Annotated in this window: 47 protein-coding genes and 1 pseudogene (1 of these 48 only partly in view); 18 read left to right on the top strand and 30 right to left on the bottom strand. The window is 60.7% G+C overall.

The annotated features are described in order from the left end of the window. Positions 1–3,358: the 3' portion of a translocation/assembly module TamB domain-containing protein gene (locus BFQ03_RS18785; protein ID WP_083204867.1), read on the top strand. 314 nt of this gene lie to the left of the window's left edge; only the last 3,358 of its 3,672 coding nucleotides appear in the window; the start codon falls outside the window, past its left edge; it ends in the stop codon at positions 3,356–3,358. 179 nt (positions 3,359–3,537) lie between these two features. On the opposite strand, the gene BFQ03_RS18780 is transcribed toward BFQ03_RS18785, so the two are convergent. The 8 genes from BFQ03_RS18780 to BFQ03_RS18745 form a co-directional block, all read right to left on the bottom strand. Next, positions 3,538–6,060 carry a fimbria/pilus outer membrane usher protein gene (locus BFQ03_RS18780; protein WP_065943728.1) on the bottom strand — a complete coding sequence of 841 codons (2,523 nt, stop codon included), beginning with the start codon at positions 6,058–6,060 and terminating at the stop codon, positions 3,538–3,540. Between the two features lie 97 nt (positions 6,061–6,157). Beyond that, positions 6,158–6,907, bottom strand: a complete 750-nt coding sequence (locus BFQ03_RS18775) for a fimbrial biogenesis chaperone (protein WP_032860242.1) — start codon at positions 6,905–6,907, stop codon at positions 6,158–6,160. A 73-nt stretch (positions 6,908–6,980) separates the two neighbouring features. Then, positions 6,981–7,577 carry a fimbrial protein gene (locus BFQ03_RS18770; protein WP_065943672.1) on the bottom strand — a complete coding sequence of 199 codons (597 nt, stop codon included), beginning with the start codon at positions 7,575–7,577 and terminating at the stop codon, positions 6,981–6,983. 136 nt (positions 7,578–7,713) lie between these two features. After that, on the bottom strand, positions 7,714–8,358 hold the full coding sequence (locus BFQ03_RS18765) for a response regulator (protein ID WP_032860240.1): 645 nt from the start codon (positions 8,356–8,358) through the stop codon (positions 7,714–7,716). A gap of 35 nt (positions 8,359–8,393) precedes the next feature. Beyond that, positions 8,394–11,570: a hybrid sensor histidine kinase/response regulator gene (locus BFQ03_RS18760; RefSeq protein WP_065943673.1), complete on the bottom strand. Its 3,177-nt coding sequence runs from the start codon at positions 11,568–11,570 to the stop codon at positions 8,394–8,396. A 62-nt stretch (positions 11,571–11,632) separates the two neighbouring features. Next, complete coding sequence (locus tag BFQ03_RS18755; RefSeq protein ID WP_032860238.1) at positions 11,633–12,820, bottom strand: response regulator cyclic di-GMP phosphodiesterase PvrR; 1,188 nt, start codon at positions 12,818–12,820, stop codon at positions 11,633–11,635. After that, positions 12,807–15,629: a response regulator gene (locus BFQ03_RS18750; RefSeq protein WP_065943674.1), complete on the bottom strand. Its 2,823-nt coding sequence runs from the start codon at positions 15,627–15,629 to the stop codon at positions 12,807–12,809. Before BFQ03_RS18750 ends, BFQ03_RS18755 begins: the two co-directional genes overlap by 14 nt. 54 nt (positions 15,630–15,683) lie before the next feature. Further along, positions 15,684–16,655, bottom strand: a complete 972-nt coding sequence (locus BFQ03_RS18745) for a fimbrial protein (RefSeq protein ID WP_050593347.1) — start codon at positions 16,653–16,655, stop codon at positions 15,684–15,686. Between the two features lie 196 nt (positions 16,656–16,851). Between BFQ03_RS18745 and BFQ03_RS18740 the strand changes: the two genes are divergently transcribed. Genes BFQ03_RS18740 through BFQ03_RS18730 form a run of 3 tightly spaced genes read left to right on the top strand, consistent with a single transcriptional unit; the run spans position 16,852 to position 20,075 of the window. Next, positions 16,852–17,328 carry a MarR family winged helix-turn-helix transcriptional regulator gene (locus BFQ03_RS18740; protein ID WP_032860236.1) on the top strand — a complete coding sequence of 159 codons (477 nt, stop codon included), beginning with the start codon at positions 16,852–16,854 and terminating at the stop codon, positions 17,326–17,328. A gap of 15 nt (positions 17,329–17,343) precedes the next feature. After that, entirely contained in the window at positions 17,344–18,546 is a 1,203-nt protein-coding gene (locus tag BFQ03_RS18735) for an HlyD/EmrA/EmrK family protein (protein ID WP_032860235.1), read from the top strand. Next, a complete protein-coding gene (locus tag BFQ03_RS18730; RefSeq protein WP_032860234.1) occupies positions 18,546–20,075 on the top strand; it encodes a DHA2 family efflux MFS transporter permease subunit in 1,530 nt (509 codons plus the stop codon). Before BFQ03_RS18735 ends, BFQ03_RS18730 begins: the two co-directional genes overlap by 1 nt. 54 nt (positions 20,076–20,129) lie before the next feature. Here the strand turns inward: BFQ03_RS18730 and BFQ03_RS18725 are convergent, their stop codons facing one another. Both BFQ03_RS18725 and BFQ03_RS18720 read right to left on the bottom strand, forming a co-directional pair. Next, the gene (locus tag BFQ03_RS18725; protein WP_065943675.1) at positions 20,130–21,185 is read right to left on the bottom strand and encodes a permease; all 1,056 of its coding nucleotides are present in this window, start codon (positions 21,183–21,185) and stop codon (positions 20,130–20,132) included. Between the two features lie 114 nt (positions 21,186–21,299). After that, on the bottom strand, positions 21,300–22,004 hold the full coding sequence (locus tag BFQ03_RS18720) for a hypothetical protein (protein WP_032860232.1): 705 nt from the start codon (positions 22,002–22,004) through the stop codon (positions 21,300–21,302). Positions 22,005–22,255: 251 nt separating this feature from the next. Here BFQ03_RS18720 and BFQ03_RS18715 point away from each other — a divergent pair, with 251 nt between their 5' ends. The 4 genes from BFQ03_RS18715 (at position 22,256) to BFQ03_RS18700 (ending at position 26,159) form a co-directional block, all read left to right on the top strand. Beyond that, positions 22,256–22,954 carry a glutathione S-transferase N-terminal domain-containing protein gene (locus tag BFQ03_RS18715; protein WP_065943676.1) on the top strand — a complete coding sequence of 233 codons (699 nt, stop codon included), beginning with the start codon at positions 22,256–22,258 and terminating at the stop codon, positions 22,952–22,954. 3 nt (positions 22,955–22,957) lie between these two features. Then, on the top strand, positions 22,958–23,800 hold the full coding sequence (locus tag BFQ03_RS18710; protein WP_065943677.1) for a PhzF family phenazine biosynthesis protein: 843 nt from the start codon (positions 22,958–22,960) through the stop codon (positions 23,798–23,800). 121 nt (positions 23,801–23,921) lie between these two features. Next, positions 23,922–24,896, top strand: a complete 975-nt coding sequence (gene hemB, locus BFQ03_RS18705) for a porphobilinogen synthase (protein ID WP_032860226.1) — start codon at positions 23,922–23,924, stop codon at positions 24,894–24,896. Positions 24,897–25,073: 177 nt separating this feature from the next. Then, complete coding sequence (locus BFQ03_RS18700; protein ID WP_032860224.1) at positions 25,074–26,159, top strand: DUF1615 domain-containing protein; 1,086 nt, start codon at positions 25,074–25,076, stop codon at positions 26,157–26,159. A gap of 2 nt (positions 26,160–26,161) precedes the next feature. Here BFQ03_RS18700 and BFQ03_RS18695 read toward each other — a convergent pair whose 3' ends face one another. Then, positions 26,162–26,941, bottom strand: coding sequence for a DUF4349 domain-containing protein (locus BFQ03_RS18695; RefSeq protein ID WP_032860222.1), 780 nt, complete (start codon positions 26,939–26,941; stop codon positions 26,162–26,164). Between the two features lie 170 nt (positions 26,942–27,111). Between BFQ03_RS18695 and BFQ03_RS18690 the strand changes: the two genes are divergently transcribed. Beyond that, complete coding sequence (locus BFQ03_RS18690) at positions 27,112–27,522, top strand: PaaI family thioesterase (RefSeq protein WP_032860221.1); 411 nt, start codon at positions 27,112–27,114, stop codon at positions 27,520–27,522. 123 nt (positions 27,523–27,645) lie between these two features. On the opposite strand, the gene BFQ03_RS18685 is transcribed toward BFQ03_RS18690, so the two are convergent. From BFQ03_RS18685 to BFQ03_RS18675, 3 genes are read right to left on the bottom strand one after another with little or no spacing between them, the layout of a single operon-like run. Further along, on the bottom strand, positions 27,646–28,827 hold the full coding sequence (locus tag BFQ03_RS18685) for an acetyl-CoA C-acetyltransferase (protein WP_065943678.1): 1,182 nt from the start codon (positions 28,825–28,827) through the stop codon (positions 27,646–27,648). A gap of 11 nt (positions 28,828–28,838) precedes the next feature. Beyond that, on the bottom strand, positions 28,839–29,498 hold the full coding sequence (locus BFQ03_RS18680) for a CoA transferase subunit B (RefSeq protein WP_032860219.1): 660 nt from the start codon (positions 29,496–29,498) through the stop codon (positions 28,839–28,841). Positions 29,499–29,529: 31 nt separating this feature from the next. Beyond that, positions 29,530–30,228, bottom strand: a complete 699-nt coding sequence (locus BFQ03_RS18675) for a CoA transferase subunit A (RefSeq protein ID WP_010211319.1) — start codon at positions 30,226–30,228, stop codon at positions 29,530–29,532. Between the two features lie 132 nt (positions 30,229–30,360). Between BFQ03_RS18675 and BFQ03_RS18670 the strand changes: the two genes are divergently transcribed. Next, entirely contained in the window at positions 30,361–31,263 is a 903-nt protein-coding gene (locus BFQ03_RS18670; protein WP_032860218.1) for a LysR family transcriptional regulator, read from the top strand. 60 nt (positions 31,264–31,323) lie between these two features. Here the strand turns inward: BFQ03_RS18670 and BFQ03_RS18665 are convergent, their stop codons facing one another. The 6 genes from BFQ03_RS18665 to BFQ03_RS18645 form a co-directional block, all read right to left on the bottom strand. After that, on the bottom strand, positions 31,324–31,653 hold the full coding sequence (locus BFQ03_RS18665; RefSeq protein ID WP_029296579.1) for a hypothetical protein: 330 nt from the start codon (positions 31,651–31,653) through the stop codon (positions 31,324–31,326). Between the two features lie 226 nt (positions 31,654–31,879). Next, on the bottom strand, positions 31,880–32,185 hold the full coding sequence (locus BFQ03_RS30290) for a hypothetical protein (protein ID WP_156356797.1): 306 nt from the start codon (positions 32,183–32,185) through the stop codon (positions 31,880–31,882). A gap of 88 nt (positions 32,186–32,273) precedes the next feature. Then, a complete protein-coding gene (locus BFQ03_RS18660; RefSeq protein WP_032860217.1) occupies positions 32,274–32,714 on the bottom strand; it encodes a CBS domain-containing protein in 441 nt (146 codons plus the stop codon). 125 nt (positions 32,715–32,839) lie between these two features. Next, entirely contained in the window at positions 32,840–34,789 is a 1,950-nt protein-coding gene (locus BFQ03_RS18655) for a DNA topoisomerase III (protein WP_032860216.1), read from the bottom strand. A gap of 229 nt (positions 34,790–35,018) precedes the next feature. Beyond that, positions 35,019–36,644 (bottom strand): MFS transporter, encoded by a 1,626-nt coding sequence (locus tag BFQ03_RS18650; RefSeq protein ID WP_032860215.1) that lies wholly within the window; start codon positions 36,642–36,644, stop codon positions 35,019–35,021. 172 nt (positions 36,645–36,816) lie between these two features. Continuing rightward, positions 36,817–38,463, bottom strand: a complete 1,647-nt coding sequence (locus tag BFQ03_RS18645; protein ID WP_065943679.1) for a GMC family oxidoreductase — start codon at positions 38,461–38,463, stop codon at positions 36,817–36,819. Positions 38,464–38,592: 129 nt separating this feature from the next. Here BFQ03_RS18645 and BFQ03_RS18640 point away from each other — a divergent pair, with 129 nt between their 5' ends. After that, the gene (locus BFQ03_RS18640) at positions 38,593–39,483 is read left to right on the top strand and encodes a LysR family transcriptional regulator (protein ID WP_032860213.1); all 891 of its coding nucleotides are present in this window, start codon (positions 38,593–38,595) and stop codon (positions 39,481–39,483) included. Positions 39,484–39,555: 72 nt separating this feature from the next. On the opposite strand, the gene BFQ03_RS18635 is transcribed toward BFQ03_RS18640, so the two are convergent. The 5 genes from BFQ03_RS18635 to BFQ03_RS18615 all read right to left on the bottom strand — a co-directional run bounded on the left by BFQ03_RS18635 (position 39,556) and on the right by BFQ03_RS18615 (position 46,981). Beyond that, positions 39,556–41,415, bottom strand: coding sequence for a DUF3857 domain-containing transglutaminase family protein (locus tag BFQ03_RS18635; protein WP_065943680.1), 1,860 nt, complete (start codon positions 41,413–41,415; stop codon positions 39,556–39,558). 151 nt (positions 41,416–41,566) lie between these two features. Then, positions 41,567–42,664 carry a DNA alkylation repair protein gene (locus BFQ03_RS18630; protein ID WP_065943729.1) on the bottom strand — a complete coding sequence of 366 codons (1,098 nt, stop codon included), beginning with the start codon at positions 42,662–42,664 and terminating at the stop codon, positions 41,567–41,569. Positions 42,665–42,777: 113 nt separating this feature from the next. Next, positions 42,778–44,124, bottom strand: a complete 1,347-nt coding sequence (locus BFQ03_RS18625) for a glutamine synthetase family protein (RefSeq protein WP_032860211.1) — start codon at positions 44,122–44,124, stop codon at positions 42,778–42,780. Positions 44,125–44,146: 22 nt separating this feature from the next. Further along, a complete protein-coding gene (locus BFQ03_RS18620) occupies positions 44,147–44,704 on the bottom strand; it encodes a helix-turn-helix domain-containing protein (protein ID WP_065943681.1) in 558 nt (185 codons plus the stop codon). A 111-nt stretch (positions 44,705–44,815) separates the two neighbouring features. Beyond that, positions 44,816–46,981: a WG repeat-containing protein gene (locus BFQ03_RS18615; RefSeq protein WP_065943682.1), complete on the bottom strand. Its 2,166-nt coding sequence runs from the start codon at positions 46,979–46,981 to the stop codon at positions 44,816–44,818. A 176-nt stretch (positions 46,982–47,157) separates the two neighbouring features. Between BFQ03_RS18615 and BFQ03_RS18610 the strand changes: the two genes are divergently transcribed. Then, entirely contained in the window at positions 47,158–48,363 is a 1,206-nt protein-coding gene (locus BFQ03_RS18610; RefSeq protein ID WP_032860208.1) for an MFS transporter, read from the top strand. A gap of 106 nt (positions 48,364–48,469) precedes the next feature. On the opposite strand, the gene BFQ03_RS18605 is transcribed toward BFQ03_RS18610, so the two are convergent. The 3 genes from BFQ03_RS18605 to BFQ03_RS18595 all read right to left on the bottom strand — a co-directional run bounded on the left by BFQ03_RS18605 (position 48,470) and on the right by BFQ03_RS18595 (position 50,610). After that, positions 48,470–48,718: a DUF1652 domain-containing protein gene (locus BFQ03_RS18605; RefSeq protein WP_032860207.1), complete on the bottom strand. Its 249-nt coding sequence runs from the start codon at positions 48,716–48,718 to the stop codon at positions 48,470–48,472. 11 nt (positions 48,719–48,729) lie between these two features. Next, on the bottom strand, positions 48,730–48,981 hold the full coding sequence (locus BFQ03_RS18600; RefSeq protein ID WP_032860206.1) for a CsbD family protein: 252 nt from the start codon (positions 48,979–48,981) through the stop codon (positions 48,730–48,732). 132 nt (positions 48,982–49,113) lie between these two features. Next, positions 49,114–50,610, bottom strand: coding sequence for a PAS domain S-box protein (locus BFQ03_RS18595; RefSeq protein WP_032860205.1), 1,497 nt, complete (start codon positions 50,608–50,610; stop codon positions 49,114–49,116). Positions 50,611–50,642: 32 nt separating this feature from the next. Between BFQ03_RS18595 and BFQ03_RS30745 the strand changes: the two are divergent. The 3 genes and pseudogenes from BFQ03_RS30745 to BFQ03_RS18585 form a co-directional block, all read left to right on the top strand. After that, positions 50,643–50,750: pseudogene (locus BFQ03_RS30745) on the top strand (outer membrane lipoprotein carrier protein LolA); the annotation flags it as partial. A 172-nt stretch (positions 50,751–50,922) separates the two neighbouring features. Next, a complete protein-coding gene (locus tag BFQ03_RS18590; RefSeq protein ID WP_065943683.1) occupies positions 50,923–51,891 on the top strand; it encodes a hypothetical protein in 969 nt (322 codons plus the stop codon). A gap of 87 nt (positions 51,892–51,978) precedes the next feature. Further along, positions 51,979–52,599, top strand: a complete 621-nt coding sequence (locus BFQ03_RS18585; protein WP_223232698.1) for a transglycosylase SLT domain-containing protein — start codon at positions 51,979–51,981, stop codon at positions 52,597–52,599. 38 nt (positions 52,600–52,637) lie between these two features. On the opposite strand, the gene BFQ03_RS18580 is transcribed toward BFQ03_RS18585, so the two are convergent. Together BFQ03_RS18580 and BFQ03_RS18575 are read right to left on the bottom strand one after the other, a co-directional pair. Next, positions 52,638–53,807, bottom strand: coding sequence for a hypothetical protein (locus tag BFQ03_RS18580; protein ID WP_139115706.1), 1,170 nt, complete (start codon positions 53,805–53,807; stop codon positions 52,638–52,640). A 14-nt stretch (positions 53,808–53,821) separates the two neighbouring features. Further along, positions 53,822–54,709: a nitrilase family protein gene (locus BFQ03_RS18575; RefSeq protein ID WP_065943685.1), complete on the bottom strand. Its 888-nt coding sequence runs from the start codon at positions 54,707–54,709 to the stop codon at positions 53,822–53,824. Positions 54,710–54,890: 181 nt separating this feature from the next. Here BFQ03_RS18575 and BFQ03_RS18570 point away from each other — a divergent pair, with 181 nt between their 5' ends. The 3 genes from BFQ03_RS18570 (at position 54,891) to BFQ03_RS18560 (ending at position 57,398) form a co-directional block, all read left to right on the top strand. Next, the gene (locus BFQ03_RS18570; protein ID WP_065943686.1) at positions 54,891–55,235 is read left to right on the top strand and encodes an FKBP-type peptidyl-prolyl cis-trans isomerase; all 345 of its coding nucleotides are present in this window, start codon (positions 54,891–54,893) and stop codon (positions 55,233–55,235) included. Between the two features lie 112 nt (positions 55,236–55,347). Further along, the gene (locus BFQ03_RS18565) at positions 55,348–56,568 is read left to right on the top strand and encodes a putative DNA modification/repair radical SAM protein (RefSeq protein ID WP_032860186.1); all 1,221 of its coding nucleotides are present in this window, start codon (positions 55,348–55,350) and stop codon (positions 56,566–56,568) included. Further along, complete coding sequence (locus BFQ03_RS18560; protein ID WP_032860185.1) at positions 56,565–57,398, top strand: TIGR03915 family putative DNA repair protein; 834 nt, start codon at positions 56,565–56,567, stop codon at positions 57,396–57,398. Before BFQ03_RS18565 ends, BFQ03_RS18560 begins: the two co-directional genes overlap by 4 nt. Positions 57,399–57,432 lie beyond the last annotated feature (34 nt).

Here is a 57,432-nt window from a genome sequence, read left to right as displayed (position 1 = left end):
CACCGAAGAAAGCAGTGGCCCGATTACCCTGCCGGACTTGAACCTGCCCGTAGCCATCGAGCTGGGCGACGTGCGCGTCGGTAGTCTGCTGTTCAATGGCAGCGAAGAGCTCAAAGGCCTGCAACTGGCGGCACACTGGACCGCCGAAGGGATAAAGATCGACACGGTACACCTGCAGCGCGACGGCCTGGTGTTGGACCTCAGTGGCTTGCTTAATCCAAGTGGCGATTGGCCGTTGACGGCGACCGGCAACTTGAGCCTGCCCTACGCCCCTGGCGGTGCGCCGTGGACGGTGGCACTGAACGTCGAGGGCAACTTGCTCAAGACCCTCAAGCTCGACGCCGACAGCAGCGGCTACCTGCCGGCCAAGCTCAGCGGCGAGCTGCAACCCCTGGTCGAGAACCTGCCGGCGCAGGTGCGCATTACCGCCGATGGTTTCAAGGCCAGCGCCGACCTGCCGGATACCTTGCAGCTCAATCAGCTGGACCTCACCGCCAAGGGCGACCTGGGCAAAGGCTATCAACTGCTGGGCAAAGCCGTGCTGCCCGCCGAGAAAGGCCCGGTCGACCTGCTGCTGCAAGGCCGGGTCGATGCCAAGGGCGCGCAGATCGCCGGCCTGGACCTGACGGCCGGTGACAAGCAAAGCCTCAAGCTCAGTGCTCAGTTGGATTGGCAGCAGGGTTTCAGTGCTGACGCAAAAATCGACTGGCTGGACTTTCCCTGGCATCGCCTCTACCCAGTGATTGATGAGCCGCAAGTAGCGCTGCGTACCTTCAATGGAGAAGTCTCTTATAAAGACGGCAACTACCTGGGCAATCTCAAGGCCGACCTCGATGGCCCGGCCGGCAAGTTCAGCCTGGTCACGCCCTTCAGTGGCGACCTGACCCAAGTGTTCCTGCCGGAGCTGAAGCTGGTTGCCGGCCAGGGCAAGGCCGAAGGCCACCTGAACCTGAAATTTGCCGATGGCATCGCCTGGGATACCGCGCTGGACCTGTCGGCGATCAACCCGGCGTACTGGGTCGCGGAACTGCCGGGCACGCTCGCCGGGCCGCTGCGCAGCCAGGGCGAAATGAAAAACGAGCAACTCAAGCTCAATGCCGACCTCGACCTCAAGGGCCGTCTGCGCGGCCAAACCGCCGTGCTGGCCGCCAAGGCCGAAGGTGCGGGTGAGCAGTGGACCCTGGCCAACCTGGATATCCGCCTGGGCGACAACCGTATCAACGGCAGTGGCAGCCTGCAACAACGCCTGGCTGGGCAGATTGATATCAAGCTCGCGCGCCTGGCCCAGTTGTGGCCGCAGTTGCGTGGGCAGGTCAATGGCCGGCTCGATGTGGCCGGTACCTTGAAGGCGCCGCAAGGCAAGCTCGACCTCAAGGGCCAGCAACTGGCATTTGAAGATAATCGCCTGCAAGCCCTCAGCCTGGACGCCACCCTGGATAATGCCCAGCGCGCGAAGATCGACCTCAAGGGCAGCGGCATCCAGGCCGGTGACACCCAGCTCGGCACCCTGACCGCCAGCGCCCAGGGCGATATCAAGAGCCAGAAAGTCCAACTGGACCTGATGGGGCCGCTGGTCAAGCTGGCCCTGGCCCTGGACGGCAACCTCGACCAAGGCAACTGGCGCGGGCGCCTGGCCAGCGGCGATGTACAAGCCGGCGGCCAGGACTGGAAGCTGCAAGCCCCGGCGAAAATCGAGCGCATGGCCGACGGCAAGCTGACCTTCGCCGCCCATTGCTGGGTCTCCGGGCCCGCCAGCCTGTGTGGTGAAGACCAGCGTCTGATGCCCGATCCCAAGCTGCGCTACCACCTCAAGCAATTCCCCATCGACAGCCTGGCGCAATGGCTGCCCAAGGATTTTGCCTGGCAGGGCAAGCTCAACGCCGATATCCAGCTCGACCTGCCGGCCAGCGGCCCCAAAGGTCTGGTCTCGGTGGATGCCAGCGGCGGTACCTTGCGTGTCAAGGACAAGGACCAGTGGCTGGATTTCCCCTACGACACCCTCAAGCTGGAAACCACGCTCAATCCCACGCGCATTGATACCCAGCTGAATTTCCGCGGCGGCAAGCTCGGTGAGTTGCTGTTGCAGGCGCAGATCAACCCACTGGCGAAGAACAAGCCGATCTCCGGCAATTTCAGCCTTACCGGCCTCGATCTTGCGGTAGCACGGCCGTTCGTGCCGATGGTGGAAACCCTCAACGGCAAGCTCAACGGCAGCGGGCGGATTTCCGGCGGGCTGCTGGCGCCGCAGGTCAACGGCAACGTCAACCTGATCGCCGGTGAGATTTCCGGACCTGAACTGCCCATCAGCCTCGAAGGCCTGAACCTGCAGGCGCTGATTGCCGGTGAAAGCGTGCAACTCAACGGCGGCTGGCGCAGTGGCAAGGCCGGGCAGGGCAGCCTCAAGGGCCAGATCGACTGGGGCCGCGCCCTGGCGGTCGATCTCAGCCTGCAAGGCTCGCAACTGCCGGTCACGGTCGAACCCTACGCGGAACTTGAAGTGGCGCCGGACCTGAAAATCACCCTCAAGGACGACAAGTTGGCGATTGCCGGCAAGGTCCACATCCCGCGCGGTGATATCACCGTGCGCGAACTGCCGCCGTCGACCGTCAAGGTCTCGGACGACACGGTGATCGTCGGCAGCCAGACCGAAGAGGGCAAGCCGCCGATGGCGATGGCCATGGATATCAACGTGGTGGTGGGCGAGGACCAGCTCAACTTTGCCGGCTTCGGCCTGACCGCCAAGGTTCAGGGCCAGGTGCATATCGGCGACAACATGGACACCCGTGGCGAGCTCTGGCTCAACGATGGTCGCTATCGTGCCTACGGCCAGAAACTCGATGTACGCCGTGCGCGCCTGATGTTTGCCGGGCCCCTCGACCAGCCGTATCTGGACATCGAAGCCATCCGCAAGACCGACGACGTGATCGCCGGGATCCGCCTGAGCGGTAGCGCCGAACAGCCCACCACACAGATCTTCTCGGAGCCGGCGATGAGCCAGGAGCAGGCGCTGTCGTACCTGGTGCTGGGGCGTCCGTTGAGCACTACGGGTGAAGACAACAACATGCTGGCGCAGGCAGCGCTGGGCCTGGGCTTGATGGGCAGTGCCGGGGTGACTTCGGACATCGCCAAGAACCTGGGGATCCAGGACTTCGAACTCGATACCCAGGGCAGTGGCAACAACACGGCAGTGGTGGCCAGCGGCAAGATCACCGAGAAACTCAGCCTGCGTTACGGGGTTGGGGTGTTTGAGCCGGCCAGCACCATTGCCTTGCGCTATCTGTTGAGCAAGAGGGTGTATCTGGAAGTGGCCAGCGGCGTGGCCAGCTCATTGGATATCTTCTACAAACGGGATTTCTGACGTGACGTGGTCAAAAAGTGTAGGAGCGAGCTTGCTCGCGAAAAACGTCAACGATAACGCGTGCTTACTGAATGAATGCGGCGCCTGTAAGTTTTTCGCGAGCAAGCTCGCTCCTACAAAAAAGCCTTAACTGACTGGCATTAGAGCAAGCTCCCACATGTTTTGCGTGATCCTCGGGCCTAGGGCTGGCACACCAGCGACACCCGCTCAAAGTTCAGCGCCTTGTCACGTTCTGCCAGCGCATAGGGCGCCTGGCATTGTTGCTCGCCCCACTTGATGACCAAGGTGCCTGAGTCCTGCTCCATCAGCGCCAGTGCCTTGCCGCTAGGGTCGGCAATCGCGATCTGTTTGCCTGCCATGTCCTCGATGGCCGCGCCAAATGGAATCGGCTGGCGCTGGGCATCAAACAACGCGAACTGCACGCGGCGCCCGGTCTTGCTGATGTACCGCGCCAACACGATTGCACCACGGCGTGGTACCACCTGTTGGGTGGCGTTATCGATCTCGATGTCTGCCCCCAGGTCGCGGGTGTCCAGGCTGATCCAGTTCACCCGATAGGGTTGGGCGTTGGACACCACGGCAAAGCCGTTGCGACCTGTCTCGGCGCCGCTGTAGCTGCCAATTTTCACCCCGGCCACGTCCGGCACTTCGGCCAGGGCAAAGGTCTCGCCCACGGTCTGCCCCAGGTTGATACCGCCTGCGTGGCCCACGATCGAGCCGGACAGGTTGAGGTTTTGCGAGTTGTAGCCGCTGCCCTGGCCATACCCTGCGCTGATATCCATGACAGAGGTGCGGGTGCTGAGGTTGGCCGAACCGGTACTGCCGCCGTTGCTGCTATTGCCGCCTTGCACCGAATAGTAGGTGTCGCTGTTTTCCGAGAGGTAACCGTTGATGCCCACTTGGGTGCTGTCGCTGTTCTTTTGCGTACTGGCAGAGACAAATGCCCGTGGCGCGCGAGGTGCCGAACCCAAGGGGAACGACAGCGACAGGTTGACCAGGGTGTCATTGTTCGCCGGCCCGTAATTGCCAACATCCTTGGAATAGGTGGCTGACAGGTTGTAGCTCATTTCGCCCCAGTAGTTGCTGTAGCCCGCCGACACGCTCTGGGAGCCGCCGCGTCCCCAATAACGCTGGTCGCTGGCGTTCATATAGACGTTGCCGTACTGCTGGTTGCGGCCCAGGCTCTGGTTGACGGTCAGGTCGGTACGGGTTTTCGAGTTGCCCGTGCGCTTGAGGCCATCGGCGCTCAGTTCCTCGACGTGGTCGGTCAGGGTCCGATAGCCTTCAGTGGAGTAGCGATAGGCGGCCAGGGTAAAACTGGTATCGGTGCCGGTGAACGTCTTGGCATACAACGCCCGCAGGCTATTACCCTGGACTTTCTGGCCTTCGGTGCGGCTGGAGGAGTGCGTCACGTCCACCGAAACCGCACCAATCGGCGTATTGCGACCGGCGCCCAGGGACAGGGCCTGGAAGTTCTCCGTTGCCTGTACCCCGACAATGCCCGACAGGTTGCTGCTGATGCCATAGGCCAGGGTGCTGCTGACAAACTGTGGCGTCGCTTGGTCGTCGTTATTGCTGTTGTACTTACCGGCCGAGACGCTGTATTTCACCTGGCCCTGGCGAACCATGATCGGCAGGCTGGAAAACGCTTGCATGGTGACCCGGCGCCGACCATCGGCTTCGATGACGGTCACTTCCAGGTCGCCGTTGGAACCGCTGGGGTAGATATCGCTGATTTCGAACGGGCCCGGCGGCACGTTGGCGGTGTACAGGATGTAGTTGTTCTGGCGGATCTCCACGGTCGCGCTGGTCTGCGCCACGCCACGGATGATCGGCGCATAGCCGCGCTCACTGTCGGCGCGCATGCCCTCGTCGGACGCCAGTTTCAGCCCGCGATAGCGCACGCTGTCGAACAGGTCGGCATCGGAGAAGATATCGCCGGCGCTGAATTGGCCCTTCAAGGCGGTCACGTCATGTTGCAGGTAACTGCGGTTGCTCTTGAAGGTGCTGGGTCGGCCGGTGCTGCTGTTGAAGTTCGACTCGTTGCGCAGCCGCCACGCGCCCAGGTTGATGCCGTTGCGCAGGCCCAGGTTATTGGACAGCGTGGTGTTGTAGTCGGTGTGGTTACGGTTGCTGCTCAACTGATAGTTGATAAACGCCGCCGACACGCCGTCGTCCCACAAGGCCGGGTCCACGTAGCCACGGCGGCCGCGCTCCATGGCCTGTTGCGGCACGCTGACCAGCAGGCGCAGGCGGGGGACGTCGTAGCGCACGCTGGCGTGCTCAATCAGGGCGGGCAGGTCATAACAGGCTTGTGGGTCATCGAGGGTGAGTTTTTCACTGGCTTGCAGTTTGGCGATGTCGATGCCCAGTTGTTGCAGCATTTCCAGGGTCAGGCAAGGATCAACCTTGCCGTTGGCGGGGTTGCGGCGAAAGTCGATATCGCGACGGCCCACCAGGGTGTCGTTGCTGTAGAGGTCAACCCGGTAGTTGCCAGGCAACACACTGTTGGCTGCCAGCAGCAGTTGCAGGTCGACGGAGGACGGTGCGCCTTGCAGAAACGTGGTGTTGAACTGTTCAGTGGAGTCCTGCTCGCTGCCTTCGGCCAGGCACGTGGTGCTGGAGGTGATGACAATAAGCAGTGGCGCCCACTGAGTCAGCCGCCCACAGCGGTTCCCGCCAAGATTTAATCTGCTGCGCATAAATAAAAACATGTAGGAAACCTATATCACCTCCGATACGAACTAACGGAGCGAAGAGAAATACGGTAGAAGTACGTGTGCCAACCAGGCAGGTACGTTAAGGCGACTCTTTGTCTGGTGTGGCCTGGGAGTCGGCAGTGTTGGACAGTTTCGCGGTATATCGATCTTGTGCGCCGTAATCGTTGATGCTGCTAAATAGCAATGTGGCTGTGTGGGTGCGATCTAGCTGTTTCAGTGCAAACTCTTTTTGTTCGCCGGGTGCAATCATCGTTGAATCAAAAGGCTTATCTTTTAGTTGCCCTGACTCAAGTGTTATATCCGCGATTGAAACGTGATAAAGCCCCGGATTATTGACACGCAGGACGGTTTTGCCAGCACGCTCTTCCAGGCGCCATAACAACGCTACTGGGGCCTGATAGGCGTTGGATTCCAGCCCGGCAGGGCGGAAGAACACCTTGATGCGCTGGCGCACTGCAAGCTGCAAGGTGTTTTGTGTTTTCGAGGCCTGGGGGATTTCCTGGACGTTGAGCCAGACCACCGACTCTTTGTCGGTTGGCATGCCTTTGCCTTCGTAGATCACCCGCAGTAACTGCTGCTCCTGGCCACTGACCCGGGCCAACGGCGGGGTGACTGCAAAAGGCACTGAGTTTGCATCAGCGCTGTCGGTATCGATCCAGGACTGGATCAGCACGGCGTCACCGCTGTTGCGCACGGTAATGCCGGCTTCCTTGTGCTGGCCGTCGAACACCAGGCGGGTGGCGCTCAGGGAAATGCTGGCATGGGCCTGGCTGATGGCGAACAGGCCAAGCAGGCCCAGGCACAATGACCGAGAGGAATGAGAAAACATGATGAGTACCGCTGGTTTGGAAGAAAGGGCGGGGCTGTAAAGCCCCGCACCAGGGTTCAGGCGTGTTGCAGGTTTATTCGTATTGCAGGGTGAACGGCAGGGTAGCGTCAGCACGACCGGCAACCACGGTGTCCAGTGCAGCAGTGGTGACGTAGGCTGCGGAGAACTTCAGCGTTGCGTTGCTATCTTGCAGATTGCTCTCGATCTTGGCCGCGGCTGGCGAGCTCAGGTCGATGATCGCGCCATTGGCGTCGAGCAGGGCAATACCGACGTTCTTGGCAGCGCCCAGACCACCAATCACGTTCAAGACCTTGGTGCCGGCCACGATGCCCGTGCCTGCGCCTCGGGTGGGTTCAAAGAGCATCGCCACTTTGGTACCCGCGTTGCAGTTGATCTTCATGTCGAAGTTTTCAGCGCTCAGTTTGCCGCTGCCAATCGGTGCAGCAGCAGTGCCCATGTCCTTGATGGACACTTCACCCATTTCCACGGAAATGTTTTTGTTGAGGCCAGCGCCTTCAACGGAACATGCGTCGTTGTTGATCACGCCGGTGAAGTTGATGGTGCCGCTGCCAGCCTTGACAGGAGCTACCGGATCACCTCCAGCTGCATAAGCGGCGCCAGTGGCGGCGAACATCGAAAGGGTCAGAAGTGCGAGGGAAAGCTTTTTCATGCTCAATTCCATTGTTTGGGTTAAGAGGTTCTATGAAGTGCCAGAACACGATATAGAACCCCCCCAAAGGGAGGAATCAGACGATCCTTAGAAGCGCGGATTTGAGCGCTGCCGCAGGGTTTTTTAGTTGTTATTGTTAGTTGAAAAGTTTGCGCTCGATACAGTAAGCAAGTAACGCCTGGTCGCTGGTAACTTCCAGTTTGCGCATGGCCGATACTTTTTGCGTACTGATGGTCTTGGCGCTTCTATTCAACCCCCGTGCAATCTCATTGACACTTTGCCCGCTGATGAACAGGCGCAATATTTCGTGTTCCTTGGGCGATAACAGGGTGAAGCGTTCGTCCAGGTCGACGGATTCAATGACCGAAGTCGATTGTGGCCCGGCACTGTGGAAAGGCGTGCCATTGGCGATGGACTTGAGCGCTACCTGGATTTCGTCGTGCAGTTGGTTCTTCTGGATCACCCCGACCACCCCGAGCTCCTGCAAGCGGGTCAGGATCAGCGGGTTGGAGATCATCGTCAGCACCAGGATATGCACCGCAGGAAAGTGCCGCGTCAGGTACTCCACCAGCTTGAGGCCGTCGCCGTAGGGGGAGTCGGCCGGCATATTGAAGTCGGTGATCACCACGTCGACCGACTGTTGCTCAAGCAGGTTGACCAGTTCGGTGGAGTCCAGGGCTTCGCCCACCACGTTGAAGCGCTTATCGCGCTCTACCAACTCGCGAACGCCCACCAGTACGATCGGATGATCGTCGGCAATGACTACGTTTAACTTTTCCATGACGCAATATCCATAAGGGCGAAAAGACGGTGAAGTTACCCAAGCGTATTGATTAAAGCCTCCAGGCGTTCGAGCTGCCCCCGAACCTCCTGTGCCAGGGCGGGGGTGACGCTCAAGCCCATCAACCGGCACTCAAGGTCAACAAAGGCCGTGGCCAGGTTTTCTGCCCGCACCGCGCCCAGGGCGCCGGCCATGCTGTGCAGTTGCTGGGCAACGGCATTGGCATCGGCACGCTCCAGTGCTGCGCGCACACCCTGTATATCGACCTGTAGGGTGCTGGCAAACAGCTCACGCATTTTCGGCGATAACTGCACCTGGTCCATCACGACGATGCCAGGCTCTGCCACGTTTGCCTTGCAATGCAGCAACAGTTGCTTGCGCAAGGTAGACAAGCTCAGTGGCTTGACCATCCAGGCGTTCATGCCGACCGCCGCGCAGTGCTCGCCTTCCTCGCGCAAGGCGTTGGCCGTGACGCCGATGATGGGTATATCGGCATCTTGTTGGCGCAGGGCCTGGGCCAGTTCATAGCCATTCATCAGCGGCATATTGACGTCGGTCAGCACCAGGTCGAACTGCCCAGGCCGCCACTGCACCAGAGCCTGCTCGCCGTTGACGGCGGTCACCACCGAGCAGCCGAGGGCTTCGAGTTGTTCCTTGATGATCGCCGAGTTGATCGGGTTGTCTTCGGCCACCAGGACCTTCAGGTTCAGGCGTTGCGTGTGTTCGGGCTGCGCTGGCCGGCTCGGTCCTGTGCTGCCAGCCTGCGCCAGGCACACGGCCCAGGCAATCGCGCGTACATCATAGGCATCGACCTGCCAGGCGCCGCCCGCGTAGGCCGGCGGGTTTGGCCCGTCGGCGCTGGCGATCACACGTGATCCAGGCCAGGGCGCATCTTTGGCGCTCGGCAATACATCCACCCACACGGCTGACGACAGGGCTGGTGGCAACTGAGGGCTGGCTTCCACGCCCAGGCGATTGAGCCAGGCGCACAGGTGCTGCGCCAACTCCGGCACTGGTGCGCGCACATAAATCGCAGGCGCCTGCGGCGCGAACTCGGGGCAGTCGGCCAGTGTGCCGGCTACCGGTTCAAGGTCCAGTTGCAGGGTAAAGCTGCTGCCCAGGCCAGGCTCGCTGACGACGGTCAGCGAGCCTGCCATCAACTCGCACAACCATTTGCAGATCGCCAGGCCCAGCCCCGCACCGGTTTGATGGCCGGTGCCGTGGACCTGATAGAACGGGTCGAACAACTGCACCTGCTGGGCCTGTGAAATGCCCACGCCCGAGTCGCTGACCTGCCATTGCAGGCGCGCCCGGTTGGCATCCAGTGAGCGTAGCCGCAGCACCACTCGCCCGTGGTCAGTGAACTTGATGGCATTGCTCAGCAGGTTGTTGAGAATCTGCCGGATCCGCAACGGATCGCCCCGCACCCGGTCCGGCACCGTCGCGTCGATGCAGGCATAGAGTTGCAAGCCTTTGGCCCGGGCAAAGGCGCTGTAGGTGCGCACGGTGTCCTCGGTCAATTCCAGGGGGCAGAAGTCCTGGGCTTCCAGGGTCATTTGCCCGGACTCGATCTTCGACACATCCAGCACATCGCTGATCAGTTGGAACAGTGTGGCGGAGGAGCGCTGGATGGTGTGCAGGTAATCCTGCTGGCGCGGTTGCAGCGGCGTTAGTCCGAGTAATTCCAGGGTGCCGAGTACGCCGTACAAAGGCGTGCGGATTTCATGGCTCATGGTCGCCAGGAAGCGGGTCTTGGCTTCATTGGCCGAGTCGGCGGCGAGGCGGGCGTCTTCCAGGGCAATCGCATCTTCGATATGCCGCGTCACATCATGGAAGGCACACAGCCAGGCGTCCTGGCCTTGATAGCGGGTATTGATGAAGGCCACTTGCAGATGGCGCCCGTCGATCTCCAGGTCGGCCTGGCCGGACTCGCTGAGGTTGCAGTGCTGGCACAGGGCATTGATCAGCTTTGGCGTGCCTTGCCACTGCCGCGCGCGCTGGTTTTCCAGCAGCACGTGATGGTCGCTGCGGCGTATCACGCACAGGCCGGCCGGTGCGGTATCGATCACGGCACGGCTGAAGGCTTCGCTTTCGGCAATGCTGGCGTGGGCCTGGTGGGCGGGCAGGATTACATGGTTTTTGTACCAGCGATTGAAGGCTCGGCCGCCGCCCAGGCCTGCCAGTATCAGCACGGCCAGGCACAGCAGCGGCCACAAGGCATAGCTCAAGAAACTCTTGAAACCGATGACATAGATCGCCGTCCAGGGTTGTGCATCGGGGCTGGTCAGCTTGAACACCAGCCCATCACGGGTGAAGTTCACCCCGTTTTCCAGGACTTTTCCTGCGTTCTGGGCCCCGGCCAGCACTTCGCCGGACGGTGCGATCAGGGTGAAGTGGTCGTAGATCGACCACTGCATGAGGCGCTCGATGTTATTGACCTGGGACGGTGCCAGCAGCGAGGCGACCAGTACATGGCTGCTGGCGCCCTGGATATGCAGGCTTGTCGGGGCCAGGTCAATGTGGATATAGGCGAGCAAGGTGGGGGTCACCGCGCTGCTGGAGGCGTCACCGAAGGCTTTCCAGTGGACTTGGTTGTCCGGCGGTTGGCGAGGGTTTTCGTGCAGGCTGGTTTCTACCCGGTGCACCACATTGGCAAAGGCCCCGCCCTGGATCTGCCCTGCATCACGCAGGGCACCGGCTGAAGGTACCGAAATATCAAAGTTGTCCGGCCCGTTGAACAGCAGAACCTGGGGTGACTGATAGTGCGAAGCCGACCAGAAGGCGCTGTAGAAAGCCGTCAGGTGGGCGGCCAGGTCAAACACCTTGGTGCGTTGGCTGGGGGCAATACGTGCCGGGTTGAGCTTCACGCTGTAAGGCAGGGAATAGCTGAACTCCCGGCCTTCATAAATATTCGGCCCCTGCTCGGGCAACGCCCTGGGTGTGGGCTGCGCAGAGGTCAACGGTGGCAACAGGTCGCCCTGGGCACTTTGCTGGGAAACCGTGGCAAGAAAGGCCTGTTGTTCCGCGATGTTTTCCATCAACCGGGCAAAGTGAAAACGCGTGGTGTCGCTCTGTTCGCCGATCATGCGTTGCACGCCCACGTAGCTGATCCCCGCCAGCACCAGCACCAGGGCGCCGAGCACCATCAAGCCTTTGTTCAGGCGCAGTGAACTGCTGGCCAGTTTCTCCAGGAAGGCATTGGGCTGATTCATTACGCGACCCGGCAGGCGGGAAGGGGAAAACGGTCGGACACAATGGCCTCTGAAATAAAGTCTCAATAGGTGCTTGCCGGACCATCCTGGTTCAGCAACTGCTGGAACTGGTCTGAAGAGACCGCGTGGGAAATCAGGAAGCCCTGGACCTGAGTGCAGTCGATCTTACGCAACAGCGCAAGTTCTTGCGCGGTTTCCACGCCTTCGGCCACTACGGTCAGGCCCAATTGTCGGCCGAGGGCGACAATGCTGGTCAGTGCCTGTGCCAGTTCTTCGTTGTCGTTGCAGCCCTGGACCAGTGCGCGGTCGATCTTCAGTTCGGTAAACGGCGTCGACACCAGGTTCATGTACGAACTGTAGCCCTTGCCGAAGTCATCCTGGGACAGGCCAAAACCCTTGATCCGCAAACGGCAGGCGCCGGCGTAGAAATTACTGATGTCCTGGGGCACCGAGCACTCCATCAACTCGAAACAAATGCGCCCGGGAATGCCCTGGTGTTCCAGGACGAAGGCGAGGATGCGGTCGGCCAGGTCATAGCTGTTGAGCAGGTGCGTGGGCAAGTTGATCGACACCGGGATGTCATAGCCCTGTACCCGCCAGCGGGCCTGGGCGGCGATGGCCTGTTCCAGTACCCGCCACAGCAGGCGCTCCTCCAGGCTGTAGGCCTTGAGTGCGGGCAGGAATGCACCGGGCAGTAACACGCCGTACTCGGGGTGGATCCAGCGCACCAGGGCTTCGGCGGCGACAATGCGCGCGTTGGCCAGGGCTTTCTTGGGTTGGAACCAGGCTTGCAACTCGCCGTTGTCCAGGGCTTCAAGAATGGCCTGGCGCTCGATGCCCGGCGCCGTTTCGGGCAGTACCACCTGGCGCAGGCCCAGCAATTGCTCGGTGAGGTTGCGCAAGGCTGCGATGTTCACCGGCTTGGATATCAGCCCGATCACATTCACTTGCAGGTTACTCGCCACCAGGCTTGCGCTCATCAGCATGCGTCGGGAGGCGGCGCTCATGATCGCCAGTGCCGGCTTGGCGCGCAGAGTGGCCAGGCCCTGGATAAATTGCACACCGTCCATGCCGGGCATCAGCAGGTCGGTCAGCACCAGGTCGAAAGTGCGCCGGCGCAGACAGGTCAATGCCTCTTCGCCATCGCGCGCCGATTCCACATGGAAATCCCCCAGCTCACTGAACAGATGCTGCAGGTACTGATGCTGGAAGGGGTGGTCTTCGACGATCAAAATGCTACAGCGATTCATGGAGGGCTCGTTCATAGGGAGCCAGTTCATTGAACAGGGCTCGCAGGGTGAAGGGTTTGACCAGGCAGTGATTCATCCCGGCCGCCAGGCATAAGGCTGCTTCGCCACGCATGGCGTTGGCGGTGGCGCCGATGATTGGCACGTTGCAGCCCAGGCGTCGTAGTTCCTGGGCCAGTGCGTAGCCGTTGAGCTTGGGCATGTTGACGTCGCTCAGCACGATGTCGAACGTTCCGGCGCGCCAGCGTGACAGGGCTTCTTCGCCGTCCGAGGTGAGTTCCACGGTGCAGCCCAGCTCTTCTAATTGATCGCGCAGGATCAGTTGATTGATGACGTTGTCCTCGGCCACCAGGATATGCAGGTGCAACTTGCGCAGATGGCGCTGCTCATGGCTCGCCTGGGGTGTCGCCACCGGTATGCCCTGGGCCTGGCTCACCGCGTGGTGAATGGCGTGCAGGTCATTGAGGTTGACTTTGCAGCCGCCCAGCATGATCTGCGGCACTGTGCAGCCGTCGCTGCTGGCCAGCACCAGTGGCCCGTTCCACTGCGGTGCCAGGCGTAGCTCGGCCTGGCCGGGGTGCAGCTCGATCAACAGGCCCGCGCCGGCCGGGTCCATGGCCGATGGCAAGCCGATCTGCGGGCGGGCGCCCCAGCGGCGCAACCAGCCGCTGACGGCCTCGGCCAGTTCGCGGACCGGCGACACCACGTAAATGACGTCTGGCAACAAGGCCGTCATGCTGGTGGGCAACACGTCTTTGGCGCACTCCACCAGCGGCAGGGTCAGGGAAAAACTGCTGCCCAGCCCGGTCTCGCTGACCATGCGCAGGCTGCCATTCATCAAGTGTGTGAGGCGCAGGCAGATCGGCAGGCCCAGGCCGGTTCCGGCCACTACATTGGTGTTGCCGGCGGTCTGGTAGAACGGGTCGAAAATAAACGGTTGATCGTCACCGGCGATGCCTTTGCCGGTGTCCGAGACCTGCCATTGCACGCTGGCGCGTTCGCCATCGCGGCTCAACAACGTGGCCCGCAAGACGATGCGCCCGGAGTCGGTGAACTTCACTGCATTGCTCAACAGATTGTTGAGGATCTGGCGGATCCGGCTGATGTCGCCGATGACCCGGTCCGGCATCTGTGGGTCGATGCAGGCATACAGGTGCAAGCCCTTGCTCTGGGCCGCCGCGGCATAGCCGTGGACCACTTCCTGGACCAGGGCCAGGGTGGAAAACTCGCTCAGTTCCAGGGCCAGTTGCCCGGCCTCGATCTTGGACACGTCGAGCACGTCACAGATCAATTGCAACAAGGTAGCGGAGGAGCCTTCTATGGCTTGCAGGTAGCTTTTCTGTTGCGGGTCCAGATGGGTGCGGGCCAGCAGTTCCAGGGTGCCCAATACGCCATACAGCGGGGTGCGGATTTCATGGCTCATGGTCGCCAGGAACAGGGTCTTGGCCTCATTGGCGGCGTCGGCCAGTTGCCGCGCCTGCTCCAGCGCCGCTTCGATCTCGGTGCGCGTACTGATGTCGCTGAAGGTGCACAGCAACACGTCCTCACCTTTGTAGCGGGTGGGCGCACAGCTAAGGTACAGGTGGCGGCCGTCGGCGGTTTCAAAGTAATCGGAAAGCGTCGGCGCCTGGGTATCGAAGGCTTGGCGGATCCAGCCAGGGCTCAGCTGTTCGCGTTCACCGCTCTGGCCCAGCCATTGCTGGCACAGGGTGTTTTCCAGCACCACTTGGCCGTCGGTGCGGCGCAATACACACAGGGCCACAGGGGCGGTCTGGATCACGTCACGGCTGAACAGCTCGCTTTCCACCAGGGCCTGGATACGGTGGATCGCGGGCGCAATGAAGCGGTGTTCAATGCGGCGGGTCAGCAGCCACACCAGGCTGATACCAAACACACAGAACGCCAGGGCGCCGAGCAGTTGTGGCCACAACGATAACAGCACCGCACGCAGGTCGATGGAGTAGGTCAGTTGCCAGTCCGAGGACTTCAGCTGTTTGCGCAGCACCAGTTGCTCGGGCAGCCATCCATTGCCGACAAAACCAAAGAAATCATGTTGCAGCAGGCGCGGCAAGGCCTGGCTGGCCTGGGGCCGGGCGCTGTTGCTGAACAACGGCAACCCTTGGGAGTTGAACATGGTGAACTCCCCGGCGCTGTGATCGCTCAGGGTGTTGGAGACTTCGCGGTCATCCATTTCCAGGCCCAGCCAGCCGGAGTCCGCATCGCGCTCGTCCAGGCGAATGAAAATGTACAACTGGGAGTGGCCTTGGGTGCTTTGGGTCAGCCACAGTTCTTGCAGGGCGGGAGGGTTTACCTGTTTCAGGTGGTCCAATTGCTTGAGCAGGTCCTTTGGCAAATCACTCGCTGGCGGGGTGGCGTTGTACAGGCGCAGCACCTTGGCCTCGGCGCCACTGGTGACGTAGATCAGGTTGAGTTGCTTGTCCTTGAGGTAATCGCGCATGCGCTGGGTCAGCCAGATACTCCATTGCTTGGCGGGGCGGGTGCCCAGCAGCAGGTGGATTTCTTCGGCGGACACGGCGCTGTCGGCATTTTTAACGCGCCGGGTGGCCGACAGGCTGAGGCTTTCGAGCAGGGATTCTCGGGTGGTGAAAAACGTATGAGCTTCGGCAATGGCGCTGCTCATATAGCTGCGCCGCTGGGAAATTTCATTGTTGAACGTGAACAGCAGGAAGCTGTACACCCCACCCAGGATGCCCACCAGCACCACCAACGCAAAAATGCGCAACAGGCGGCGGGCGGCGTCGGGGGTAGACAGAATCGGGCTGATCTGGTGCAGGTAGGTCTTCAATCGCATGCCGGCACTTTAGGTGTCGCCGGGTGTAGGGAAAATCAGACGATCCTTAGTTTGCTACAGGTAGTTCACGATAAACGTCACGCTGGTGTTGCCGTTGCCGGCCTTGAGTTCAGTGCTGCCCAGGCGGTAGTAGGCCGCCGACAGCGGGATGTTGAAGCTGGTGCCGCTCGTGGTGAAAGCGTTGAAGGGATAGGTGGTATCCAGTGCCAGGGGCTGTCCGGCCTGATTCATCAATTGCAGGGCGATGTCCTTGGCGTTGGTCTTGTCGTTGCTGAGCGCAACAATGCCTTTGGCTGCGTCGATGACCGGGGTGTTGGCCTTGATCGAGTAGGTCACCTTCTTGATGCCGGTCTGGCACTGTTTCAGGGCAATGTTGAAGGGTACTCGACGTTGGGTGGGACCAGTCCGGGGGAAGTCTTCGAGGGTGTAGTCGATCCCCATGTCCACCGGGACGGAAGGGGTCTGGCAGGAGGCGCTGTTCAAGACGATGGCATTGGTCAGGTTGAATCTTTTCAGGATCAGATCATCGTCTTGCAAAGTGCCCAGGAGGCCTGCACTGATCCTGACTTTATCCGTCAGTTCGCCAGTCTTGATGATTTCCAGGCGCACCGACCCTGCACTGATCCCGTAGTTGGCGTTTGAGGGGATTGGCTGCAAGGAGAGTTCGTAGCGGTTTAACGAATCCATCCAGATACGGTAGGAGAGCCCGCTTTTGCCCAGGGGGAAGATCGATTCCCTGCCAGTGATCGTCCCGTGCGACGGATTGAGGAGTACGCCGTACTGCGAGGTTGCCGTGCATCTCCAGAGGTGAGCGCTTGCGGACAGAGTGTCTTGGTAGACCACGGTGCCATTGGGAGTGTCGGCGGGTATCGTCAGGCCGGCGCTGGCCAGGCTGGCGCCGAAGTTGAGGGTTTGCGTGACGGAATCGGTGGCCGTGCAACTGCCCGCCATGGCGACTGAGGAGCAAGCCAGCGTCATCATGACGATGAAGGTGAGCAAGGGGCGCGGAAGTGTTGAACGCTGCATGAGGGGCTATACGTGCTGGCAAAGGAGGGCTACACGGTAATCACGCCATCCGCTGCTGCCTATCAGGTGATCCTTAGAACATACCGTTGAGTAGTCAATTGCCAAGCAAGCTAAGCATTTTGTTTGACATTCACTGCCTAGGCAGTAATATTTAGTCACATATTCGCTGCCTAGGCAGTAATAAGGTGACTTGCCGATGGATCACTTCACCCCGCAAAACTTCCATAACTGCCACCTCGGCCTGTTGCTGGGCCGCGCCGCGATCCTCAAGGACCGCATCATCGATACCCACATGGAACCCCACGGCATCACCGCCGCGCAGTTCAAGGTGTTGATCATCATGGCCCAGTTCGGCGTCGATACCCCGGCAGAACTGTGCCGCAACCTGTCCCTGGACAGTGGCTCGATGACCCGCATGCTCGACCGCCTGGAGCAAAAGGACCTACTGGCGCGCAAGCGTTCCGAACAGGATCGGCGCCAGGTGCAGCTTGTGCTCACTGCTGAAGGCCAGCGCCTGGCAGACCTGTTGCCGCAGATCGGCGCCCAGGCCCTGAACCAGTTGGCCGGCGTGCTGGAACCCGGTGAGTTGCAGACCCTGGAACGCATCCTCAAGAAAATCCTTATCGCGGCAGGTGATCCCATCACGCTGCAGCGCGTAGGGCGTACTGATTAACCCAAGGTACTTGTCATGGCGACTGCCCAAGCAAACAACACCGCTGAATCCCAACCCAACGACAGCAACCCGCGCAAACGCAAAATCATGCTGCTGGGCCTGACCCTGATCGTGGTTCTCGGCATCGTCGGTGTGTGGGGTTGGCACGAACTGTATGGCCGTTGGAGCGAAAGCACTGATGACGCCTACGTCAACGGCAATGTGGTGGAAATCACCCCGCTGGTCACCGGTACCGTGGTCAGCATTGGTGCCGATGATGGCGACCTGGTGCATGAAGGCCAGGTGCTGATCAACTTCGATCCCAACGATGCCGCCGTCGGCCTGCAAAGCGCCCAGGCCAACCTGGCGCGTACGGTGCGCCAGGTGCGTGGCTTGTACAGCAATGTCGATGGCATGAAGGCTCAGGTACTGGCGCAAAAAGCCCAGGTGCAAACCGCCCAGGACAACTTCAACCGCCGCAGAATCCTCGCCCAGGGTGGCGCGATTTCCCTGGAAGAACTGTCCCATGCCCGCGACGCCCTGAGTGCGGCGAGCAACTCCCTGGCCAACCTGCAACAGCAACTCAACACCTCCACCGCGCTGGTGGATGACACGGTGATTTCGTCCCACCCGGATGTGCAGGCCGCCGCTGCGCAATTGCGCCAGGCCTATCTGGCCAATGCGCGCAGTACCCTGATCGCACCGGTCACCGGCTACGTCGCCAAGCGCACCGTGCAACTGGGTCAGCGTGTCGAACCGGGCACCGCATTGATGGCGGTGATTCCCCTGGACCAACTGTGGATCGACGCCAATTTCAAGGAAACCCAGCTGCGCAATATGCGCATTGGCCAGCCGGTGGACATCGAGGCCGATCTCTACGGCAGTGATGTGAAGTACAGCGGCACCATCGACAGCCTCGGCGCCGGAACCGGCAGCGCATTTGCCTTGCTGCCGGCGCAGAACGCCACCGGTAACTGGATCAAGATTGTGCAGCGGGTGCCGGTGCGCATTCATATCAATGCCGAGGAACTGGCCAAACACCCATTGCGGGTGGGTTTGTCGACCCAGGTGGAGGTCAATCTGCACGACCAGAGCGGCCCGGTGCTGGCGCAACAGCCGCCGCAAAAAGCCTCGTTCAGCACCAATGTGTATGACCGCCAGTTGAGCGAAGCCGACGCGATGATCACCCAACTGATCCATGACAACAGCGTGGCCGTGCCCAAGGCAGCGCAACGCTAATGAGCGATAACGCCTCTTTCACACCGCCCAGCTTGCTGATGGCCACCATTGGCCTGTCCCTGGCGACCTTCATGCAGGTGCTCGACACCACCATCGCCAACGTGGCGTTGCCGACCATTTCCGGCAACCTGGGGGTGAGTTCGGAGCAGGGCACCTGGGTCATCACCTCGTTTGCGGTGAGCAATGCGATTGCCTTGCCGCTGACCGGCTGGTTGAGCCGGCGCTTTGGCGAAGTGAAGTTGTTTTTGTGGGCCACCCTCCTGTTTGTGCTGGCCTCGTTCCTGTGTGGTGTCTCCACCTCGATGCCCGAGCTCATCGGGTTTCGGGTGCTGCAAGGCCTGGTGGCGGGGCCGTTGTACCCGATGACCCAGACCCTGCTGATTGCGGTGTATCCGCCCGCCAGGCGCGGCATGGCCCTGGCGTTGCTGGCGATGGTCACGGTGGTGGCACCGATTGCAGGTCCCATTCTCGGTGGCTGGATCACCGACAGCTACAGCTGGCCGTGGATCTTCTTTATCAACGTGCCCATCGGGATTTTTGCGGTGATGGTGGTGCGCTCCCAGCTCAAGAAGCGCCCGGTGGTGACCAGCCATCAACCGATGGATTACGTCGGGTTGTTGAGCCTGATCGTCGGGGTCGGGGCCTTGCAGATCATCCTCGACAAGGGCAACGACCTGGACTGGTTCGAGTCCAACTTCATCATCATCGGCGCGGCCATCTCGGTGATCGCCCTGGCGGTGTTCGTGATCTGGGAAATGACCGATAAACACCCGGTGGTCAACCTGCGGCTGTTTGCCCACCGCAATTTTCGCATTGGCACTATTGTGCTGGTGCTGGGCTACGCCGGGTTTTTTGGCATCAACCTGATCCTGCCGCAGTGGTTGCAGACGCAGATGGGCTACACCGCGACCTGGGCCGGGTTGGCCGTGGCGCCGATCGGGATTCTGCCGGTGTTGATGTCACCGTTTGTCGGCAAATATGCGCACAAGTTCGACCTGCGCCTGCTGGCCGGCCTGGCATTCCTGGCGATTGGCCTGAGCTGCTTTATGCGCGCCGGGTTCACCAATGAAGTGGATTTCCAGCACATCGCCATGGTGCAACTGTTCATGGGCATCGGTGTGGCACTGTTCTTTATGCCGACCTTGAGCATCCTGATGTCTGACCTGCCACCCCACCAGATCGCCGACGGCGCAGGCCTGGCGACATTCCTGCGGACCCTGGGCGGCAGCTTTGCGGCATCGCTGACCACCTGGATCTGGATTCGCCGGGCCGATCAGCATCATGCCTACATGAGCGAGAGCATGAGCACCTATGATTCCGCCACGCGGGATGCGCTCAATGCCCTGGGCGGTGCTGGGCACAAGGCCTATGCGCAACTGGACCAGGTCCTCACCAGCCAGGCCTATATGATGTCCACCGTGGATTACTTCACGTTGCTGGGGTGGATGTTCATGGGCTTGATCCTGCTGGTGTGGCTGGCCAAACCGCCGTTTACCGCGAAGGCGGGGCCGGCGGCGTCAGGTCACTGATCTTGCGGTGCATGCGGTCAAACATGTGGGAGTGCCCCAACATTCACCGAGTCACTAAAGAACCACCACCGCGACCAACCCACACACCACCCCCATCAGCATGGTCAGCCCAGCCACCGTCACCAGCACCCGCGCATCGAAATCCTTGCGCAGCATCAACAGTGACGGCAGGCTCACGCTCGGCAGGGTCATCAACAGTGCCACCGCCGGTCCGGTCCCCAGCCCAAGGGCCATCATGGTTTGCACAATCGGGATTTCCGCCGCCGTCGGGATCACAAACAAGGTGCCGACAATCGCCAGCGGCACCAGCCACAGCAAGCTGTCGGCCATTGCGCCATCCACATGGGGAAACAGCCACACCCGCGCCGCGCCCAGCAGCAACACCGCCAGGATGTACACCGGGATGGTGCTCCAGAACAACTGCCACAGGGTGCGCAACCAGCGGCTGAGGAACGGCTGGGTCTCGGTGCCACTGGCGTCGGCCACGGCCTCCAGCGCCACCTGTGGCACTTGCTCAGGACGAGCGATACGTTGGGCGATCAACGCTACCCCGATCACCAGCACGATCCCGGCCACCAGCCGCAGCGCGGCAAAGTCCCAGCCCAGGACAAAGCCCATGAACACCAGCGTGGCCGGGTTGAGCACCGGGTTGGCCATCCAGAACGCCAGCGCGGCCCCCACCGAAACCTGTTGGCGGCGCATGCCGGCCGCCACTGGCGCGGCGCAGCAACTGCACATCATGCCCGGCAGGGCGAACAGCCCGCCGCGTACCGTGGAGCCAAGCCCGGCGCGGCCGAACAAGCGCAACAGCCAGTCCCGTGGAATCAAGACCTGCAGCAACGAGCCGAGAATCACCGCCAGCACGGCGGCTTTCCAGATCGCGAGGAAATACACCTGGGCATAGGCCAGGGCCGCCGCCAATGGCGAGCCTTGCTGGTCATTGAGAATCGAGTTACCGATGCTGTGGCTGTCGGCCGCGATGAAGGCCTTGAAGTAGTAGGGCGACCACTTCACGTAATACAGGCCGACGCAGGCCACCAACAGGAACAGCGCCGGTTTCCACCAGAAGGACCAGCCGCGTGCAGGGCTGGCAGAGGTGAGGTTAGACATGGTCAAGATCCGCAGATAAGTCGATAGCGACGCATCATACGCGGTCATGAACCTTGTAGGAGCCAGCTTGGTGGCGATAGCAGCCTGTCAGACGGGACGCAATCGCCGGCAAGGTCATGCATCGGCGTTGTTTACGTGCGTCGCATCCGGGCACGTGTGCAAGCCGTTATCCAGCCCTTGCTTGTAGTTGCGGCTGAGCAGGCTGGCCTTGCCGTTGTGCCAGGTCAGGGTCAGCACGTACAACGTGTCGAAGTCACCGCCGGACCAGTCTTCGGTGATAGTGTATTTCTCACCGACCGCTTCGCTCGCCACCTTATTGATCAACTCCGGCAGGTAGCCGTGGGACCAGGCCGTGTAGATGGTGGAGTTGTGGTATTTGTCTTCCATCAATTCGTCAGCCAGGTCGCTGGTATCGTTGGCCGAAAACTCGATGTTGACTGGTAGCCCAAGTTTGATCGCGCTGGGGCTGATGGTCATCAATGGACGAATATAGCTGTAGGAATTGTCGAACTCGCCTTCCTCGACATTGCGCGTCGGATTGGCGGCGAACACGAAATCGGCAGCGCCGAATTTTTCCGGCAGCACCGTGGCCAGGTTCATCGCGCGGTTGAGGCCCTGGCAATTGAGCTGGCCCAGGCCGCCGGCGGGTTTTTCGCCATGGCGCAGGAAGACCAGGGTCTGTACGCCGTTCTTCGGCTCGGCACTGCTTTCGCGAGCTTCGAAGGCCAGCATCAAGGCGCCGCCTACGAAGAACATCGGTAGCAGGTAGTAAGCATATCGTTTAAAGCGTTTACCAAGGCACAGAGGCTTGATTGTCATGAGGTTTCGAGTCTTCAGTGCTTCGGATCAAGACCGCAAGGCCCAGCCACAGCGACGCTCCAAGCATCGTGCGGTTTTCCATGAGTATGGCGGTATGCCTCCATTCAACCGTTCAAGCGCTTCTAAGAGTGCGCCATAGCGTTTTGGTTCGCTGAAACCCGAGATTAGCGCGCCGATGTTGCGGATTGAAGACCAATGCAGCCTGGCCGCTAGATGGCTATCATGGGTTTTTCTCAGCTTGGGGTATATCGATGATTTCACTCGCAGCGTTTCCGATTATTACCAAATGGCCAGCCCAGCATCCCGAGCGTTTGCAGTTGTACTCGCTGGCGACCCCCAATGGCGTCAAGGTATCGATCATGCTCGAAGAGGTGGGCCTGGCGTATGAGGCGCACAAGGTCAGCTTCGACACCCAGGACCAGCTTTCCCCGGAGTTCCTGTCCCTGAACCCCAACAACAAGATCCCGGCGATCATCGACCCCAATGGCCCGGGCGGCGAACCGCTGGCGTTGTTCGAGTCGGGTGCGATCCTGATCTACCTGGCTGAAAAAACTGGCCAACTGCTGCCCCAGGCCCCCGCTGCGCGCTATGAAACCCTGCAATGGCTGATGTTCCAGATGGCCGGGATCGGGCCGATGTTCGGCCAGGTCGGTTTCTTCAATAAGTTCGCCGGCAAGGCCTACGAAGACAAACGCCCCCGCGACCGCTACGCCGCTGAAGCCCGGCGCCTGCTCGGCGTGCTGGAAAAGCACCTGCTGGGCCGTACCTGGATCATGGGCGATGAGTACAGCATTGCCGACATCGCCACCTTCCCCTGGATCCGCAACCTGATTGGTTTCTATGAGTCGGGCGATCTGGTGGGCATTACCGACTTCCCCAATGTACTGCGGGCGTTGGATGGTTTTGTCGCCCGGCCAGCGGTGATCCGTGGCCTGAATATTCCGAGCTGACCTATGCCGACTTTCGATTTCAAGCAACTGGACGTGTTCAGCAGGGTCGCACTCAAGGGCAACCCACTGGCTGTAGTGCTGGGCGCCGATAGCCTCAGCGACCAGCAGATGGCCGACTTTGCCCAATGGACCAACCTCAGCGAAACCACCTTCCTGCTCCAGCCCCGGGACCCACGTGCCGATTACCGAGTGCGGATTTTTACCACTGTGCAGGAACTGCCCTTCGCCGGCCATCCGACCCTGGGCAGTTGCCAGGCATGGCTGCAAGCCGGTGGTGTGCCCCGGGGCCGAGAGATCATCCAGGAATGCGAGATCGGCCTGGTGCGCATCCGCCGCGAGGGTGACGAGTTGGCGTTTATCGCCCCGCCCTTGATCCGTTCGGGCCCGTTGGATGTTGAGTTGCTGGAGCGTGTACGCCTGGCCCTGAACCTTGAGCCCGAGGCGATCCTTCGCAGCCAATGGGTCGATAACGGCGCGGGCTGGCTGGCCCTGATGTTGACTGATCGGCAGGCGGTACTGGCCTTGCAGCCGGACTATTCAAAGTTGCTGGGGCTGGCGGTGGGCGTGATTGCCCCGTGTGATCCTGCCCGCGATGAGGTTGATGCGCAGTTTGAGGTGCGGGCGTTCATTGCTGGTGATGGGGCGCCGGAAGATCCGGCCACTGGCAGCCTGAATGCCGGCCTGGCGCAGTGGTTGCTGGGCGAAGGCTTGGCGCCCGATGCGTATGTGGTCAGCCAGGGCACTACCATGGGGCGTGTAGGGCGAATCCGTGTCGCCCGGCAAGGTGATGAAGTCTGGATCGGTGGTGCCGTGACGCTCTGCATAGAGGGCTGTCTACGGCTGTAGGTCAATGCAATTGTTACCGCCAGGGGAATAAACTGTTGTTCCCCAGCGTTTGTTCTGATGGGTGCGTAGGGCATAAGCTTTCGCCCCTAGGTTTTTTCGCCTGTTTTTTTCAGGAGCATTCATGTCCAGCCAGTTCCCCGAAACCCGTCCTCGCCGCCTACGTCGTTCCCCCGAGTTACGCAGCCTGTTCCAGGAAACCGAATTCACCCTCAATGACCTGGTGTTGCCGATTTTTGTCGAAGAAGAAATCGACGATTTCGTACCGATTACCAGCATGCCCGGTGTGATGCGCATCCCTGAATCGAAACTGGCCAGTGAAATCGAGCGCTTTGCCCGCGCCGGGATCAAGTCGGTGATGACGTTTGGCGTGTCTCATCACCTGGACGCCAGCGGCAGCGACACCTGGAACGAGCGTGGGCTGGTGTCGCGCATGTCGGCGATCTGCAAGGACGCGGTGCCGGAGATGATCGTGATGTCCGACACCTGCTTCTGCGAATACACCGATCACGGCCATTGCGGCGTGATGCACGGTAATGAAGTGGACAACGACCGCACCCTGGCCAACCTGGGCAAGCAAGCAGTGGCGGCCGCCCGCGCCGGTGCCGATGTGATCGCGCCGTCGGCGGCGATGGACGGCCAGGTCCAGGCTATTCGCCGGGCCCTGGATGCGGCCGGTTTCAACCATATCCCGATCATGGCCTATTCCACCAAATTCGCTTCGGCCCTGTATGGCCCGTTCCGCGAGGCGGGCGGCAGTGCGCTGAAGGGCGATCGCAAAAGCTACCAGATGAACCCGATGAACCGCCGCGAAGCCGTGCGCGAATCCCTGCTCGACGAGCAGGAAGGTGCCGACTGCCTGATGGTCAAGCCGGCCGGCGCCTACCTGGACATCATCCGCGATATCCGTGAAGCCTCGCGCTTGCCCGTGGCGGCCTACCAGGTCAGTGGCGAATACGCGATGATCAAGTTCGGTGCCCAGGCAGGGGCCATTGATGAAGCACGGGTGGTGCGTGAGACCCTGGGCTCGATCAAGCGTGCCGGTGCGGACTTGATCTTCACCTACTTTGCGATGGACCTGGCGCTTTCCGGGATCTGATCCTGACGCTACACCCCTGTAGGAGCCGGCTTGCCGGCGAAAAACTCACAAACAACGCGTTCATTCAGGTGGTACGCGTTACCGTTGACGTTCTTCGCCGGCAAGCCGGCTCCTACAGGGGCGGGTGTGGGTTTGTGAGATAGTGGGTGCTTTCATCGGCTTACAGGACACCCCCGCATGCTTTCATCCCGGCTGATTCCCTGCCTGGCCGCCTTGTTGGTCATGGCCGGCTGTTCAACTCAACGCAGCCAGCAACAGCCCGAGCGCAGTGAGGCCGAGGTCAAGGCGCAGATCGTGCGGCTGATGCCGGCCAAGGTGTCGGATCGCGCCGGTTGGGCCCAGGATATCTACACCGCCTTCGACAGCCAGGACATCTACCCCAGCACCGAGAATATCTGCGCGGTACTGGCCGTGACCGAGCAGGAGTCCACCTACCAGGTCGACCCGCCGGTGCCGAACATGGGCAAGATCGCCCAGGATGAAATCCTCCGTCGTGCAGGCAAAGTGCATGTGCCGGCCGTGCTGGTGCGTACCGCGTTGCAACTGCGTTCGCCCACGGGCAAGTCCTACGCCGAGCGCCTGAGCGCTGCGCGTACCGAAAAAGACCTGAGTGGTATCTTTGATGATTTCATTGGCACTGTGCCGTTGGGGCGCACTTTGTTTGGCAGTTTCAACCCCGTGCATACCGCAGGCCCGATGCAGGTGAGCATTGCCTTTGCCGAGAAACAGGCCAGGGGCTATCCCTACACCGTGGACGGCAGCATTCGCCGGGAAGTGTTTACCCGACGGGGTGGCATGTACTTCGGCATCGCCCATTTGCTCGGCTACCCGGTGAACTACAGCCAGCCGCTGTACCGTTTTGCGGATTTCAACGCCGGTTGGTACGCCAGTCGCAATGCGGCGTTCCAGGCTGCCGTCAGCCGCGCCTCGGGCACGCGTCTGGCGCTGGATGGGGATCTGATCCTGCATGGCTCCATCATGCCCGGCACCACGGAGCTGGCGGTGCGTTCATTGGGCAAGAAGCTGGACATGCGCAACCCGAGCATTCGCAGCCAGCTAGAGCAGGGCGATCGCCTGGATTTTGAAGAGACCACCCTGTACCAGCGGGTGTTTGCCCTGGCCGAGAAAGCCGAAGGCAAACCGCTGCCGCGGGCGATCCTGCCGGGTATTGTGCTCAAGAGCCCGAAGATCACCCGCAACCTCACCACGGCCTGGTTCGCCCAGCGCGTGGATGAGCGTTACCAGCGCTGCATCAAGCGCTGAGGTCAGGGGCGACGCTTGACCAGCTTGCGCCACAACCAGACCCACAGCCACAACACCGGGAACGCGAGGATCACAAACGGCAGCACATAGCTGGAGCGCTCCAGGGCATCGGCGGTGCCATCGACCAGGTTGTCGCCCAGGTTACCGAACATCCTGGCAAAGCGCGATTGCTGATGTTCGCCGTCTGAGGGTTGGAAGTTCAGGGTCACGCGGTTGGTGTCCAGGCGCCGCTGTTGGCCGGCGGCGATCTGTGCCAGTTCCTGCAGCTCGTTTTCGATGGCGGCCTGTTCCTTGCTGAGGGTGATCAGGTCGCCCACGGTGATGTCCTTGCGCGCAGCCAGTTCATCCAGGCGTTTTTGCTGGGCCTGCAAGCGTTCCTGGCGACGGCGCACATCGGCCACGGCGTCGGCCAGGTCCTCGGCGCTGGTGATACGCTGGCCCAGTTGACCGCCCTCGGCCGCCATGCTCACCAACGGCTCGACACCGTTTGGAACAATGCGTAGCACGATCATGCCGCCGTCGCTGTTCTCTTCGATACGCAGGATATTGCAGGCGCCGAACTGCGCCGACTCACAGGCTTGGCGAGTGGCCTGCATGCGCGGTGCCAGCAGGGCTACTGGCATCGCCAGGCTCAACTCATGCTCATAGGCCAGCAGCGCGCCGGCCCGGCCCTGTTCGCCACTGATGGCCGTGGCCTCGGAGTACTCCTTGGGCGAGCAGCCGCCGAGCAGCAGGCCAGTCAATAACAACAGTGCAGTGAATCTGCCTTCCAGATGGCGCATTACAGTTCCTTCAAGTGTGCGGGATAAAGTGCGCGGCGATTAAAGCGGGTTTGCCCGGCGAACGCAAAGCGGGCGTAGGCTTATCGCCACAGATTTGCCGCATTGATCTTGATGGCTGCAACGCGCGCCCAGGGTTAAACCTTGTGTCTGCACACAAGGACGATCCGACCATGACTGTTATTCCTGAAGGTTTTATCCCATTGCCCCGCAGCAGCCCGCTCCTGGATTTGCTTGGTCCGGTGTATTGCCGTGGCGAAGGCCTGCACCTGCAACTGGGGCTGCGCGCCGACAATCGCCATGCCAACGGACGCGGCACGGTCCACGGTGGCGTGCTGGCGACCCTGGCGGATGTTGGCATGGGTTACGCCATGGCGTTTTCCAGCGACCCGCCGTTGCCGTTGATTACCGCGAGCATGACCCTCGATTATCTGGGGGCGGTACAGGTAGGGGAGTGGATCGAGGTGCACTTGGAGCATCACAAGCGCGGGCGGCAGATGGCGTTTGCCACGGTCAGTTTGCAGGTGGGAGAAAAGGTCGTGGTGCGGGCCAATGCGGTCTTCGCCGTACCCCAACCTGGCTGACGATGGCGATCTATTGTAGGCGCTGGCTTGCCAGCTCCTACATTGAAGGACGTTCGCAAATCAGATAGGCAAAAAAAGGCCCGGTTTTCGTGGAACCGGGCCTCTTTCATGTTGCTCGTTGAATCAGTCGCGCTCAAGGGCCAGTGCCACGCCCTGACCGCCGCCGATGCACAAGGTGGCCAAGCCTTTCTTGGCATCGCGCTTGATCATTTCATGCAGCAGGGTCACCAGCACGCGGCAGCCTGAAGCGCCAATCGGGTGGCCGATGGCAATCGCGCCGCCGTTGACGTTGACCTTGCTCGCATCCCACTCCAGTTCCTTGCCCACCGCCAGTGCCTGTGCGGCAAACGCTTCGTTGGCTTCGATCAGGTCCAGGTCGGCCAGTTGCCAGCCGGCCTTGTCCAGGCAACGGCGGGTCGCAGACACCGGGCCAATGCCCATGATTGCCGGGTCGACACCTGCGTTGGCGTAGCTGGCAATACGCGCCAGGACCGGCAGGCCGAGGGCCTTGGCTTTGTCGGCGCTCATCAGCAGCACCGCAGCGGCGCCGTCATTGAGGCTCGACGCGTTGCCGGCGGTGACGCTGCCGTCTTTCTTGAAGGCTGGCTTGAGCTTGCCCAGGGATTCGGCGGTGGTGCCGGCACGGGGCTGCTCGTCCACGGCAAAGGCAATCGGGTCGCCTTTGCGCTGGGGAATCAGGATCGGCGTTATCTCGTCGGCAAAGCGCCCGGCTTCAATCGCGGCGACGGCTTTTTGCTGGGAGGCGGCGGCGAACGCGTCCTGGGCTTCACGGCTGATGTCGTACTTGTCCACCAGGTTTTCGGCGGTGATGCCCATGTGGTAGTCGTTGAACGCATCCCACAGGCCGTCGGTGATCATGCTGTCGATCATCTTCGCGTGGCCCATGCGCAGGCCGGTGCGGGCGGATGGCAGTACGTAGGGGGCCAGGCTCATGTTCTCCATGCCGCCAGCGATGATCACCTCGGCGTCACCGCAGCGGATGGCTTGCGCGCCCAGGTGCAGGGCCTTGAGGCCCGAGCCGCAGACCTTGTTCAAGGTCAGGCTCGGCACCGCATGCGGCAGGCCGGCGAGGATCGACGCCTGGCGCGCCGGGTTCTGGCCACTGCCTGCGGTCAGCACCTGGCCGAGGATCACTTCATCCACTTGCGCAGGATCGAGACCCGTCTGCTCCAGCAGGCGGCGGATCACCGCAGCGCCCAGTTCCGGTGCCGGGATGCTCGCCAGGGCACCTTGGAAGCTGCCCACGGCGGTGCGGGTGGCAGCAACAATCACGACGTCTTGCATGGAATCTGTCCTCACTGGAAATGCATTTCTGGAACGTGGTCCGGGACGATCAGTTTACCGGCGGTCTTGCTGACAATCTCTTCAACGCTGACGCCAGGTGCGCGTTCCTTGAGGACAAAAGCGCCATTTTCGATTTCCAGGTAGGCCAGGTCCGTCAGCACGCGCTTGATGCAGTTGGCACCGGTCAGCGGCAGGCTGCATTGGCTGAGCAACTTGGACTCACCGTCCTTGGAGGCGTGGGTCATGATCACGATGATGTTTTCTGCGCCGGCCACCAGGTCCATGGCGCCGCCCATGCCCTTGACCAGCTTGCCTGGGATCATCCAGGACGCGATGTTGCCATGTACATCCACCTCAAAGGCGCCGAGTACCGTGAGGTCGACATGCCCGCCACGAATCATGGCGAAGGATTCGGCGGAAGAGAAAATCGAGGCGCCGATGCGTGCGGTAACGGTCTGCTTGCCGGCGTTGATCATGTCGGCGTCGATGGTGTCTTCGGTAGGAAACGGACCCATGCCCAGCAGGCCGTTTTCCGACTGCAGCATCACTTCCATGCCGTCGGGGATGTAGTTGGCCACCAGGGTCGGGATGCCGATGCCGAGGTTGACGTAGAAGCCGTCCTGCATTTCGCGGGCGACGCGTTGAGCCATTTGTTCGCGGGTAAGAGCCATTTTATGTGTCCTTATTATTCGGGCTAGAGGATTACTTGCGGACGGTGCGCTGTTCGATGCGCTTCTCGAATGTGCCGCAGATGATCCGGTCGACGTAGATGCCAGGGGTGTGGATCTGCGCCGGGTCCAACTCGCCCGGTTCGACGATTTCCTCGACTTCAACCACGGTGATCTTGCCGGCGGTGGCCGCCAGCGGGTTGAAGTTTTGCGCCGTGTGGCGGTAGATCACGTTGCCGAAATGGTCGGCTTTCCAACCTTTGACGATGGCGAAGTCGCCGGTAATGGATTCTTCCATCAGGTACGGGCGACCGTTGAATTCACGGGTTTCCTTGCCTTCGGCGACCGGGGTACCGACGCCGGTGGCGGTAAAGAAGGCCGGGATGCCGGCGCCGCCTGCGCGCATTTTTTCCGCCAGGGTGCCTTGGGGCGTCAACACCACTTCGATTTCGCCGCTGAGCAGTTGCTTCTCGAACAGGGCGTTTTCACCGACGTAGGAGGCGATGACCTTACTGATCTGTTTTTCTTCCAGCAACACGCCCAGGCCGAAACCGTCGACGCCGCAATTGTTGGAAACCACCGTCAGGTCGCGGGTGCCTTTGCGCTTGATTTCGGCGATGAGGTTTTCCGGGATGCCACACAGGCCAAAACCACCGGAGAGTACGGTCATGCCATCTTCCAGGCCTGCCAGCGCTTCTTCATAGGACGCCACGCGTTTATCGAAACCTGCCATATGCACCTCTTTTATTGTTTGTGGTCCAGCCAGTGAACCGAGTGTTGCGCCGACGGATTGATTTGTTAAGTTGTTTTTTAAGGTTGATTGATTTAAAAAACAGCACAATTACCCATGCGTTGGAGCAGCGTCATGACAGTTAAACAGATGCGGGCCTTCCTTGCCGTGGCCCAAAGCCTGAGTTTTGCCGCCGCCTGTGAGCGCCTGCATTTGTCCCAGTCGGCCCTGAGCCTGACCATCAAGGGCCTGGAAGAGGGCTTGGGCGGGCGCCTTTTCAGCCGCAATACCCGTAACGTGGCACTGACCCCTGAAGGTGAATCCTTGTTGCCGCTTGCGCGTCGTCTGATTGCCGATTGGGACAATGCCGAAGATGAATTGCGCCAGCGTTTTACCCTGCAACGTGGGCGGGTAACGGTGGCGGCGATGCCGTCGTTTGCCGGCAACCTGCTGCCGCCGATCTTGAAGATCTTTCGCGCGTGCTTTCCTCAGGTCAACGTGACGGTGCATGACCTGATCAACGAACAAGTGCTGGAAATGGTCCGTGATCGCCAGGTGGAGTTGGGGGTAGCGTTCGAACCGGCGCCGGGGTCGTCGCTGGCATTCACCCCGCTGTACCTGGACCGCTTTATCGCCGTCGTGCCCGGCGATTCGCCATTGGCGCAAATGGCCGAGATCGATTGGAAAACCCTGCTGGTGCAACCTTTTATCACCCTGCAGCGGCCTTCCACTGTGCGGGTGATGCTGGAAGAACACCTCGGTGCCTTGCAAATGAAGTTACCCGTGGCCCTCGAAAGTCATCAACTGGCCACAGTGGGCAAGATGGTTGCCAATGGCTTGGGGGTCAGCGCGGTGCCGGCGTTATGCGCGCAGCAGATGGAGGAGGCGGGCGCTCATTGCATCACCTTGACCGGGCCGGTGATCGAGCGGCCGATTGGTGTGCTGACCAAGCCGGGGCATGAGCTGTCGGCGGCGGCGCAGGCACTGTTCGATATCTTTCTGGCTGAGGCGGGGAAGGGGCATTACCCCAACAGTTGAAGTTGCACATAAACAAATGTGGGAGCCGGCAAGCCAGCTCCCACAAAGGTAGCGTTATTCTTAGTAGTAGCGGTCGATTACTTTAACTTGCGAGTTGTCCTTGAAAGACTCCCAGGCATTGTTAAGTGTATCGAACACTTGCTCGATAAAGTTGCGATCGGCTGCCGCTTTCTTGCCGACATAACCCTGGCCGCGGCGGTACATCTTCAGGCGCGCCGCCAGTTCGCGGTTATTGCGGTCGAACTCGGCTTCTTCGGTATGGGGCGCCAGGCAGTCAATTTGCACTTCGCCCGATTTGCCAATCCACAGGATATGGTCGTCGAGTGTGTCTTTCTGCGCTGCGAACATCTCAGCCAATTCGTCGATAGTTGGTTGGTTGTTCAGATTCATGTGTAAGCCCCTTGACCAGTTGGCGATCTTCAGTTGATTCGTTAATACACTTTTAAGTTGTCTCCGGTTCCGAAAACCGGGCGTCAGTAACGGTCTGCCGAATACGGGCAGGGTCTTGAACCTGATGCATGTAGTGTTGCTGATGACCTGCTACGCAATGGTTTCATAACGAAGACAAGCAGCATTTGAGCTTCTTGTACCGATCCTTGCGGGCCGGTCAGCTTCATCAATCTGCCTTGTGGGCAGTGCACATCCGGAAAAACAGCTCGGCGGTCAGACGAGCCTGTTCAAAACGCTTGTTGCCAACGCTCCCGATCCGGGAGACGTCTGAATCATGCAAGGTCAAAATGGTTACGTCAACGGTTATGTAGTGATTATTTTTACTCACTACATAATTTTTTTTGTGCAGGGGAGGATGCGGGAAAGGTGACTTGTGCGTCACTTTTTGTGCCGGTGGGTCGCATGCAAGGCCGGGTTCAGCAGTGATCCATGTAGGAGCTGGCTTGCCTGCGATGCAGGCGCCTCGGTGCATCAGTTACACCGAGGTGATGCCATCGCAGGCAAGCCAGCTCCTACATAAGCCAGTTCTCACCGGGGGCGTGGTGGTGTCGAGAGTAGGGTCATTCGCCGCGGATGTACTGCTCCAGTTGCTGGATCAGGGCCGCCTGCTCAGCGATGGCTTCCTTGACCAGGTCACCGATGGACAGCAGGCCCAGCAGTTCTCCGTCTTCCACCACCGGCAGATGACGCAGGTGGCCGTCGGTCATGATGCCCATGCAGTCTTCGACGCTTTTGTGGGTGTCCACGGTGATCGCCGGTGAGCTCATCACTTGGTGTACCTGTGTGCTCGTCGAGGACAGTCCGTGGAGAATCAGTTTGCGCGCGTAGTCGCGCTCACTGATGATGCCGACGACTTTGTTGTCCTTGACCACCGGCAAAGCGCCGACGTTCTTCGCTGCCATCACCACCAGCGCTTCAAACACGGTGTGATTCCACTGGATGGTATGCACTTCCTGATTCTTCTGGTCCTTGGACTTGAGCAACTGTGCGACGGTTTTCATGGCGGCCACTCTGGTGTTGTTATTAGGGCTGTGCCTACAGAATCCTAGACCGCAGGCGCTGGAGCAAGACCCAAAGCGGCGTATATCCCGTCAAAAAGCGTCATTTTATGGATTTTTTCACCCAATTAGCCCTTGCTTGCCGGTTTTGCCGCCCGTTTCGGGCTGGTGCCAGTCTTGCGCTTGGCCGGCTTGCGTTTGTTTTTCCAGGGCGTGGCAGCACGACCTGCCGGGCTGGCCGGGCCGCTGATGGTCATTTGCAGGCCATTGCAGCGCGCCACTTGTTTACTCATCCAGGCTGCCTGTTTGGCGACGAATTCCTCCAGGCTCATCTCACCGCTTTGCACCATATCCAGGGCCTGTTCCCAAATGGCGGTGGTGCCAGGGTCGGCAATGGCCCTGGGCACCGCGTCGATCAGGCTGAAGGCCGCCGGTGTGGCTGACAATGCCTTGCCATTTTTTACCAGGTAACCGCGGTCCAGCAGGCCCTGGATAATCCCGGCCCGTGTCGCTTCGGTGCCGATACCGGTGGTGTCCTTGAGTTTCTGCTTGAGCAGCGGGTCGTCCACCAGCTTGGCGACGTTTTTCATGGCCTTGATCAAGTCGCCCTCAGTGAAGGGTTTGGGCGGCTGGGTCCACAAGTCTTTGAGGTTGACCTTGGCCACTGCGTAGTCCTGGCCTTGCACCAATGGTGGCAAGGGTTGTGGGGCCGGCGCCTCGCGACCCTTGCTTGGCGCCAGGGCTTCGGGCAAGGCCCGCTTCCAGCCTGGCTCCACCACCACTTTGCCCACGGCGCGCAAGGCTTCGCCGGCACAGTTGAAGTCCGCCTGGGTGCGGTCGTATTCGTGGTTGGGCAGGAACTGCGCCAGGTAACGGGCGCGGATCAAGGTGTAGACGGCGCGGTGCTTGCCGGCCAACTGTGCCAGGTCCTTGCCGGCCCCAGTGGGGATAATGCCGTGGTGGGCACTGACCTTGGCGTCGTTCCAGGCGCGGGAGCGGCGTTGCGCATCGATGTGCGGCATCAGCGCATTGACCGCCGGATCGGCCCGGCCCAATGCCGCGAGAATGCTTGGTGCGTCGCCATGCTGGCTGACGGGCAGATAGCCGCAGTCACTGCGTGGATAGGTGATGACCTTGTGGGTTTCGTAGAGGGACTGGGCGATATCCAGGGTTTCCTGGGCGCCGAGGCCGAGTTTTTTCGAGCAGATTTCCTGCAGGGTGCCCAGGTCGAAGGGCAGCGGCGCCACTTCGCGCATGCGCTCTGTGCGCAACTTCACCAGCCGGGCGCTGGCCGCGTTGCTCATCGCGCTGGCGGCCTGTTGCGCGCGTTGCGGGTTGAGGCAGCGGCCCTGGTCGTCGCAGATATCGTCGGCGGCGCGCCATTGTGCGATAAAGCTCATCGACTGATGGCGCAATTCGACATCAATGGCCCAGTACGCCACGGGGACAAAGTCGGCAATGCTACGGTCACGGTCCACCACCAGGCGCAGGGTCGGGGTTTGCACCCGACCCACCGGCAGCACGCCCTGGTAGCCGGACTGGCGGCCGAGCAGGGTAAACAGGCGGCTCATGTTCATGCCGATCAGCCAGTCGGCGCGGGAGCGACCCAGGGCCGAATGGTAGAGGTTGAAGGTCTCTGCGCCAGGCTTCAACGACGCCAGCGCCTTGCGGATCGAGGCATCGTCCAGTGCCGACAACCACAACCGCTGGATCGGCCCGCGATAGCGGCAATGTTCGACCAGTTCCCGGGCGATCATCTCGCCTTCGCGGTCGGCGTCGGTGGCAATCACCAGTTCCCGGGCCTCGCCCAGCAGGCGCTTGACGGCCTTGTACTGGCTGGCGGTCTTGGGCTTGACCGTCATCTTCCATTTTTCCGGGACAATGGGCAGGTCGGCCAGCACCCAGCGTTTGTACTTGGCGTCGTAGGCGTCGGGCGGGGCGGTTTCCAGCAGGTGGCCGATGCACCAGGTGACTGTGACGTCGGTTCCCAGCCAGCAGCCGTCGCCCCGGCGCCTGGCGCCGAGCACGGCCGCGATATCCTTGGCCTGGGAGGGTTTTTCACAGAGGTACAGCCGCATGCTCAGCCCATTCGTTACGCAGTTGAATGGGAAGCAGGATGGGCAAAAGAAGGGGATTGAGCAACCTTTATCTGGATGGATATACAGCAATTTGTGTGAGCGCCGGGAACCAATGTGGGAGCGGGCTTGCCCGCGATGATGCTGTGTCAGTCACTAGATGTATTGACTGATCCACCGCCATCGCGAGCAAGCCCGCTCCCACAAGGGATCTACAGTGTTTGCGGGATATTTAGTTGTTGTCGATATCCACGTTCTTGGTTTCCTTCAGGCACAGCAGCCCGACAATCAGGCTGACCCCGGTAATCACCACTGGGTACCACAGCCCGTAGAAGATATCGCCGGTGTACACCACCAGGGCAAACGACACGGTTGGCAGGAACCCGCCAAACCAGCCGTTGCCGATGTGGTAGGGCAGGGACATGGAGGTGTAGCGGATGCGCGTCGGGAACAGTTCCACCATCAGCGCGGCGAGTGGGCCGTAGCACATCGCAGCGATCAGGATCAGGGCGACGATCAGCACCACCACCATGGTTTTGTTGACCTGGGCCACGTCCGCCGATTTCGGGTAGCCGGCCAGGGTCACGGCGCCGCGCAGGGCGTCTTCGTCATAGCCGTCGATGCGCACATCGCCCACGCTGACCTGCACTGCGCTGCCGGCAGGTGCGGCTTCGCTGCTGTAGGGCAGGCCCTGTTTGACCAGGAAGGTCTTGACCTTGTCGCAGGGGCTGTCAAACCGCGCCTTGCCCACCGGGTCGAACTGGAAGGTGCAGGTAGCCGGGTCGGCCAGCACGGTGATCGGCGCCTGGCGGCTGGCCTGGTCCATCGCCGGGTTGGTGTAGTGGGCCAGGCCCTTGAAGATCGGGAAGTACAGCGCGGTGGCCAGCAGCAGGCCGACCATCAGCACCGGCTTGCGCCCCAGCTTGTCCGACAGCCAGCCGAAGAAGATAAAGAACGGCGCGCCAATCACCACGCTGATGATCAGCAGCATATTGGCCAGGGCCGGGTCCATCTTCAGGAACTGGGTGAGGAAGAACAGCACATAGAACTGTGCGGCGTAGAAGGTCACGGCCTGGCCGGCGTTGATGCTGAACAGCGCAATCAGCACCACCTTGAGGTTTTCCCAGTTGCCGAACGACTCGCGGATCGGCGCCTTGCTGGCCTTGCCTTCCTCTTTCATTTTCAGGAACGCGGGGGATTCGTGCAGGCTCATGCGGATCCAGGTGGAAATCCCCAGCAGCACGATCGACAGCAGGAACGGCAGGCGCCAGCCCCAGACTTCAAACTGATCGCCGGTGAAATACCGGCAGGCCAGTACCACCAGCAGTGACAGCAGCAGGCCGAGGGTTGCGGTGGACTGAATCCAACTGGTGTGGAACCCGCGTTTGCCTTGTGGCGCGTGTTCGGCCACATAGGTTGCGGCGCCGCCGTATTCACCGCCCAGGGCCAGGCCCTGGAGCATGCGCAACACCACCAGGATGATCGGTGCGGCGATGCCGATGCTGGCGTAGGTCGGTAGCAGGCCCACACAGAAGGTTGCCACGCCCATCAGGACGATGGTGGCCAGGAACGTATATTTACGTCCGATCATGTCCCCCAGGCGGCCGAACACCAGCGCGCCGAAGGGTCGCACCACAAAGCCGGCGGCAAAGGCCATCAAGGCGAAGATAAAAGCCGTGGTGTCGTTGACCCCGGCAAAGAACTGCTTGCTGATGACTGCCGCGAGGGCGCCATAGAGGAAAAAGTCATACCACTCGAACACCGTCCCCAGGGACGAGGCGAAGATGACCTTTTGCGACTCTTTGCTGGTGACAGTGGCGCCGACGGTGGCGTCCAGGGGTTGAGCACGTTCTGACATGGGGTAGCCCTCACAGTGATTATTTATTGTTGTTCCACTGTCGGCGCCAACTTCAGCGCCGCTTTTACCCTGTAGGAGCATGCTTGCTCGCGAAAAGCCTGAGAGCAACGCGTTTATCCAGGATGCCCGCGTTATCGTTGGCGATTTTCGCGAGCAAGCTCGCTCCTACAGGTCATGCCGGTGTTGTCTGTTCTCGTTGGGGGGTGAGGTTCCTCGTTGAAGGGGACAGGATCAGTTGCGCGGCTTTTTCCGCGATCATCAGTGTGGGTGAGCAGGTGTTGCCGGAGGTGATGCGCGGCATGATCGAGGCATCGGCGATGCGCAGGCCGGGAACTCCGTGCACGCGCAACTGGGCATCGACCACCGCGTCCTTATCGTGGCCCATGCGGCAGGTACCCACCGGATGGAAGATCGTGGTGCCGATCCGCGCTGCGGCTTCCTGCAATTGTTCGTCGCTCTGCAGGGCTTCACCGGGCAAGTATTCCACCGGGTTGAAGGGGCGCAGGGCCTGGGCGCCGACAATGCGCCGGGTCAGGCGGATGGCAGCGGCGGCCACGCGTAAATCCTCAGGATGGCTCAGGTAGTTGGGTTGGATCAGCGGCGGCACAGAAGGATCTGCCGAGCGGATATCAATGCGCCCACGACTCTGTGGGCGCAAGTCGCAGACCGACGCGGTAAACGCCGGGAACGCGTGCAGCGGCTCGCCAAAGCGTTCCAGTGACAGTGGTTGCACATGGTATTCGAGGTTGGCCGTGGCCTGTTCCGGCCCCGAGCGGGCAAAGGCGCCGAGTTGGCTGGGGGCCATGGACAACGGGCCGCTGCGGTCATACAGGTATTGCAGGCCCATGCCCAGCTTGCCCCATACGGAGCCGGCGATCTGGTTCAGGGTGCGGGCGTTTTCCAGTTTGTAGATCAGGCGCAGTTGCAGGTGGTCCTGCAGGTTGCCGCCGACTCCGGGCAACTCGTGCAGCACCTCGATGCCCAAGGGCTTGAGGACGCTGGAAGGGCCGATGCCGGAGCGTTGCAGGATGCCGGGCGAACCCACGGCACCGGCGCACAGGATGATTTCCTCGCGTGTTTTCCAGGTGATGGCTTGCCCATGCTGGCGGCCAACCACGGCACTGGCGCGGCCGTCGTTCAATAACACACGATCGACCTCGACTTCGGTCAGCACCGTCAGGTTGGGGCGCTGGCGAATTGGCTTGAGAAACGCCTTGGCCGCGTTCCAGCGCACGCCGCTTTTCTGGTTGACCTGGAAGTAACCACAGCCTTCGTTATCGCCCTGGTTGAAGTCGTCGATATTGGCGATGCCACTTTGCTTGGCCGCTTCGCGGAACGCGTCGAGGATTGGCCAGTGCAGGCGCTGTTGCTCCACGCGCCACTCGCCGCTGTCGCCATGCAGGGGCGAGGCACCGGCAAAATGGTTTTCGCTTTGCTTGAACAGCGGCAGTACATCGTCCCAGGCCCATCCCGGGTTGCCTTCGGCGGCCCAGCCGTCGTAGTCGTTGGCCTGGCCACGCATGTAGATCATGCCGTTGATCGACGAGCAGCCGCCCAGCACCTTGCCCCGTGGATAGCTCAAGGCGCGGCCTTGCAGGCCTTCCTGGGCTTCGGTCTTGAAGCACCAGTCGGTGCGCGGGTTGCCGATGCAGAACAGGTAGCCGACGGGGATATGGATCCAGGGGTAATTGTCGCGGCCACCGGCTTCGAGCAGCAGCACGCGATGGGCGGGGTTGGCAGACAGTCGATTGGCCAGCAGGCAGCCCGCAGGGCCGGCACCTACTACCACGTAATCGTATTGCTCAGTTGCAATAGTCATCTGGGTCTCGCTTGTTTTTCTTATTGGCTCCATCCTAGTTGTTAGTTTTCGTCTTAAAAATGTTAGTTTTTACCCAGCTGCTGTGCGTTTTTAAACAGCGCTGTTCTCATGGCCGGGAAGGGAGGCGACATGTTCGACTGGAATGACCTGCGGTATTTTCTTGAGTTACAGCGCAGCGGGCGCCTGCTGACCGCTGCCCAGCGCCTGAAAACCACGCATGCGACCGTGGCCCGGCATATCGAGGCCATTGAGAAAAGCCTCGGCACTGCGCTGTTTGTGCAGCATGCCCAGGGTTATGAACTGACGCCGTCGGGTGAGGCGCTGCTCAAGCATGCCGAGGCCATGGAAAACGTCGCGCTGATGGCTGAGGAGGAACTGACCCATTCCGCCGCGCCCCTGGGTAAGATTCGCCTGGGAGTGGCCGAAGGGCTGGGGGTGATGTTCCTGGCCGGGCGCATGGGTGGCCTGTTCGAGCGTTATCCAGGGTTGGAAGTGGAGTTGGTGGCGGTGCCGCGGTTTGTCAGCATCCTTAACCGCGAGGCCGAGATCAGCATCCACCTGGAGCGGCCCAGCGTCGACCAACTGGTTACGCGCAAACTCACCGACTACCGCCTGGCGCTCTATGCCAGCCGCAGCTACCTGGCCCGCACGCCGCCTATCGAGAAGCGCGAAGACCTGGTCGCCCATGCCTGGATCGATTACGTCGACGACCTGTTGTTCAGTCAGGAGCTCAAGCTCCTCAGCAGTTTTTGCCGCAACCCCAGGGTGGTGTTCCACAGCACCAGCGTGATCGCCCAGCACCAGGCGGCGCGTTCGGGCCTGGGGATTGCCGTGCTGCCGTGCTTTATGGCCGCAGGCGACCCGGACCTGGTGCCGTTGTTGCCGCAGGAGGGCATCCAGCGCAGTTACTGGATCAGTTCCCGGCGCGAACTGCACAAGTCGGTGCGGTTGCGGGTGTTGTGGGATTACGTGGTGGAGTTGTGTGCCAAGGAGCAGGGGCTGCTGTTGGGCGGACTGTAGGGCGGCTTGCCGGCGATGGCGTCCAATAGGTTTGCGCGGGACTCAAGGACCTCATCGCCGGCAAGCCGGCTCCTACAGTTTCACGGTCTGATGCACCTGTTCACCACACGCACGGGCATCGTTGATCATCTTTTCAAACGGCGCACTGACGATTTCATCATGGCTCAACCAGCGCACTTTCTGGGTCAGCCGATAGTGATAGCGCAAGCCGTCCTTGAGCGGTTCGCCATCGAGTTCCAGGTCATACCAGGGCGAGCTGATCTTGCAGCCCTGCACCGGTTTGTCCATCTTCCCGCCGGTCAAGGTAAAGGTGTAGTCGACAGTGTCCGGATTGCCCAGGTACAGGTCGCCCTGTTGCCCGTTGCGGCGGTAGTTGAACAGGTCATCCCACTTCTCTTTCAGCGATTGGTCGGTATAGACGTAGCCGTTGTCGAGTTTCTCCAGGGCGCGCAGGTCGGTCATGCTGGCGTTGACGGTGTAGGTGTCGGGCACCACGAAACCGGTGGGCGGGCGGGTGACCTGGCAATCGCTGATTTCCCGGCCGAAGTTGTCGCAGATGTTCTGGTCGGTGGCGGTAGCGCCTTGCTCGCGGTCAGCGACGCTCAATTGCATCAGTGTCAGGCGGCTGAAGGTGACGCTGGCGCGGGTCGCACCGTTGCCCTGTTTGTCGTAATGCACTTGTTTGTCCAGGCGGATGCTGGTTTCAGGGCGCGCCAGGGGGATATGTTCCTCGCGTACCTGGCCCTGGGTGTCGTTGACGAGTACCCAGCGATCCTGGATGTCGGGCATGGCCTGGCCCGGGGCGAACACCGGGTTGGTTGGGTCCAGCCACCACACCTGGCCGGCTACTTCGGCACGCACGATGGCGTGGTTGGGCGCGCCGGTGCCCGGAATCAGCAGTGAATCCACCACATCCCCACGGCTGACCCAGGCGGTCTCGGCCTTGATCCCGCTGGCCTTGAGCATGGCGGTCAGGAGGATCGCGAGGTCCTTGCAGTCGCCATAACCGTGCTGTTCGATCTCTGCCAGGTTAAACGGCACATAGCCGCGATCCGTGGCGCGCCAGTCACCCAGGTAACGGTAGTGATCGTTGATGTACTGCATCAGGCCGGCCACTTGTTGCGCCGGGGCCAAGTCTTTCACCGTAGCCACGGCGGCGGCACTGCCTGCCGGTAGCTTGGCCGCGAGGATCTGGTTGTAGCGCTGGGCAAAACCACCGAAATGCTTTTGCACATCAAGGCTGCTGCCCACTTCGATACGTGGGATCAACCGCAGGTAGGCGTGACTCGATTCGTTGATGTAATTGAGATAGGTCGGCGCCTTCAGTTCGATATCCAGGGTCTTGCGATTGACCGAGGGGGTGATGGTGAAACCGTCCATCAACTCCGCGCGCCACTCGATTGGCCGTTCAGCCGTGAACCGTGCCTTGAGGCGGTCGCGACGGGCAGTGCTGGTGCCGAACTGCAGGGCGTAGTGGAACTCGGTCATCAGCGGCTTGGCGGCGTGATGTTCGCGCACGGTGTAGCGGATTTGCGTGCCGACCCGCAGGTTGGGAAAGGCCAGGGACGTTTGCTTGAGCCGGGAAAACCCCTGGTCAGGGTTGGGCGCGGTGCGCGTATCGATCTGCGCTTCGTCGAGGGGCTGCGGCTTGCCGCCGGGCTGGGTGGACTCGGCGTGCAGTACTTCAAAACCATCGCCCTCGGCATAGTTGAAGTCGATTCGCGACAATATTTCCCGGCCACTGGGCTTGAGGATGGTGTAGCGGTAGGTGGTGGTGCAATCGGTGCTGGCGTCACGGTTGAAGTGGCAGTGCAGCTCGGATTCGTTGGCAAGTGCAGCTTCGGCCATGGGTTGCGGCGCGGCGTAAGCGTGGTGCGAAACAAGCCCCAGACTTGCGCAAATCAAAGGGCGGTAAAACGAAAAACAGTGCATGGGCGCCTCAGGTGGAACGTTGACACAGATACCCTCGCGGGTACCAAGAAGGCGGCAGATGATAATGGATCGCAACACCAAAGACCAGCATTGTAGGACAATAAATATCGCTGAAAGGCCCGAGATAGAGCCTTTTGTTTGGTGGGAAGGGTCAGTCGATCAGCTCAAATTCACTGCTTGCCAGGCGTTCACCGTTCACAAGTACATGCACGGTGTGCTGGCCGGGGTAGTGCTTGCGCGTGGTCATGTCGCGGATGTGTTGGCGACGTAAAACTGTATGCCGCTCATCCGCGCCGAGGGTAAAGGTCTTGAGCTTGAACACCTTGGCGGCGCTATGGCCGGCGCTTTTTACATAGTCGATGGCGTAGTCCACCACCAGTTTTTGTGAGGTGCTGGCCATGGATTGCAGGGTAAACGACAGGTTGATGCGCTCACCCAGGCGAATCACCGCGGGCTCGACCTTCAAGTGCTGGATCTTCACTTCGGCACGCGCGCCTGCGCCCATGATCGTCAATGCACGGGTATTGCCTTGCTTGATCAGGCTGCGCAGGGCGTGGCGAGCGATCCAGGCGGTGTGAGGGTTGTCCAGTGACCAACTCTCGATAACATCCAGCACCCAGTCCGGATGGTCCTTGGTGATGTCGTTGAGGTGGTTGGCCACGGACTTGCGTACATACAGGCTGTTGTCGGCCTTGAGGTTATCCAGGATCGACGCGCACAGGCGCGGATCGGCCTGCACCCGGGCCAGGCGAAACGACCACGGCAGCCTCGGCCGCGAGCCCTCACTGGCGAGGCGGCGCACGTGCTCATTGTCGTCCAGCGACCACTGCTGCATCACCGCCAGCGTGGGTTCCAAACCCTTGAGCAGAAAAGGCCGCACGGCAAACTCGGCAGAACCAAAGGTGGTGAAGTACTTGAGCGCTGCCATCGAGCGCTTGAAGTCATCCTGGCCGTAGCAGGCCACAAAGTGCGGCAGGAACAGGCTGACAAAGCTGCTGTTCAGGCGCGGAGCCAAGGCATACAGATGCTTGAGGGTATGCGCATAGTCCAGGGGGATGACCGCGTGCAGGCTTTCGCTGACACGGGCCATGCGCTGCATCACCGACAACTGGGCCAAACCCTGCGTGGCGTGCTTGAGAAACCCCTTGGCGTCAAACGCCGGGTACACCGCACGCATTTCATCGGCGATGTGTTGCAGGCGTTCGAGGTTGAAGATTTCCTTGAGGGCAGGGGGGCTTTGGTCGGTCATGGGCAGTCCGCAGGAGAGGGCGATCATAAGACCTTTGCAAGGTAACACCTTGCTCAAGGCCGCGAAGATCAAAATGTAGGCGCTGGCTTGCCAGCTCCTACAGGGGGCGGTCGCTACAGATACCAGCGATATTCCCGTGCATTGATCTCCTGCTGGAAGGCCAGGTGATCCTGGCGTTTGTTCTCGCAATACACGTCGACAAACTCCGCGCCCAGGCCCTTGCGCAGGGCCGGTTGTGCCTGCATGGCGCGCACGGCCTCAAGCATTTCCAGGGGGAAGTCGTGGCCGCTGTCACGGTCCTCGTTCAACGGTGCGATGGGTTCGCGTGCAGCCTCCAGGCCATGTTCGAGCCCGACCAGGATGGCCGCCAGCACCAGGTAGGGATTGGCGTCGGCACTGGCCAGGCGATGCTCGATCCGCAGGTTGCGCGGATCAGACTCGGGGATACGCACGCAGGCGTCACGGTCTTCATAGCCCCAGCAGGCCTTGGTCGCTGCGTTGACCGTACCGCCCAGGCGCCTGAAGGCGTTGTGGTTGGGCGAGAAAATCGGCATGCAATGGGGCAGCAGTTCCAGGCAACCTGCCACCGCGTGGCGCAACGGTTGCTGCTGATGCGCCGCCAGCAGGTTATTACCGGCGCCATCGTACAGGCTGACATGCACATGCATGCCGCTGCCCGGATGTTGCAGGTAGGGCTTGGCCATGAAACTGGCGCGATAGCCATGCTTGAGGGCCACGCCACGGGTACTGCGGCAGAACAGGGCGGCCCAGTCGGCGGCGCGCAGGCCATCGTCGAGGTGGCCGAAATTGATTTCGAACTGGCCGGGGCCCAACTCGGCAGTGATCACCGTAATATCGATGCCCTGTGCCTGGGCGGTCTGCACCATGTCATCGAGCACCGGGGCAAACCGTGACAGCCGCTCGATATGCAGGGTGGGCTGGTCGTCCGGGTCATCGCTCAACGGGTCGCGGGCAAATTGCGGCAGGCCGTCGGCGAGTTTTCTGTCGAAAAGGTAGAACTCCAGTTCAAACGCCACCACCGGGTGAATACCCTTGCCGTGCAGGCGTTCGAGGACCTTGGCCAGCACTTCGCGGGGTTCGAATTCGATGGGCGCCTCGGTACCGTCGGAGGTGATCAGCATCTGTCCCAGGGGCTGCGCCTCCCAGCTCACCGGTTTGAGCGTGCCGGGCACCAGGCGGCGGTTGGCGTCCGGGTCGCCGTCATGGAAGCAGTAGTCGCCGATCTTGAACAAACCGCCCTGGGCGCCTAGCAGCACGGCGTTCTGTGGCAGTTTCAGAGGGCTGCCGGCGGCGACTTTTTCCAACATTTCAACCGGGTAGCGCTTGCCGTAGAACCGCCCGGGAATGTCCAGGGAAATCAGGTCGACGTAACGTACATCCGGATGGTTCTGGCGAAAGGTCCGCACTTCGGCCAGTAACGTGGAGGAATGGCTTTTCACGGGTGACGCTCCTTGGTGTGCCTCAGTTGTAGACCCACAGCACGCGGGCCGGCAGGTCAGTCAGGTTGCCGTAGCGGCAGTGGGCGAAACTGGCCAGGTGAAAGCTGTCGCCGGGGCCCAGGGTGACCGCGTCGGCCTCGCCTTCGACCCATAGCGTCAGGTGGCCTTCAAGCACAAACCCGGCCTGTTCGGCGCGGTCGCTCATGGTCTGTTCACCGCTGTTGGCGCCAGGGGCCAACCAGCTGTCGAGCATCGAGAACGCCCCGTTCATGCTCGGTGAGACGAGGATGTCGGTAATGCCATTGGCGTAGTACACCGTGCGCCGCTCGTTGGGCCGCGTGACCCAATCCACGGCCTTGGGCTTGGGTACGCTGTAGAAATAAGTGGTGGGCACATCGAGGGCGTGGCTGATAGCAGTCAGGTCTGCCACGGTGGGGCGCGACAAACCGCGTTCGACCTGGGACAGGAAACCCACCGAGCGTTCGATCTTTTGCGCCAGCTGGGTCAGGGTGAGTTTCTTGTACTTGCGCAGGTCGTGGATCAGGGTCGCCAGGGCGTCCAGTTCTTCTTGTTTGTCCATGGGAGTATTTTCGTGAAATTCTTATCTTTAAATTTCATGAAAAAATACATGATTAATTTCATGGGCGCAACGGACAAGCGCCCTGTCTGGCTTGATTGAACGGTTTGAACCTTACTCGCGCTCAAAACTGCTTGTCTGGTTACCGTCAGCATCGAACACATTGACCCGGTTCGGCACCTGCGCATCCCAAATGCTGTAGGTCGCATCGTTGCTGTTGGACGGGTAGCTGTAGCTGGTATAGGAGCCCAGTTTCTTCGCCACGCGGTTGTTCTTGTCGATCAGCACCAAGCCCTCAAACCCATCCATTTCTGCAGCGGCCAGGTTCTTCTGGAAGGGGGTGAGCTTGGTGTAGGTCACGGGCACGCGAAGTTTGCCGTTCATATCAATGGCGCCGTAACGGCTGCCTTTTTGCACCACCGCCATGCCGTTGGAGAACGTATTCACGTCATCGAATGGCAGGCTGAACGGCAGCGCCTTGCCCTGTTCATTGATGAAGCTGTATTTGTTGCTTTTACGGTCCTGGATCAATAACGGCTGGCCCTGCACAAACTGTCCGAAGACCGTTGCGCCGGCCGGATTGAGTTTTTTCATGCCCAGGTCGTAGACGTCGGTTTGATGCTTGTCGGCAGAGGTGGCGTAGATAAAGGCTCCCGCGCCGTTAACGCTGGAGTAGCGTGGCGCCAGCAGCTCCTTGCCGCTCAGGTTCCAGGCACCGTATAGCGAGTCCGAGCCATAGGTTTTCTGGCCCGGACGGGCGATGAACACCTCGCCGACGACACTGGGGTTGACGTACTTCATCGGCACCACGACCTGCAACTTCTTGACGTCGTAGATACCGTAGGGGCCATTGGTCTCGCGCTGGACCACCATCAACCGGTCGTTGATCTGCTGTTCGATGCTTTCGAAGGGCAGTTCATTGAGCGTGTGCGTGCCAGGCACAAAGGCAAAGTACTTGAACAGCAACTGGCTCCAGCCCTCGCCAGAGGACTTCTCGCCGACCATCATCTGGTAGACATCAGGCATTTGGGTGTACTCGATACGCTCGAAGCGTGGCTTGACCACCCATTGTCCCTGGTTATCGATAAACCCCTTTTTTTCGCTGGCGCTGTCGAAGGCAATGTAGCGATCACGGGGCGCCAGGTTGTTGCTCATTTCCAGATCAATCGTTTGTGGTTGCGCCGGTTCCAGCAGGTAGATGACCACACTGGCAGGCGTGTCTTCGAACTGGTAAGTCACCTGGACATTGCTCAGGTCGCTGTCTGAGCTGGGCAGGCTGCTGGCGAATTTTTCCAGGTGATCCTGCACGGCTGCGGCATTTTTGAAATCGTCGAAATGGTCTTCCATGCGCAGCAGTTCGTTGTAGTACGCCTTCAGGTTGGCCTTTTGTGCGGCCGTGGGCGAGGTGTTGGAGCTGCTGCCGCCGCTGTACAGGGTCTTGCCGTCGGCGGTCAGGCCCTGGATCACATAGGACTTGTGCTTGGGCGTGGCCAGTTGCAGGGCCGCGCGTGAGTCGCCGAGGGCGGTCAGTTGGTAAGTCTCGCCGTTTTCACCGGTGACTTTCGGGTTGGCCTGGTCCAGCAGGATTTTCTTGAAGCCAGGGTAAGCCTGGTAGTGCAGGGCAACACTGATGCGCTCAACCGGCTTGTTGACCTTCAGCTCGGTGCTGGTGTGGTTTGGTTCTTCTTCGCTATTGGCGTCCTCAAGGACCACCTCGGCAAACGGCTGTTGGGTGCCATCGCGAAAATGCACGGTCTGGATCTGGTAGCTGCCTGTGCTTTCCTGATCCGGCAGCGCGCCAAGCTTGAGGGTGTCGCGGATCGTTTCGACATCCAGATTGAGCCCGGAGCCATTGTCGAAAAACACCTGTTGGAAGTGCAGCGGTGTTTGCTTGAGGGTGGTTAACGCAGCCTTCAATTGCTGATCGGGGAAGGGCACGAACGGCTTGTCGTAGCTCAGTTCTTTGTGCGCCTGGGGCTCGCCGGGCGTGGGGGTGGCCGGGCCGATTTCCAGGCGCATACTTTCGATCACCGCAATGCGGTTGAGGCTGTCGCGCATATCGAGGATCAGGTAATTCAGGCGCTTTTTCGCTTCCGCCAAGGGCAGGTCCCGAATGCCATCCACACCGCCTTCATTGAGCTGTGCCTCGCTGTACTCGGCGTCTTCAAGCAACTCGGTGTCAGCATTGCGGCCCAGCAGGTAATACGTTGCGCCGCCGATCACCGCGATCACAATCAAGGCGCTAGCCAATAGTTTGGTTCGGGACAGAGCTGTTTTCATCGTGCTTGGACTCGTCAGTAGGCTGGCGCAAGGAGAGTAGTACCGTATACACGTTATTCAGAATTGTGGATTTAATTTTTGCATAAATGCATAAAGCAGCATTTTTTGCCGCTCATCCTGCGTTAAGGTAGCGACTGGCCCCATTGCAACGAATGCCTTCAGAGAAAGAGAGCAGGATGCTGACCACAATAAAAAGTTACCCCCGCACCGTGAACCTGCTGCTGTCAGCCACGCTGATTCTGACGCTGGCCAAGGCGATTACCTTTCCGTACATGGTGATCTACCTTACGAGTCACTTTGCCCTGGGCATCAGCCAGGTAGGCCTGGTGATTGGCAGTTCGCTGATCGTCGGCTCCCTGCTGAGTGTGTACGGCGGCTTCCTGGTGGACCGGGTCAACAGTTATCGCTTGTTGCTGGGCCTGAGCCTGCTGTTTGTCCTGGGGTTTGTCGGCACGCTGCTGGCGCGTGACCTGTGGTTGTTCTATGCCTGCCTGATCCTGATCAACCTGGCCTATGCGGTGATCGATATTGCGGTCAAGGCCGGGTTTGCCAGCCTGTTGCCCGAGGATGCGCGCAGCGAAGTGTTTTCCATCAAATACACCCTGACCAATATCGGTTACGCGGTAGGGCCGTTTTTTGGTGCGATGATCGCCAAGGCCGATATCAGCCTGCCGTTTGTATTGTCGGCGGTACTGGGGGCTGGGTTTTTCCTACTCTACTGGCGTTGGGGCGACCGCACCCTGGCGACGGTTGACACGGCGCAAAAACCGGTGTCGTTCCTTGCCGTTGGCCGGGTGTTGCTGCGTGATCATCGGCTGGTGTGCTTTACCGTGGGCGGCTTGCTCAGCGCAGTAGTCTTTGGACAGTTCACTGCGTACCTGTCGCAGTACCTGGTGACGACCTCAAGTGCGGAGTACACCTACAAGGTCATCAGCGCGATTCTGACCACCAACGCACTATTGGTGATCGCCCTGCAATACGTGATTGGCCGGCAGATCAGCCACCGTCACCTGAGCCGCTGGCTGATTCTCGGGCTGGGCATGTTCATGCTGGGGGTGATTGGCTTTGCGCTGTCCACCAGCGTGTGGTGGTGGGTGGTGTCGATGGCGATCTTTACCGTGGGGGAAATCATCGTATTCCCCGCTGAATACATGTTTATCGACCGCATTGCCCCGGATCACCTGCGGGGCATGTACTACGGCGCGCAAAACCTCTCCAACCTCGGTGCCGCCCTGGGGCCGGTGTTGTGCGGGCTGGTGCTGGCCAGCCTGCCGGCGCACTACATGTTCTACATGCTGGCGGGGTTTATCGTGGCCGGCGGGCTGTTCTATTTTATCGGCGCGTCGTTGAAACCGCGTCCTGACACCGCACACCCCCTGTAGGAGCCGGCTTGCCGGTGAAGGGGGTGAGCGATGATGAGCACAACCAGGCAAAACGCGGTGCCCTGGCGTTTTTCGCTGGCAAGCCAGCTCCTACAGAGGTGGGGTGTCAGATGGACACTGTCTCGCCCACGGTGTTGCTGTGCAACTCATAGCGCAATTCCTCGACCATCGTCGCGACGTCCTGCGGGGTCTTGAGCTTATTCACGCTGATCCCGGTGACGACCAGGTCCACCCGGCCGCTCTCGGCGTCAAACACCTTCAAGGTCAGTGACGAGTCGCGACACAGGGTGAACTCGCAGGTCAGCGGCAACAAGGCTTCCTCGATGCAATTGCGCAGTTGGGCCAAGGTAAACATGCCAGCCCCCATTAACGACGACGCAGCAACAGACCCAGGAGCAGACCCACGCCCGCCACGATTGCCACAGTGGCCAGGGGTTTGCGTTGGGCAAAGTCACCGACATTGTCCAGCACATCGCCATAGGTCTGTTGCAGTTGGCCGGCCGCCTGGCGCGCTACGCCCTTGGCCTGGAGCTGTTCGTCGTCGGTCATGTCGCCGAGAAAGTCCTGAGCTTTGCCCGCTGCTTTTGCGATGCGGCCTTTGACCTGTTCACTGTTCATGATGCCTCCTTGAAGGGCAAAAAAATCGCCATGGCACAGGGCGTCAAACCCAGTGCCTACCCTTCAAGGTTAAGCAGCGCAGCGGTGTGCAATAAGGCGAATTTGCACTGGTAGTCCTAGTGCATTTGCACCTTATTTCGGGTTTTTTGCCCGCCGCTCCCCGGCAAACAACCCTCGTTCGCGGGCCCAGACGATGGCGGCACTGCGGCTGTGTACGTTGAGTTTGGAATAGACCGTAGCCACATGATTGCGCACGGTGTTGGGCGCCAGCTTCAGGCGCGAGGCGATTTCCTTGTCGGCCAGGCCTTCACAGATCAGCCCCAGTACATCCCGCTCACGGGCGGTCAAGTCGGTGAACGCGATGTTCGGCAGGTTGGGGCTGTTGACGCTCTTGGCGTTGGCCAGTTTTTCAATCAGGGTCTGACTGAACCAGGACGCGTCCTTCATCACTTCTTCGATGGCCGATACCAACTCCAGCTCCGAGCGTTTGCGTTCGGTGATGTTCATCATCACCAGCAGGTAACAGGTGGTGTCCTGAATGCTCACGGTGTCGGCCGACACCACGCAATCAATCACTTCGTTGCCTTTCTTGCGGATCTTCAGATCCTGGCCATCGAGGTTGCCGGCCTTTTCCAGGGTGGCGAACAACTGCGTGCAGGCCTCGCTGCTGTCGATAAAGTTGATCTCGGTGATGGACTTGCCGATCAGTTCTTCACTGGTGTAGCCGGTGATGCTCATGAACGCGTCGTTGACGTCCACCACTTGCTGATTGCCCGCATCGCACACCAGGGTCGGCACCGGTGTCAGGCGGAAAGACTTGGCAAACCGCTCCTCGCTCTGGCGCAGGGCGGTTTCGGCCTTGCGCCGGGGCTCAAGGTCAGTGAAGGAAAACAACATGCATTCCTCATCGTTCATATCCAGCGGCTGGCCGGCGACAATCACCAGCTTGCTGCCGCCTTCAGGCAGCTTGAGCTCGGCTTGCATCTGCGGGATGGTCGCCCCTTCGCCCAGGCGCTGGATCGCCAGCTCCTTGCGTTCGGCCTGTTCCAGCACATCCAGTTCGTATACCGAGCGGCCGATCACCTGATCGCGGTTGTGACCGGTCATTTCGAGGAAACCCTGGTTGACCTTGATATAGCGCAAATCGCTCAAGCGGCAGATCACCGCCGGTGCCGGGTTGGCGTTGAAGGTCTTTTCAAAGCGCTGCTCGGCGCTGGCCCATTCGGTGGCGTCGCTGAGGATCAGCACCAGCAGTTCCGGCTTGCCGGCGCTGTCGGTGAGCGCCAGGCTGCGCAAGCGATGAACCCAGGTGCGGTCGGCGTCGGCGGTGGGGGTGACTTCGACTATCACGTCACTGAACGCTTCGCCGTTGGCCACCCGGCTCAGCGGATAGGCCTCCAGGGCCAGCGGGTGATTGTTGCGATAGCGCAGGGCAAAGCGCTCGGCGTATTCGGCGGTGTTGGCACCGAGCCCGGCAATGTCATCCAGGCCATGCATGGCCAGCGCGGCTTCGTTGGCCCAGAGAATGCTCTGGTCGACCTCGGCGAGAATCACCCCATCGGACAGCCCGGAGATGATCTGCTGCAATTGGCGGCGATTGGTTTCTTGGGCGAGGACGGCCTGGCTCATGGTTTCTCCAAAATGGGTAGGTAAGGACAACCGTGTCTCCTGTAGGCGCGAGCTTGCTCGCGAAGGTCTCCAACGGTAACGCGCGCGCCCTGGAAGAACGCGGCGCCCTCAGGTTCTTCGCGAGCAAGCTCGCGCCTACAAAACAGGGCGTGTCTGGCACATGTGGAGTACGACAACAGAGCCTGAGCATAGTGCAGAGCCAATCACCCTGGCAGGGTGCGAATGCACCAGTGTACCTAGTGCAATTGTGCCGAGACCGCAGCCACCGACCTGGACACACTGAAGGCCTACTCATTTGTCCAAGGATCGATCATGACCACCCTCTATGAAACCAACCGTTCGCCGTTTCGCGTGTCTTGGGGCTCGGTACTGGCCGGTAGTGCAATTGCCCTGGTGACCTCTCTGGTACTGAGCGTACTGGGCACCGCCATCGGCGCCAGCGCGGTCGACGCGATGCAGGCCGGTAACCCGTTGAGTGGCTTTGGTACCGGCGCTGGTATCTGGCTGTTTGTCTCCACGCTGCTGGCGATTGGCGTGGGTGCCTTCGTTGCCGGGCGCACGGCCCCGGATCGCGGTGGCCTGCATGGCATCCTGAGCTGGACCATCACCACCTTGCTGACCACCTGGCTGCTGGCGGCGTTGGCCACCAGCGTTGTCGGCGCAGCGGGCAATGTCGTAGGCAAAGGCCTGTCGGCGGCGGGCAGCGGGATTGCCGCCGTGGCGCCGGGTATCAGCGACAGCGTCAAGCAGCAGTTGAACGAACAGGGCATCAGCCTGGATTGGGACAGCTTGCAGGGCGAACTCGACACCTTGCTCAAGCAAAGCGGCAAGGCTGAGCTGGATCCGGCCACGGTCGAGCAGAAAGCCGAGCAGATTGGTGCTGATGGCAAGCAATCGGCCACCGATGCAGCAACCGACCCGGCCCAGGCTGCGACCGAACTCAAGCAATGGTTCGAGCGCGTCAAGGCTTCCGGTGAGCCTGCGTTGAATGCGGCGGACAAAGAAGCGCTGGTCAACATTGTCGCGGCCCGCACCGGCAAGAGCCAGGCCGAGGCCAGCCAGATTGTCGAGAACTATGCCCAGGCATATCAGCAGGCCGTGCAGAAAGTCGAAGAGCTCAAGGCCCAGGCTGAACAAAAGGCCCGCGAAGCCGGTGAAATCGCGGCCCAGCAACTGTCCCGCGCGGCCTGGAGCACATTGCTGATGTTGCTGTTGGGGGCTGCATTGAGCTTTGGTATGGGGCGCCTGGCCATTTCGACTCGTAAAGTGCCAATGGCTTGATCAAGGCCAATTGATGTCTTAGCGGCATCACCTTGCGTGAGCGCGTAAACTGTCGACCTTTTACGCGCATCACGCAAAGGTATGCTTTTGACCCTGCTAAAAACCACAACCCTGCTGTTACTCACCCTCCTGCTGGCAGCGTGCGGCACTTCACCGCCACGCACGCCCAATGACATCTGTGGCATCTTCCGCGAAAAGGATGACTGGTACGACGCGGCCAAAGTCACCCAGAAGCGCTGGGGTGTGCCGATCCAGGTGCCGTTTGCCATCATGTATCAGGAGTCGGGCTTCCGGCAGAACGCCAAGACCCCGCGCAAATACCTGTTGTGGATCATTCCCTGGGGCCGTGTCAGCACCGCCGCCGGCTACGCCCAGGCCAAGGATGAAGTGTGGGGCGACTACCAGAAAAGCACCGGCCGCAACTGGGCCAGCCGCCAGGACTTCGACGATGCCATCGACTTTGTCGGTTGGTACATGGACAAGACCGCCACCATCAACGGCGTGTACAAATATGACGCCTATGGCCAATACCTGAACTACCACGAAGGCTGGGGCGGTTACCGTAACCGCACCTATGCCAGCAAGGCGTGGCTGTTGCCGGTTGCCGGCAAGGTCAAGGCCCGCTCCGATATGTATGCACGCCAATATGCGGGGTGCAAGGCGGACCTGGAGCGGGGGTTCTGGAGCCGGTTTTGGCGGTGGCTGTGAGTGAGCGCGGGTAAGACTCATGGGCCTTACCCGCGTGTTTACGCGACCAATCTTCCAACCAAAGGCACAATCAACAAGGTGCTCAGCGCCATCGAAATCACATTGCCGATGTAAGGATGAAAGTGCGCCGGCATCCGTCCTGCAATTGCGCAGGCCAATGGCGGCGCAACCAGCGCCCCGAGCAATGCACTTGAGCCGATCACCATCCAACTGCCGCCATGGGTCAGCACTGCCGCTGGCACGACCGACACCAACGGCACATAGGTGGGATACCAACCGCGCTTGATCCACTGGCTGCGCCAGATCACCACGCCCAGTGCCGAAGTCAGCGCCTGGGCGCCGACCAGTTGCAGCACCAATCCCGAGCCATAGGCGGCGCTCACGGGGTTCAAGGCATACGCCAGCATGACCCCGGCCAGCAGGCCGAGGCTGGCCCACTCATTACCGAAAAACGGCGCTTCGGAAAAATCAGCCAACACCCTGCGCAGGCTCCAGGCCACGCCATAAGACGGTGGCTTGGCCGGGGCCGGCCTGGGCGGGGCGATATAGCCGGAACGCACCAGCACCGGTACGCGTCGGCACACTACAAAGGCAATCACGCTGCCCACCGCCATGCCCAGTACGTTGCCAATCACGACAGGCAAACCCAGCGGGACACAGACAAAATTGACGATCAGCAAGCACGTTGGCGTGACCAGTAGCGCACCCAGCAACGCGCCGTTGAGCGTGACCTTCCAGCCGCCGCCAAACATCAGCACCATTGCCGCCGGCAATGACACAAACGCCGCAAAGGTCGGCTGCCAGGTAGCGGCGGTGACCGTCCACCCCCACAGCAGGTTACTCAGCAGCAGGCCCAGCAGGGAACTGGTTACCAGCCACGGCCATAACCCACTGCCGTAGCAAATCGCAAAACCCTGCCAGCGCTTGCCGGTTCGGCTGGCCCACCAGGCCAGGTATGCACCCGCCAACAAACCGAGGGAGGCCAGTTCATGTTTGTAGAAGGCCACCTCGCTGATATCCCCCACTACCCAGCGTAGCCAGGCGATGGGCTCCGGAAAGCCCTCCACCATATCGTTGTAGCCGGGCCAGGAGCCTGGGTGTGTGAATGCAATCCAGAGGATCAGCAAGGCGCTGATGAGCCCTAGTGTGATTACCGCCTTATCGACCGATGATCGTTCGGTGCCGGGTTTCAGGAACAGGTTTTCCATGATCCACCGTCCTTTTAGCGTGGCAGGGCGGGGTGTTGGGAATACCCGAGCATCTGATCGTAAAGATCATTGCGCCGGTCACGTTGCAGGTCATTGAGGCTGTTCCAGATCGGCGCACTGCGGGCACTGGTCAGGTCGATATCGGCGAACAGAATTTCCTGGCGATCGGCTGACGCCACTTTGCCGATGGGCCAGCCATTGGTCCCGGCAATCAACGAGCAGCCCAGGTAGCGCGCGTCGCGCTCTTCACCGATACGACTGGCAGCGGCGATGAACACGTTGTTGACGTGTGCCGCAGTCATGGTCAGATAGGACGCCATGCATTTGCCGGCCTCATCGAACAGCGGCGGCGGTGTCCAGACCCAGTTGTTGAGGCTGCAAATAATGTCGGCGCCTTGTTGGCTGAGGATGCGTGGTACTTCCGGGAACCAGATATCCCAGCAGATCAACAGGCCAATCCGCCCGATAGGTGTTTCAAACACCGGAAACCCCAGGTTGCCGGGGGTGAACCAGAGTTTTTCCAGGTTCCACAGATGAGCCTTGCGGTATTTGCCGATCAACCCATCCGGCCCCAGCAATACCGCGGTATTAAACAGTTGCCGGCCATCGATCTCATTCAGGCCCGCCACCAGATACACCTGGTGCGTGGCGGCAAACGCCATCCAGGCCTGCACACTGGCGCCGCCTGGAATGACCTCGGCATGCTCGAATGCATCCTGGCGACTGCTGAAGAAATAGCCGCAGTTCGACAACTCGGGCAGTACGATCAGGTTAGCCCCACCGTTGACGGCCTCGGCGGCCAACGCCAGGCTGCGGCGTAGATTGCTTTCGCGGTTATCCAGGCCGACCTGGGGGGCGAACTGCACGACAGCGACGCGGACAGGGCTTGTTGGTTCGCTCATTGCGGGTGACCTCTTATTGTTATGCAACCGGGGTGGTTGGTTTTTCATAAGAGGGGAAAAAATGGGTGAGGTTAAGTCAGATGCTTCTGGCTGAGCTGTAGCCTGGATCCTTTAGAGGGCGCTTGCCAAAGGCGCTTGATTCTGGGAAAAAGCCAGCCTGTATGAACCCAACGAGACCCCCATGAGCAACGAAGAACTGCAAATCACCGACCTGCGCCAAGGCGACGGAAAAACCGTGGTCAAGGGGGCGCTGATCACCACCCAATACACCGGCACCCTGGAAGACGGTACGGTGTTTGATTCCTCCTGGGAGCGGGGCAAGCCGTTCCAATGTGTGATCGGTACCGGTCGAGTGATTAAGGGTTGGGACCAGGGCTTGATGGGCATGCAGGTCGGTGGTGTGCGCAAGCTGTTTGTGCCGGCGCATCTGGCCTATGGCGAGCGGACGATGGGTGCGCATATAAAGCCCCATAGCAATCTGCATTTTGAGATCGAGTTGCTGGAAGTGCTGACGCGCGATGATTGAAGGTCCAAGACCCGACTCCTACAGTGATTTGTCCTACCGTTCGCCTGTCTCCCCTTGAATGGCGGGTGCTGCTGCTGATACTGTATAAAAATACAGTATTCGGTATCCCGCCATGCAGTTGATCGAAAAACTCAGCATCCTCGCCGATGCCGCCAAGTACGACGCGTCATGCGCCAGCAGCGGTGCGCCCAAGCGCAGTTCCGAGGGCAAGGCGGGGCTGGGCTCGACCGACGGCATGGGCATCTGTCACAGCTACACCCCGGACGGGCGCTGTGTGTCGTTGCTCAAGGTATTGCTGACCAATTTCTGCCTCTACGACTGCCAATACTGCGTCAACCGCCGCTCCAGCGACGTGCCCCGTGCGCGGTTCAGCCCGGAGGAGGTGGTGACGCTGACCCTGGACTTCTATCGGCGTAATTGTGTCAGCGGGTTGTTTCTCAGTTCGGGGATCATCCGTTCGGCGGACTACACCATGGAGCAACTGGTACGGGTCGCCAAGTTGCTGCGCGAGGTGCATGACTTTCGCGGTTATATCCACCTCAAGACCATTCCCGAAGCGGATCCTGCATTGATTGCCGAGGCCGGGCGTTACGCCGATCGCTTGAGCGTGAACATTGAACTGCCCACCGATAAAAGCCTGCAGATCCTGGCGCCGGAAAAGCAGATCGGCTCGATAAAGCAGGCGATGCAGACGATTTTCACCGGCGAGCAAACCGTGCTCAACGAACCCCGTGCACCGCGTTTTGCGCCAGCGGGGCAAAGCACGCAGATGATTGTCGGTGCCGATGACACGGACGACAGCACCATCCTCCACGGCGCCGAGGCGTTGTATGGCAACTTCAAGTTGCGCCGGGTCTATTACTCGGCGTTCAGCCCGATTCCCAATAGCCCGAAAAGCGTGCCTCTGGCGGCGCCGCCGTTGATGCGTGAGCACCGCTTGTATCAAGCGGATTTCCTGCTGCGCAGTTATGGTTTTCGCGCCAATGAACTGTTCGCGGGGCCGGGGGATCTGGCGCTGGATATCGACCCCAAGCTGGCCTGGGCCCTGGAGCATCGCGAGGTGTTCCCGCTGGACCTGAACCGTGCCGAGGCGACCTTGATCGCGCGTATCCCGGGGATTGGCCTGCGCACCACCGAGCGTCTGGTGGAACTGCGCCGGCAACGCAAGATCCGCTTTGAGGACCTGGCGCGCATGCGCTGCGTGCTGACCAAGGCCAAGCCGTTTTTCATCACCAGTGACTACCATCCCCAGCAGGCCGAAAGCACCAGCGTGCTGTTGCGCGAGCAACTGCGTGATCGTCCGCAACCGCAACAGATGGGGTTATGGGGATGATCAGCCTGGAGTGCGACAACCTGTTCAGCACCTGGCGCGAGCAGGCGCGCTGGTTGCTCAGCCATCAGATCGACCCCAGCCATGTGAGTTGGGGCGAAGTGGAAGTGGCCGACCTGTTCGCCACCGATGAGCACTATCCGACCCACAATGGCCCGTTCCAGGCGCGTATTCCCAAGGCCCTGCTGGAGCTGCTGGAAAGTGCCGCCTGTTACCACGGCGAACAACGCTGGAGCCTGCTGTACGAAGTGCTGTGGCGTGTCAGCCATGGCGACCGCACGGCGATGATGGCGGGGGATCAACTGGGCAGCGAACTGCAACGACGGATCAAGCAGGTACGACGCGAAGCCCACCACCTGCATGCGTTTGTGCGCTTTATCGCCCTGCCGGCGGCAGTGGGCCCGCAGATGCCGGAGTACGTGGCGTGGCATGAGCCGGCCCACGATATCCTGCACAGCGCCAGCCAGCACTTTGTCGGGCGCATGGGCCGTCATCGCTGGATGATCGCCACGCCACTGGATGGGGTGTATTACGACGGTGAGCAGTTGATTCATCAACGCCAGTGCCCGGAGCAATGGCAGCAATTGGCACGGAATGTCGAGGATCCACACAGTGCCATGTGGCTGACCTACTACAGCCATATCTTCAACCCGGCGCGGTTGAATCCCAAGGTCATGGAAGGGCACTTGCCGAGCCGGTTCTGGAAGAATCTGCCGGAGGGCAAGTTGATACCGGGGTTGATCAGCGAGGCGCGGACGGGGAAGCAGCGGGATGGACAGGCGAGCCTCGTGGCGGCTCGGCGAGGTAAGAAAATATCAAGCGGGCACAGTTAAATGTGGGAGCGGGCTTGTGTGGGAGCTGGCTTGC

Source organism: Pseudomonas sp. 25 R 14 (assembly GCF_900004755.1).
GTDB lineage: Bacteria > Pseudomonadota > Gammaproteobacteria > Pseudomonadales > Pseudomonadaceae > Aquipseudomonas > Aquipseudomonas brenneri.
Note: the sequence above shows the minus strand (reverse complement) of the source record. Positions and strands in the feature narration are given on the sequence as shown.

What these genes read in the sequence shown, in the direction of transcription:
- BFQ03_RS18780 (WP_065943728.1), bottom strand. Translation starts at nt 6,060, where the DNA reads ATGCGCAGCAGATTAAATCTTGGCGGGAACCGCTGTGGGCGGCTGACT.
- BFQ03_RS18775 (WP_032860242.1), bottom strand. Translation starts at nt 6,907, where the DNA reads ATGTTTTCTCATTCCTCTCGGTCATTGTGCCTGGGCCTGCTTGGCCTG.
- BFQ03_RS18770 (WP_065943672.1), bottom strand. Translation starts at nt 7,577, where the DNA reads ATGAAAAAGCTTTCCCTCGCACTTCTGACCCTTTCGATGTTCGCCGCC.
- BFQ03_RS18765 (WP_032860240.1), bottom strand. Translation starts at nt 8,358, where the DNA reads ATGGAAAAGTTAAACGTAGTCATTGCCGACGATCATCCGATCGTACTG.
- BFQ03_RS18760 (WP_065943673.1), bottom strand. Translation starts at nt 11,570, where the DNA reads ATGAATCAGCCCAATGCCTTCCTGGAGAAACTGGCCAGCAGTTCACTG.
- BFQ03_RS18755 (WP_032860238.1), bottom strand. Translation starts at nt 12,820, where the DNA reads ATGAATCGCTGTAGCATTTTGATCGTCGAAGACCACCCCTTCCAGCAT.
- BFQ03_RS18750 (WP_065943674.1), bottom strand. Translation starts at nt 15,629, where the DNA reads ATGCGATTGAAGACCTACCTGCACCAGATCAGCCCGATTCTGTCTACC.
- BFQ03_RS18745 (WP_050593347.1), bottom strand. Translation starts at nt 16,655, where the DNA reads ATGCAGCGTTCAACACTTCCGCGCCCCTTGCTCACCTTCATCGTCATG.
- BFQ03_RS18740 (WP_032860236.1), top strand. Translation starts at nt 16,852, where the DNA reads ATGGATCACTTCACCCCGCAAAACTTCCATAACTGCCACCTCGGCCTG.
- BFQ03_RS18735 (WP_032860235.1), top strand. Translation starts at nt 17,344, where the DNA reads ATGGCGACTGCCCAAGCAAACAACACCGCTGAATCCCAACCCAACGAC.
- BFQ03_RS18730 (WP_032860234.1), top strand. Translation starts at nt 18,546, where the DNA reads ATGAGCGATAACGCCTCTTTCACACCGCCCAGCTTGCTGATGGCCACC.
- BFQ03_RS18725 (WP_065943675.1), bottom strand. Translation starts at nt 21,185, where the DNA reads ATGTCTAACCTCACCTCTGCCAGCCCTGCACGCGGCTGGTCCTTCTGG.
- BFQ03_RS18720 (WP_032860232.1), bottom strand. Translation starts at nt 22,004, where the DNA reads ATGACAATCAAGCCTCTGTGCCTTGGTAAACGCTTTAAACGATATGCT.
- BFQ03_RS18715 (WP_065943676.1), top strand. Translation starts at nt 22,256, where the DNA reads ATGATTTCACTCGCAGCGTTTCCGATTATTACCAAATGGCCAGCCCAG.
- BFQ03_RS18710 (WP_065943677.1), top strand. Translation starts at nt 22,958, where the DNA reads ATGCCGACTTTCGATTTCAAGCAACTGGACGTGTTCAGCAGGGTCGCA.
- hemB (WP_032860226.1), top strand. Translation starts at nt 23,922, where the DNA reads ATGTCCAGCCAGTTCCCCGAAACCCGTCCTCGCCGCCTACGTCGTTCC.
- BFQ03_RS18700 (WP_032860224.1), top strand. Translation starts at nt 25,074, where the DNA reads ATGCTTTCATCCCGGCTGATTCCCTGCCTGGCCGCCTTGTTGGTCATG.
- BFQ03_RS18695 (WP_032860222.1), bottom strand. Translation starts at nt 26,941, where the DNA reads ATGCGCCATCTGGAAGGCAGATTCACTGCACTGTTGTTATTGACTGGC.
- BFQ03_RS18690 (WP_032860221.1), top strand. Translation starts at nt 27,112, where the DNA reads ATGACTGTTATTCCTGAAGGTTTTATCCCATTGCCCCGCAGCAGCCCG.
- BFQ03_RS18685 (WP_065943678.1), bottom strand. Translation starts at nt 28,827, where the DNA reads ATGCAAGACGTCGTGATTGTTGCTGCCACCCGCACCGCCGTGGGCAGC.
- BFQ03_RS18680 (WP_032860219.1), bottom strand. Translation starts at nt 29,498, where the DNA reads ATGGCTCTTACCCGCGAACAAATGGCTCAACGCGTCGCCCGCGAAATG.
- BFQ03_RS18675 (WP_010211319.1), bottom strand. Translation starts at nt 30,228, where the DNA reads ATGGCAGGTTTCGATAAACGCGTGGCGTCCTATGAAGAAGCGCTGGCA.
- BFQ03_RS18670 (WP_032860218.1), top strand. Translation starts at nt 30,361, where the DNA reads ATGACAGTTAAACAGATGCGGGCCTTCCTTGCCGTGGCCCAAAGCCTG.
- BFQ03_RS18665 (WP_029296579.1), bottom strand. Translation starts at nt 31,653, where the DNA reads ATGAATCTGAACAACCAACCAACTATCGACGAATTGGCTGAGATGTTC.
- BFQ03_RS30290 (WP_156356797.1), bottom strand. Translation starts at nt 32,185, where the DNA reads ATGCACCGAGGCGCCTGCATCGCAGGCAAGCCAGCTCCTACATGGATC.
- BFQ03_RS18660 (WP_032860217.1), bottom strand. Translation starts at nt 32,714, where the DNA reads ATGAAAACCGTCGCACAGTTGCTCAAGTCCAAGGACCAGAAGAATCAG.
- BFQ03_RS18655 (WP_032860216.1), bottom strand. Translation starts at nt 34,789, where the DNA reads ATGCGGCTGTACCTCTGTGAAAAACCCTCCCAGGCCAAGGATATCGCG.
- BFQ03_RS18650 (WP_032860215.1), bottom strand. Translation starts at nt 36,644, where the DNA reads ATGTCAGAACGTGCTCAACCCCTGGACGCCACCGTCGGCGCCACTGTC.
- BFQ03_RS18645 (WP_065943679.1), bottom strand. Translation starts at nt 38,463, where the DNA reads ATGACTATTGCAACTGAGCAATACGATTACGTGGTAGTAGGTGCCGGC.
- BFQ03_RS18640 (WP_032860213.1), top strand. Translation starts at nt 38,593, where the DNA reads ATGTTCGACTGGAATGACCTGCGGTATTTTCTTGAGTTACAGCGCAGC.
- BFQ03_RS18635 (WP_065943680.1), bottom strand. Translation starts at nt 41,415, where the DNA reads ATGCACTGTTTTTCGTTTTACCGCCCTTTGATTTGCGCAAGTCTGGGG.
- BFQ03_RS18630 (WP_065943729.1), bottom strand. Translation starts at nt 42,664, where the DNA reads ATGACCGACCAAAGCCCCCCTGCCCTCAAGGAAATCTTCAACCTCGAA.
- BFQ03_RS18620 (WP_065943681.1), bottom strand. Translation starts at nt 44,704, where the DNA reads ATGGACAAACAAGAAGAACTGGACGCCCTGGCGACCCTGATCCACGAC.
- BFQ03_RS18615 (WP_065943682.1), bottom strand. Translation starts at nt 46,981, where the DNA reads ATGAAAACAGCTCTGTCCCGAACCAAACTATTGGCTAGCGCCTTGATT.
- BFQ03_RS18610 (WP_032860208.1), top strand. Translation starts at nt 47,158, where the DNA reads ATGCTGACCACAATAAAAAGTTACCCCCGCACCGTGAACCTGCTGCTG.
- BFQ03_RS18605 (WP_032860207.1), bottom strand. Translation starts at nt 48,718, where the DNA reads ATGTTTACCTTGGCCCAACTGCGCAATTGCATCGAGGAAGCCTTGTTG.
- BFQ03_RS18600 (WP_032860206.1), bottom strand. Translation starts at nt 48,981, where the DNA reads ATGAACAGTGAACAGGTCAAAGGCCGCATCGCAAAAGCAGCGGGCAAA.
- BFQ03_RS18595 (WP_032860205.1), bottom strand. Translation starts at nt 50,610, where the DNA reads ATGAGCCAGGCCGTCCTCGCCCAAGAAACCAATCGCCGCCAATTGCAG.
- BFQ03_RS18590 (WP_065943683.1), top strand. Translation starts at nt 50,923, where the DNA reads ATGACCACCCTCTATGAAACCAACCGTTCGCCGTTTCGCGTGTCTTGG.
- BFQ03_RS18580 (WP_139115706.1), bottom strand. Translation starts at nt 53,807, where the DNA reads ATGGAAAACCTGTTCCTGAAACCCGGCACCGAACGATCATCGGTCGAT.
- BFQ03_RS18575 (WP_065943685.1), bottom strand. Translation starts at nt 54,709, where the DNA reads ATGAGCGAACCAACAAGCCCTGTCCGCGTCGCTGTCGTGCAGTTCGCC.
- BFQ03_RS18570 (WP_065943686.1), top strand. Translation starts at nt 54,891, where the DNA reads ATGAGCAACGAAGAACTGCAAATCACCGACCTGCGCCAAGGCGACGGA.
- BFQ03_RS18565 (WP_032860186.1), top strand. Translation starts at nt 55,348, where the DNA reads ATGCAGTTGATCGAAAAACTCAGCATCCTCGCCGATGCCGCCAAGTAC.
- BFQ03_RS18560 (WP_032860185.1), top strand. Translation starts at nt 56,565, where the DNA reads ATGATCAGCCTGGAGTGCGACAACCTGTTCAGCACCTGGCGCGAGCAG.